Source organism: Clostridium sp. BSD9I1 (genome assembly GCF_900185645.1).
Classification (GTDB): domain Bacteria; phylum Bacillota; class Clostridia; order Clostridiales; family Clostridiaceae; genus Clostridium_AK.
The window spans coordinates 230,686-288,356 of the sequence record NZ_FYAM01000024.1 but is presented as its reverse complement, the minus strand read 5'-3'; the positions used below and the strand labels follow the sequence as shown (position 1 = coordinate 288,356).

Sequence of the window (57,671 nt, the reverse complement as noted above, 5' to 3'; positions counted from 1 at the left end):
AGAACTTGTTAAACCTGTATTATATGGAGAAGATGAAAAGGCTAAGGGTATAACTTATAATGTATTATTTGATGTATTAACTACAGGACTTAAGCTGTTACATCCAATCATGCCATTTATAACAGAAGAAATTTACACTCATGTTCAAAGTGAAGAAAATACTATAACTACTTCCAAGTGGCCTGAATATAGAGAAGAGTTAAATGATAAAAAGTCAGAAGAAAATATGAATTACATAATTGAAGCTATTAAAGCTTTAAGAAATGTAAGATTAGAAATGAATGTACCACCTTCAAGAAAAGCTAAGGTTGCAATATTTGCAGTAGAAGGAAAAGAGGCATTTAATGAAGGAACAGTATACTTTGAAAAACTTGCATCAGCTAGTGAAGTTACTTTCTTAAATTCTAAAGAAGAAGCACCAGAAAATGCAGTTGCGGCAGTAACTAAGGGTGCTGAAATGTATATGCCATTACTTGACCTCGTAGATCTGGAAAAGGAACTTGAAAGACTAAATAAAGAAAAAGAAAAGCTGCAAAAAGAAATAGAACGTGTAGAAAAGAAACTTTCAAATGAAAGCTTTGTAAAGAAAGCTCCAGAATCAGTAGTAGCTGAAGAAAAAGCTAAAGGTGATAAATACAAAGAAATGCTTACATCTGTACTTGAAAGAATGCAAAGCTTAATTAATCAGTAATTAGTATACTTAGTAACCAGTAGCCGGTAAAATATAGGGTTGGTTTTTAAAATACCTATAACTGGGTACTGGTTACTAGCATACTTTCTATTAAAACTGAAGAGTAGGGATTAGTGATAAAAAACGGGGGGATTTTAGATGAATTATAATGAATCTATAGGTTATATTGAAAATACGGCTAAGTTTGGTAAAAATAAAGGACTTGAGAGAACTAACAAGATATTAGAGCTTTTAGGAAATCCTCATAAAGATTTAAAGTGTATTCATATAGCAGGAACTAATGGAAAGGGTTCTACTACAGCAATGCTTACTCAAATACTTATAGAATCTGGATATAAGGTTGGAATGTACACTTCACCATTTATAGAAGAATTTGAGGAAAGAATACAAATAAATAGTAATAATATTCCTAAAGAAAGATTATGTGAGGTAGTAGAAAAAGTAAAGATAGCAGTAGATAAAACTTGCGAACTAGGATATGATGAGCCTACAGAATTTGAAATAATAACAGCAGTAATGTTTGTATATTTTCAAGAGGAAAAAGTGGACTATGCAGTAATTGAAGTAGGCCTTGGAGGAAGAATAGACGCTACAAATGTAGTAAATCCTTTGATAAGCATAATAACTTCAATAAGCTATGATCATGTGAAAATTTTAGGGAATACATTAGAAGAAATTGCATATGAAAAGGCAGGTATAATAAAAGAAAAGACACCTGTAATATTATATCCTGTGGAAGAAGAGGCGAAACTTTCTATTGAAAAAGTAGCCAAAGAAAAACAAAGCCCTATAATATACGTGAAAAAAGAAGATTCAATGCTAAAAGAAAAGCTTTACAATGTACCTTATCAAGAGATTATAATTAACACTAGTAAGAATACTTATGAAATACAGTTATCACTTTTAGGAACTCATCAGTTATTAAATTGTTCTGTAGTTATAAAAGCAGCAGAAGAATTACAAAATATAGGGGTTAATATTAAAAAAGAACATATTATAGAAGGGTTAAAAAAGGTAAAGTGGGCTGGAAGACTTGAGATGTTAAAGGCAAAACCTATGGTGGTAATAGACGGAGCTCATAACATTGATGGGATTAAAAGTCTTAAAAATAGTATAAATACTTATTTTAAATACAATAAGTTCATACTGATTATGGGCATACTTTCAGACAAACAAGTAGATGATATGGTAAAGGTGATTACACCAGAAGCCTCAAATATTATAACTGTGACACCACCAAGCTATAGGGCAGAAAATTCCTCTGGACTTGTGGAAATAATAAAAAAATATAATTCTAACTGTGAAGCTATAGAAAATTATAAAGAGGCCTATGAAAAGGCTTTATCCTATGCAAATGAAAATGATTTAATACTTATATGCGGATCGCTTTATATGGTAGGAGAAATGAGAAAAACTATAAGAACAATTAATAGTTGATATTAAGTAGTAAAAAAGTTTAATGAAAATTTATTGAGATAAATTCGCAAAGTATAAAAACCTTCCACAAAAGTGGAAGGTTTTTTATATTAAATAATAATATTAAATATTAATTATTGACTGAATTTAACGCCTCTTCCAGTGCCTTTGAAAGCTGATCTGGGCAAGATGTAGGTTTTTCCTTACAATTAATTCCTTTTAATCTTTTTATTGCTTCATTAACATCCATTCCTTCAATTAAGCTTGCAAGTCCTTGTAAGTTACCATTGCATCCTCCAAGAAAACGAACATTTGTAACTTTGTTATCAACAATATCAAAATCAATTTTGCTAGCACAAACACCTTTTGTAGTATATGAATACATTAAATTTTCCTCCTTTAAAAGTATATAAGAATTATAACTTATTCAAATTTAATAGACAAGTACTAATATTTTAGACATATATCAATTTATTTGAGATGTTTCATTTAACTATGCCCAATTTTTATGTACTTACATATTATATCTGTGAGGGGGGAAAAACCATGAGTCATTTATTCATATGCAACACATCTTCTGACTGTATATCTAGAATAAATCTATCTACATTTAAAGAAGAAAACAAGATAACATTGAACAATGGGTATTATAAAATTGGGCCCCATGGAATATGCAGATATAAAGATAAACTGATAACTGCAAACAGCTATTCAAATAGTATTTCTATAGTAGATGTTACAAAGAATATTGAAATACAAAATTACTTTATAGGAATGCACTGTAACGATGTAGTTACAGTAGAGGATTATGCATATATCGTATGCGGAGAACTAAATACTATAGTGGTGTTTGATTTGGTACAAAATAAGATCGTAGAGGAAATACCATGTGGCAATTTACCTCATAGTATTCAATTCAATGAAAAAAATAACTTGTTCATAGTATCAAATATGGGAAATGATACTTTAACCTTAATTAGTGGAGAAAAAAAGGGATGCATAAAAAATATAAAGGTAGGACCTTACCCAACAAAAGCCTTATTTACGAAAGATGGCGAGTATATTGTAGTATGTGAAAGTAATTTAGGCTCAGATCAAAAAGGAAGTATAAGCATTTTATCGACAAAAAATCTTAGAGTATTATATAGAATATCTGTAGGAAATTCACCAGTGGATATGGTCATAGATGATAATAATTGCTATGTTTCGAATTTTGGGGATGGAACTTTGAGTTTCGTAGATATAAATTATTATGAGGAAACAAATAGAATAAGAATAGGAGGAATGCCTAGGGGGATAGTGAAAGAAGGAAATGAACTTTATGTAGGAGATAATTATAATAATGTTCTTATAAAAATTGATTTAGAAAGTGGTAATAAGAAAAATATACCAATAGGAGGAGAGCCTACTGGTATGATTTTAATTTAATCATCTAAAAGTATCTGCAATATTCTCTCATATTTTTTAGAAGAATCATTTTTCCATTTTGTGCATAATTCCCGAGCTAAATTATTGCTGTCTACAGTTATCTTTAAATCAATTAAATTTATATTACCCTCAATAGCTTTTAAACTTACAACAAATTTATTTTTATTTTCAATTGTATAGTCAGAAGATGCAGAAACCTCTCTTTTTATATTTTCATGTTGATTTTCTAAATATATGTCTATTGTTTCAAGTTTAACTTTAGAAATCCTGTTTATAAAAAGAGATAGTACTTTTTCACCCTTTTCCGTAATTAAAAGTCTATGTTTATTTTCATCTTCAAGTATTTGCAAAAAGTTATTTTGAACAAGTTCTGAAATATATTGTTGAAGAGTAAAATAATTCATAAAATTATTTTCAAGTATCATTTGGGTAATTTGATTATTGGAAATAGGGGCGTTTATTTTTAGAAATATATATAGCAGCAGGAGTTTGTTTTCTGCGAGTTCTAAAGTATCTTCAAACATTCATAATCCTCCTAATAACCTTATATTGATTGTTAAACTTATCAATTATTATATCACAATTTATTAAGTATTAACAATTAAGTATTAACTAAAAAAAGTCGGCTATTATAGCCGACTTTTATATAAAGTTATTATTTGCTACCATTTACAAGTTGTTCTTCAGCCATTGAGATTAGTCTTTTAACCATTTGACCACCAACTCTTCCGCAATTCTTTGAAGTTACTTCTCCCCAGTAATCTTCGGAGCCTTGATGAACACCAAGTTCCATTGATTCTGCTATTTCATATTTCATATCATCTAAAGCTTTATGAGAATCGGGTACAAGTTGAGTTCTTCCACTTCCTGATTGTCCTAATGCCATAATAAGTTACCTCCTTTTATAAATAATTATGTATTAGTCATTTATAGTATTTGTTCATATTAAATATAAATACTGTAATGTTTCAGGAAATAAAGGTTTAATAAGGCAGGCTAATTAAATTTCACTAGAATATTTCACTTGAATTTTACATATAAAAAATAAGAAGGAAATTATATGGAGGGTAGTGTAAATTGAAGAGTAAAATTTACAAAAAGGTCTTATTTGCAGTGTTGCTATTGGCGGTAAGTACCATATCAAGTATATTTTTAAATGTTAGCAAAGGAGTATTTGTTCAGGATAAAAATATTCCTATATATTCAGTGGATACACAAGAAAAGAAAGTAAGTATAACCTTTGATGTGAATTGGGGAAATGATAATACGACTGAAATATTAGATATCTTAGATAAGTATAATGTAAAAGCTACCTTTTTTATAATAGGAAATTGGGCAGAGGATTTTCCAGAGCTTACTAAAGAAATATACAAAAGAGGACATGAAATTGGAAATCATTCAGATACTCATCCGGATTTTACTCAAGTTTCAAAGGATAGAATAATAAAAGAAATAAGTGTGGCAGATGCAAAAATAATGAAGATTACAGGACAAGGAACTAAATTGTTTAGATGCCCATCAGGTTCTTATAATGATAATACACTAAATACAGTAAAGTCTGCAGGATATTATTGCATACAATGGGATGTAGATAGTATAGATTGGAAAGCAGAAGGAGCGGATAAGGAATATGAAAGGGTTATGAAAAAAGTTAATCCTGGTTCTATAATACTATTCCATAGTGATGCAAAATTTACTCCATATAATTTACCAAGAATAATAGAGGATTTAAAGGTGAAAGGATATAGTTTTGTTAAGGTTGGAGATTTAATATATAAGGAAAATTATAAAATAAATTTGGAAGGTAAGCAGATAATAATTGATGGTAAATAATTACTGTATTATAATGGGAGTATATAATGTATAAAATATCAACCTTTGCTAAAAATACATGTAGAAGAAAATTGAAGCAGGGGTTGATAATATGAGAAGAATAGCAATAATAGGAGAAAATACAAATTTAATTTACATTATAAAAAAGGAGTTGTTACAGTTAAATATTAAATATGAATTAGTGCAGTTACAAGACGCTGAAGTTTCAGTAGATTATGTAATTATAAATGAGGATACTGATTATAATTTGAAAAATATTAAGGGTTTGTATTATCTTGTGAATATGGACTCCAAATTTAAAAAGGATTTAAATATTAATGGAAATGTAATTACTTATGGATTTGGAAGTAAAAATACAGTTACACTTTCAAGCGCAGAAAAGGATGAGAGGTATTTAGTATACTGCCTTCAAAGATATATAGGAAATATGTCTAAAAATACAATAGAGCCTTGTGAACTTCCTATAAAAAGGAGTTTTAACAATAACAATGAACTTTATGGGTATATGATAGCAGCAACTATAGCACTATTAGAAGATGTAGATATAAGAAAATTAAATTTTATATTTAATAATGAAGAAATATTTAGTTGAATAGTAATATTATTGACGTTTTAGGAATATTTATAAGTAAGAAAATATTCTTATATACTAAGGGAGAGAGAGGGGTTATCATGGACAATTTATTACAAAACAACAAAATATATTTAGAAGGAAAGGTATGCTCAGAGCTGGAATTTAGTCACGAAATGTATGGAGAAGGATTTTATACATTTAACGTTGAAGTTCCAAGACTTAGCGATGCTAAGGATGTTTTATTTATAACAGTATCAGAAAGACTTATGGTAGGAATGGAAATAAAACTTGGAGCTGAGTTAATAATAGAAGGTCAGCTGAGATCATATAATAAATTTATAGATGGAAGCAATAGACTCGTATTAACTGTTTTCGCAAGAAATATAGTTCCTTGCATAGAAAAAAGTAAAAATCCTAATTTAATAGTTTTGAATGGATTTATATGTAAGCAGCCTGTTTATAGGACAACTCCTTTTGGAAGGGAAATAGCAGATTTGTTATTAGCTGTAAACAGAGCCTATAATAAGTCAGATTATATTCCAACTATAGCATGGGGAAGGAATTCTAGATACTGCAAAGATTTAGAAGTTGGCGATAATATAAGAGTGTGGGGAAGACTTCAAAGCAGAGAATATCAAAAGAAAGTATCAGAAGATGAATCAATAAAGAAGATAGCTTATGAAGTTTCTATATCTAAAATGGAAAAGGTAAATAAGGATGGAGAAACTGAAGAAATTCAAGGAGAAGATGAAGAAGGAACTGAAGAAATTTATGAAATAGAAGAATAGAATTTTGCATTTTAAGATAATGTTGAAACCCCAGTATGGGATTTGCATTTAATGAAACATCTCAGCAAACTGAGATGTGCTAATTTATAACGAAATCATAGATTTCTATAAATTATACAACCGTTCATTTCTCAAAAAAAGCTCTAATATTTATGATTTTAAAATACCTAAGTCTTCTAAACTCGCTGTCGCTCAGACAGTAGAAGACTCTATACGGTATTTTAAAATCATAAATAAAGAGCTTTTAATACTTATTCAATGCTTTCTACAATGCAAATCTCATACTATATATTCAACATTAAAAATATCATATAAACTGTTTAAGGAGGGGATTTTGCTGTATTTTCTACCTAAGGTCATCTAAAATTTCGGTTTTACCTTTAGTTTTTTCGTCTATGTTTTTAATTATTCTTGCAGGAGTTCCAGCTACAACTACTCCTTCAGGAACATCTTCAACAACTACGGAACCTGCAGCAACTACTGAGTTTTTGCCAATATGTACACCTTCAAGGATTACCGCATTAGCTCCAATAAGTACATTATCTTCTATAATACAAGGTTCTTTACTAGGGGGTTCAAGTACTCCGGCTACAACTGCACCAGCACCTAAATGAACTCTTTTTCCAAGTTTTCCACGAGCGCCTACCACAGCATTCATATCTACCATGGTTTCTTCGCCTATTTCAGCTCCTATATTTATTACAGCTCCCATCATTATAACTGCGTTTTTACCTATACTTACTCTATCTCTTATGATAGCACCTGGCTCAATTCTAGCTTCTACATTGGAGATATCAAGCATTGGAATAGCAGAATTTCTTACGTCATTTTCCAGTCTGTATTTTGTTATTTTATTTTTATTCAAATTTAAAAATTCTAGTATTTCCTCTTTTTCTCCAAATAATATGTAAAAATTATTTGCACCATAGATTTCAACATTTTCGTTATTTGTTTTAGATAAATCTCCATCTACATAAACTTTAAAAGGAGTAGATTTTTTTGCTTCTTTTATATATTTAGCTATTTCATATGGATTAGTAAAATCATAATTCATAATAAAGCCTCCTTTGACTAATTTTTAAATGATAGTAGTATCATTTTAATATAATACATAAATTTATTATATTATAGTATAATTTTAATAATTAATAAATAATCTATAGTAATTTAAACAAATCTTAATAATATAAGTTTTGTATATTAACTATTATTAATAATAATAATTAAATAATACTTGTATAAAAGGAGTTTTTATGGAGAAGTCTGATATCTCTAAGACAATTGAAAATTACTTTGATATTAAGTACAAAAGTATAGGAGAATTGAAATTAAGAGAAGATATAAAAGAGTTCTTTTTATTAAATGATGAAAGATATAAAAAACACTATGCATTTGAAATAGCAGCTTTAGAAATGCATATAAATCAGAGAGAATTACAAAAGTATGATCTTAGATTTTCTAAATATAATTATTATCTTGATTATATAAGCTTAAATATTAATGCTAATAAGGCCATAGCGGTATTAGATGAAAATCATGATATTTATTTTAAATCTTCATCTAATATAAAATCTCAAATGAGCAATTTAAGGCATAAAATTTATTTGGAAAAATTTAAGGATAAGTGGTATATAATAAAAGATATTTACAAGGATTATTACAAAAATATTATAATGCATTATAATAATAAGTATACTTCTTTAGAAGAAATAAAAGAAATTCTATTAAAACAAAATTATAATAATTATCTGCAATCCCAAAATACAAGAGATGTTAGCTTCAGAGATGAGGCGGCGTTAGCACAAAATAAAGTTAGTAAGGAAAAATTATATAATTATAATAGGATAAGTGCAGTAAACTATGCAAGAATGTGGGCACTCAAGATAAATCCTAAATGGGGAAACTATGAATCGAAAGGATATGGTGGGGATTGTACTAATTTTACTTCTCAATGCATATATGCAGGGGGGATACCCTTTGATTTCTATGGAACTTCTGATTTTGTTAAGTGGTATTGGTATTCAAATAGCAAGAGGGTAGCGCCTTGGACTGGGGCTAAGCAGTTTAATTATTATGTTCAGTACAATAAAGGGTATGGATTAAAGGCACACTTTGCTGATTTATCAGACATGATGCCTGGAGATATAGTACAATTAGGAGGGAATTATCCTAAAACCTATCATAGTATGATTATTTCAGATTATGTATACAATTCCAATGGATATGTAGAAGATTATTTAATTTGTCAACATTCAACTTCTGTTGGTGGAAGATTAAAGGATTATCCGCTATCATCAAAACCACCTGTTCAAAAAGTTTATATTTCTATTGACGGGTACTATAAGTAAATAAAGGGGGCTTAACTATGGAAAAATTTAATTTAGAGGAACAATATGTATCAAGTTATGTAAAAAATATTGAGATTTCAGGTATAAGAAAGTTTTTTAATAAGGTTAGTGAATATTCAGGAGTTATATCATTAACATTAGGTCAACCGGATTTTCCAGTACCTGAAAAGGTGAAAGCAGCTATGATAAAGGCTATAGAGGATAATAAAACCACCTATACTTCAAATATGGGGATATTGGAACTGCGTGAAGAAATATCAAATTATTTAAGTAAGCTTCATATAAATTATACTCCAGAAGAAATTTGCATTACAGCAGGGGGAAGTGAAGCTATATTTGATGCTTTTACAGCAGTATTAAATCCTGGTGATAAGATATTAGTTCCAACACCTGGATATCCTGCGTATGAAAGTTGTGCTAGGCTTTTGGGGGCTTCATCTATACCTTATAATTTAAATGAGGATTTTACATTAAATATAGATGAAATAAGAAAAGTTGTAGAAAAGGAAAAACCAAAGGTAATAGTAATATCCTTTCCATCAAATCCAACAGGAGGGATACTAACTAAGGAAGATGCAGAAAATTTATATTCTATAATTAAAGATAATGAAATTTTAGCCATAACAGATGAGATATATAGTTCTTTATGTTTTGATAAATACTATTCAATAGCTCAGTTTAAAGATATAAAGCATAAAGTGATATTTATAAATGGTTTTTCTAAAATGTTTTCAATGACTGGGCTTAGAATTGGATATGTATGTGCTGAAGAACAGTATATGAAACATATATTAAAAGTACATCAATATAATATGAGCTGTGCACCATCTATATCTCAATGGGCAGCGCTAGAGGGACTTAAAAATTGTCTTGAAGATGTGGAATACATGAAAAATGAATTTATAAAGAGAAGAGATTATGTATATGAAAGACTTAAAAGTATGGATTTTAAGGTAAACTTACCTAAAGGTGCTTTTTATATATTTCCATCTATTGAAAAGTTTAATGTGAAAAGTGAAGAGTTTTGTGAAAAACTCTTAGTTGAAGCAAAGGTTGCAGCAGTACCAGGTTCTGCTTTTGGAACAGGGGGAGAAGGCTATTTTAGAATATCCTATGCTTACAGCATGGAACAATTAGAGGAAGCACTTGATAGAATGGAAAAGTGGCTTAAAAATGTGACATTTTAAGATAATGTTAAAACTTTAGTATGAGATTTACATTTAGGAAAGCTGTTCACTTCGCAAAGAAGCTCTAATATTTTTGATTTTAAAATTCCTAAACTTTCTAAACTCGCTATCGCTCAGACAATAGAAAGTTCTTAACGGTATTTTAAAGTCAAAAATAAAGAGCTTCTAACGCTTGTTCAATGCTTTCTACAATGCAAATCTTATACTAGATATTTAACATCAAAAATATAACTTAAACTTTGCTGTGAGATGAAATTCAGATTACTGAATTTCTGTGATTATATAATTGAGGAGGGAATTTCACAAAGACGAAATTCCCTCCTCAATTATTAAATATTTACTATTGAAAAGTAACTAAGATACATCATTAATTACTTCATATAACAAAGACTCTAGATTATGAACTAGTGATTCTTATTTTAACACGTCATCCATATCATACATTCCTGGAGCTTTTTCATACATGTATTCGGAGGCTCTTAAGGCGCCTACAGCAAATACTTCTCTTGATATAGCGGAGTGTCTTATCTCAATTACTTCACCACTACCTGCAAAAACTACATCATGATCTCCAACGATGGAGCCACCTCTAACTGCATGAATTCCTATTTCCTTTTTGTCTCTTTTAGAAATTCCTTCTCTTCCATAAACAAATTCAGTTTCTTCTTGTATGCTGTCTTTTATGGAGTTTGCAAGTAATAATGCAGTTCCACTAGGGGAATCTAATTTTTGATTATGGTGTTTTTCTATTATTTCTATATCAAAGTCTTTAAAAAGCTTTGAGGAAATTTGCTTTAGTATATTGTTCACTATATTTATTCCAATAGACATATTTGCAGATTTAAATACAGGTATTTTTTCAGAAGCTTTTTTTATTTCTTCCAGTTGTTCTTGTGTATATCCTGTAGTACAAAGTACTAAAGGAAGATTTTTTGGTATACAAAAACTTAATAAGCTATCTAAAGATTTAGCTGAAGAAAAATCTAAAACTACGTCAAATTCTACATCACAATCTTCTAGTTTTGAAAAAACGGGATAAGATGAATTTACAGAGGCATTTATATCTACTCCTGCAACTATTTTTAAATTATTAAACGATAAGGAAGTATGGGATATCATTTGACCCATTCTTCCATTGCACCCATTTAACAGTACTTTAACCATTATATCCTCCTAAGGCTATTTTAATAATCCATAAGCCTTTAATTCATTTTTTAATACAGCAAGGTTATTTTCGCTCATAGAACAAAGAGGAAGTCTTAAATCACCTACAGACAAACCTAATACATTCATTGCTGTTTTTACAGGTATAGGATTGGTTTCAATAAATAAAGCATTTGTCAAAGCTAAAGTATCTAGCTGAATCTTTAAAGCTTCTTCAAGTTTTCCTTGCATATAATAATTACACATATCATGCATTTCTTTTGGAAGTATATTTGCTACTACAGAAATTACTCCAATACCTCCTAAAGACATTATAGGAATTATTTGATCATCATTTCCTGAATATATATCTATCTTGTCTCTTAAGAGAGCCTTTATTTCAGCTATTTGACTAATGTTACCACTAGCTTCTTTAATTGCAACCACATTCTTGCACTCAGCGCATATCTTTACTAAGGTAGAAGGTGCTATATTCATTCCAGTTCTAGCTGGTACATTATAAAGCACAATAGGAGTATTTATATTTTTATCTATTTCTTTAAAGTGTTCTAAAAGTCCCTTTTGAGTAGTTTTATTATAGTAAGGAGTAATTAAAAGAAGACCATCTACTCCAATACTTTCTGCCCACTTACTATATTCTATAGTGCCTTTAGTATTATTACTACCAGTACCTGCAATCACGGGAATTCTTCCATGAACTTTATCTACAGTAAACTTAATAGTTTCTTTTCTTTCAGTTTCACTCATGGTAGAAGCTTCACCAGTAGTACCACATATTATTATTGCATCAGTGCTGTTTGCAATATGCCATTCTATAAGTTCTTCAAGCTTATTGAAATCTACACCATTTTCATCGAAAGGAGTAATTATGGCTACTCCAGATCCTTTGAATATACTCATAATTCGCCTCCAAAAATTTAAATTAATAATTTAAATTATTCACTAATCATACACTCTGCAATTTGAATTGCATTTAATGCAGCGCCTTTCCTTATATTGTCAGCAACTACCCATAAATTTAATCCGGAATCTAAACTAAAATCTCTTCTTATTCTTCCAACATATACTTCGTCTTTTCCTGATGAATTTAAAGGCATAGGGTATACTAAGTTTGCTACATCATCTTCAAGTATTATTCCTTTAGAATTCTTAAATAGTTCGAATACTTCTTTAATATCAAAGTCTTTTGATAGCTCAACGTTTATGCTTTCGCTATGACTATTTAAAACAGGAACCCTAACAGTAGTAGCGGTTATTTTTAAATTATCATCATGAAGTATTTTTCTTGTTTCATTTACCATTTTAATTTCTTCCTTTGTATATCCATCTTCTAAAAATGAATCAATGTGAGGAAGAAGATTACCCGCTATAGCATAAGGAAACTTTTTAGGAGCTTCTCCCTTATAGCCTTCCATTAAATCATTATATCCATTCATACCTGCACCTGATACAGCTTGATAAGTAGAATAAACTATTCTCTTAATTCCATAGGCATCATACAGAGGTTTTAAAGCTACCACCGCTTGTATAGTAGAGCAATTAGGGTTAGCAATAATACCTTTATGCTTTTTGATATCCTCTGGATTTACTTCGGGTACTACAAGTGGTACATTAGGATCCATTCTCCAAGCACTGCTGTTATCTATAACCACAGCTCCATAATTTGCGAAAATAGGAGCAAAGCTTTTGCTTGTATCCCCACCAGCTGAAAATAATGCAAAATGGATTTTTTTATTTTTTATATTATCTTCCTTTAATTCTTCCACGGTATATTCTTTTCCTTCGAAGGAAAGTTTTTTCCCTGCAGATCTAGCAGAAGCAAATAAATACAACTCTGCTATAGGAAAATTTCTTTCTGCAAGTATTTCTAAAAATTTTCTTCCAACCATTCCAGTACAACCAACTACTGCAACATTATAATTCATAAAAGTCCCTCCCTAAAAATAATTACATCTCAATTATATTCAGATGTTTTATATTATTATATTATATAATGAATAAACATATAAATGAAACATTATGTATAAATTTTTATTAAAGATATTAGAAGTGATAAATAAGAAGATTAATAAATAAAAAAAGAATAACATCCTTCATTAGTTAGAAAATTTTAGTTAACTTATATTAATAAAGGTAAATTAATATAGGTGGATTTATGATTGCGATGGGGAGCCATCTGATTGACAGTGAAAAAAAACTGTGTTAATATAGTTAAAATAATGTAATAAAAACGTCACAAATAGAAGAAGAAATACAAACGAGTTTTCTTAAGATACATATTTATTTAGAGGTTATTCTTTGTATAAATATATAATTATTGCAAGACTCTTATTTTTATCTTGTATTTATATAAAAATATAAACTAAGTATATCAAACATGCAAATAAGTATATAAAAATACAAATTAATCACATAAAAATACAAATACATATATAAAGGTAAATTAAAAATTGTAATAAAAGTATGGAATAAGCTATCTTAATAAATTAAGATACATTAATTCATAATTATAATAGTTAATTTCCATAGCTAACTAAATGTTAACAATATAATTTTTAAATTATATAATTATAAGTAATTATAAAGGGGGAGTTTATAGTGAAAAGAAACAAGATACTAGCACTTATCTTAACAGCTGCGCTTACACTTACAACATTTATTGGATGCGGCAGTGGAGACAAAAAGTCAGCAGGTGGAGAAACTAAACCAAAAGCCATGAGTTTTGAACTTGCAGACATTAAAACTTTAGATTCAGGATTAGCATCAGATACAGCATCATTTACTGCAGTAGGTGCTGGTTTTGAAGGACTTGCAAGAGTTAACAATGGAAAAGTTGAAAAAGCTGGTGCTGAAAGCTGGGAAGTTTCAGCGGATAAAAAAACGTATACTTTTAAATTAAGAGATTATAATTGGTCAGATGGAAAACCGGTTACAGCTAAAGATTTCGTATATGGATGGACAAGAATACTAGATCCAAATACTAAATCAACATACTCATTCTTTATAGAGGGAGTTAAAAATGCTGGAAAGTTTATGAAGGGACAGGCTAAAGCAGAAGATCTTGGCTTAAAGGCTAAAGATGATAAAACTTTTGTAGTAGAGCTTGAAAGACCAATCCCATACTTTGAAGAAATGATATCATTCCCATTACTTGTACCAGTTAGAGAAGATATTGCAAAGGCTCAGGGAGATAAATATGGTACAGACCCAACAAAGATGGTTTATAATGGACCATATACAATTACTGCATGGCAGAAGGGTGCTAAGTTAACATTAAAGAAAAATGATAAGTACTACGATAAGGATGCGGTTAAGACAGATGAAGTTAACTTATCAGTTATAAAAGAAATGCAAACAAGATACCAGATGCTTATGAATAAAGAAATAGATGCAGTAGCTGTTACTGGTGAATATATTGATAAACTTAAAAAGGATGTAGAAGCAGGTAAAATTTCTGGTATAGGGCAAGCGGACCCAGTTTCTTTCTACATGATATTTAATCAAACTGGAAAAAATAAACTTCTTACAAATCCTAAAATTAGATTAGCTTTCTCAATTGCAATAGATAGAGAAACTTATGTTAATAAGATTTATAAAAGAGGATTTGTTGCTCACGGTGTTGTATCACCACTTATAAAAACTGGAGATGTAGAATATAGAAGTAAAATTGAAGAGCCATTAAAGGAAGTAATTGCTCAAAAGAAAGATCCTAAAGCTTTATTTATAGAAGGATTAAAGGAACTTGGATTAGATCCAGATCCATCAAAACATACTGTAAGATATCTTCCACAGGATAGCAGTGCATTTGATAAACAATCAGCTGAATTCTTCCAAAATCAATGGAAGTCAAAAATAGGTGTTAATGTGCAGCTTGATTCAGCAGCAAGCTTTGCAGATTATTTGAAGAAAACACAAGATGGTAACTTTGAAATAGCAATGTCTGGTTGGGGCGCAGATTTCAATGATCCAGATTCATTTATAGGATTATTCCAAAAGGATAACGGAAATAACTATGGTAAGTATAACAGCGCTAAATATGAAGAATTATTAAACAAAATCAAAAATGAAACTGATAATACTAAGAGATTAGAATTATTTGCACAAGCTGAAAAATTACTTATTAATGAAGATGCGGGTATAGCTCCTATATACTATAAAGATAGAAGAAACTTCTTTCAAAATAATGTAAAGGGACTTCAACACCCAGCATTTGGAGCAACATATGAATTAAAATGGGTTTATACTGAAGGAAAATAGGGGTAAATAAAAATTATGAATACTACAATGGGGTTTGTAGAGCCTTATTGTAGTATTTGTATGTTAAGGATAAAATGGTATATTATGGGGCTGAAAAGAACATATGGAATTATAGATTCTATTGATCACATAAATTTTAACTGGAAATCGAGGAAGGAGGATATAAATGATAAAATTTATATTAAAGAGATTAGGATATATGCTAATAACTTTATGGGTAATAACTACAATAACATTCTTTTTAATGAATTCTATCCCTGGAGATCCTGTATCGGTTCAAGCGCAAAAGCTTCCGCCAGAAACTAGGGAAATAATAAAAGAAAAATATGGGCTTAATAAGCCACTGTCAACAAGATACGTTATTTATTTAAAGAATATAACAAAGGGAGAGTTAGGTGATTCCTTTATAACTCCCGGATATAGTGTACAGCAAATAATTAAAGATAAGTTTCCTAATTCATTAAAGCTTGGTTTGCAGGCAATAGCTTTAGGATTAACTATAGGTATAATACTCGGTATAATAGCTGCATTTAGAAGAAATACAAAGGTGGACTACTCAGTAATATTCCTTGCAATACTTGGGGTTTCTATACCAAGCTTTGTTTTGGCAGCGTTACTTCAAAAGGCAGTAGGGGGTAAAATAGGACTGCCTAGTGCAGGCTGGTATGCACCTGGAGAATATTTAAGTGGATTTAAATATACAATACTTCCAACTATAGCGCTATCCTTTTCAAGTTTAGCAACTTATGCAAGATACATGAGAACTTCCGTTTTAGATGTTGTGGGACTAGACTATATATTAACAGCGGAGTCTAAGGGTGTATCTAAAGTAGCTATAGCATGGAAACATGTTATAAGAAATGCAATATTACCTGTTATTACTATACTTGGACCACAGGTAGCAGCAGTTATCACAGGATCTATAGTAATAGAGAGAATATTTAATATTCCTGGGCTTGGAAATTCCATGATAGATGCTATTTTGACAAATGATTATAATGTAATCATGGGACTTACAATTTTCTATTCTGCACTATATATAATTTCACTGTTAATAGTTGATATATTATATACAGTAATAGATCCAAGAATAAGACTTACTGGTGGAAAAAGATAGGAGGTCAAAGGTGTAATGGTAAATTTAAATAAAGAAAAATTTAAAGTTTTAGGATATGATGCAGAAAATGCTGATATTATAGTACGACCTAATTTGACCTACTGGCAGGATGCGTGGAGAAGATTAAAGCAAAATAAGGTTGCTATGTTTTCTATGATATTATTGGTGATTATAATACTCATGTGCATAATAGGACCTTGGATATCACCACATAAGTTTTCTGTTCAAAATACAGACAAAATGAATCTTTCACCAAACAGTGAATATTGGTTTGGAACAGATAATTTAGGAAGAGATTTATTTTCAAGACTTTGGATTGGTGGTAGAGTTTCTATCACTATAGGTATAATAGGAACGATAATTGAAGTAGTTATAGGTTGTATATATGGAGGCATTAGTGGATACTTTGGAGGAAAAGTAGATGACATAATGATGAGAATTGTAGAAATACTTATAAGTATACCATATATGCTAATAGTTATAATACTATCCATATTTATGGGAAAGGGTATGATGTCTCTTTTAATTGCACTATGTATTACTGGTTGGACAAGTATGGCCCGTATGGTTAGAGGACAGGTTATGCAGCTTAAGCAATCAGAGTATGTACTTGCAGCTCAGGCATTGGGAGCAGACCCTAAAAGAGTAATACTTAAACATTTAATACCAAATACTATTGGAGTAATAATTGTTTATATGACTTTTGATATTCCATCATTTATATTTGCTGAGGCATTTTTAAGTTTCATAGGACTGGGAATACAGCCTCCTGAAACTAGCTGGGGGGCAATGACTTCTTTCGGACAAGCAGTTATGGATTTTTATCCATATCAGTTAATTTTCCCAGCACTAGCTATTTCATTAACAATGTTAGCATTTAACTTACTTGGTGATGGATTAAGAGATGCTCTAGATCCTAAGCTTCGTCAGTAAAGGAGGAGATAATTATGTCACATTTGCTTGAAGTTAAAGATTTGAAAGTTACATTTCACACTTATGCAGGTGAAGTGCAATCCGTTAGAGGAGTATCTTTTCATGTAGATAAGGGGGAGACCTTAGCTATAGTTGGAGAGTCTGGTTGTGGTAAGTCAGTAACTTCTAAATCCATAATGAGATTAATACCTACTCCTCCAGGAGATATAAAAGAAGGTTCACAAATACTATTTGATGGAAAAGATGTTTTAAAGATGTCAGATAAGGAACTTAGGGATTTAAGAGGAGAAGATATAAGTATGATTTTCCAGGATGCTATGACATCCTTAAATCCTACAATGAAAATAGGAGATCAAATAGCTGAAAACTTAATTATTCATAGAGGAATGAATAAAAAGGAAGCATTAGATGAAGCTGTAAAAATGCTTAAATTAGTTAATATACCAAATGCAGATAAAAGAGTAAGTCAATATCCACATGAATTTTCAGGTGGTATGAGACAAAGAGCAATGATTGCCATGGCACTTGCTTGTAATCCAAAAGTTCTAATAGCTGATGAACCTACTACTGCGCTAGATGTTACAATTCAGGCTCAGATAATGGATCTTATAAGAGAACTTCAAGATAAGCTTGGTACAGCAGTTATACTTATAACTCATGACTTAGGGGTAGTTGCTGGTGTGGCAACTAAAATTCAGGTTATGTATGCAGGTATGATAATTGAAAGAGGTACTAGAGAAGAATTATTTTATAACTCAAAGCATCCGTATACTTGGGCGCTTTTACAATCAGTACCAAGGCTTGATACAAAACATAAAAATGAATTGTATTCCATACCAGGAACTCCTCCAGATTTATTAAAACCTCCAGTAGGATGTCCTTTTGCATCAAGATGTGCTTATTGTATGGAGATTTGTAATGAAGAAATGCCAGAAGTAACAAAGATTACAGAAACTCATGAAGTACAATGTTGGTTACAGCATCCTCTTGCACCAAAGGTTGAGACTCCAAAATTTGAAGGAGGTGCAATATAGGTGGAAAAAGAAGTTTTAATTCAGGTTAAAAATCTTAAAAAATATTTTAAAGTTGGGAAAAATGCTACTTTAAAGGCTGTAGATGATGTAAGTTTTAGTATAAAAAAGGGAGAAACCTTAGGACTAGTTGGAGAATCAGGTTGTGGTAAAACAACTTGTGGAAGAACAGTACTTGGACTATATGGAGCTACAGATGGAGAAGTTTTATTTGAAGGCACTGATATACACAAGCTAAAGGGTAAAGCGAAAAAAGAATATACTAAAAATGCACAAATAATCTTCCAGGATCCTTATGCATCGCTAGATCCAAGAATGACAGTAGGAGATATCATTGCAGAAGGAATAGATATACATGGCATTCATAAGGGAAAAGAAAGAACTAACAGAATATATGAGCTTTTACAACTAGTAGGTTTAAATAAGGAACATGCATCAAGATTTCCTCATGAGTTTTCAGGAGGACAAAGACAGAGAATAGGTATAGCAAGAGCATTGGCTGTTGAACCAAAGTTTATTGTGTGTGATGAGCCAATTTCAGCACTTGACGTTTCTATTCAAGCTCAGGTTGTAAATTTACTTATAAAATTACAAAATGAACTTGGACTTACTTACTTATTTATTGCTCATGATCTTTCAATGGTAAAGCATATATCTGACAGAGTTGGAGTTATGTACCTTGGAACTATGGTAGAACTTGCTTCAAGTGAACACTTATATGCAAAACCATTGCATCCATATACTCAAGCACTTTTATCTGCTATTCCAATTCCTGATCCAGAAGTTGAACAAAGCAGAAGCAGAATAATGCTTGAAGGAGATGTTCCAAGTCCTATAAATCCAAAACCAGGATGCAGATTTGCACCAAGATGTAAATATGCAAAGCCTGTGTGCAGTGAAGTTTCACCTGTATTTAAAGAGGTTGAAAAAGATCACTTTGTAGCATGCCATTTATTTGAAGATAAATAGTATTTAATAATGCCCTGAAATCAGTGTAATGGCTGGTTTTAGGGTTTTATTTTAGATTTTTAGCTTAATTATTTTCTTAAATAGAGATTGGATTTTGATTTGAAAAATTGAATAAATATATCCCCATCTGTAAAAACTATTAAATAACGTAATTAATTTTTTTACGGAGGGGATTATTATGGGAAAAACACCACTTAAAAAGGTTATTAAGGCTAAATTAAAATCAAATAGAGAACTTACTGAAGCAGAAAAGCTTAGAGAACAAATTAAATATGAAATTGCTGATGAATTGGGTTTAATAGATAAGGTAGAGAAATATGGATGGAGCAGCTTAACTTCGGAGGAAACAGGAAGAATAGGTGGAATAATGACTAGAAGAAAAAAACAAATGAATATTCCTAAAAATATTGACTTGCAAAAAAATAATTTATAATATAAATTTATTAATGAAACATCTCAATTTTGAGATGTACTGATTTATATTGGATAAAGGGGAACGGTTATGGAGTGTTACAAAGAATTTGCCCATATTTATGACAATCTTATCAAAGGTGATGTGGATTATTTAAAATGGGCAAATATTATATCGGATTTATGTAATGAGTTTAATGTGCCCAAAAGGGAGTATTTAGACTTGGCTTGTGGAACTGGAAATTTAACAGAGCATATAGCCAAAGGTTTCTTAAATACTTGGGCAGTGGATTTATCAAATGATATGCTTACTGAAGCTGAAAATAAGCTTAGAAATAAAGGTATAAAGGGAAGGTTTGTATGTCAAGATATAAGTGAATTGGAACTAAATAAGCAATTTGATCTTATAACATGCTGTTTAGATTCTACTAACTATTTAACGGAAAATGAAGATATATTAAATTATTTTAAGGGTGTACATAAGCATTTAAAAGATGAAGGTATTTTTATATTCGATATAAATTCATATTATAAACTTTCTAATATATTAGGAAATAATATATTTACTTATGATGAAGAAAACGTGTATTATACTTGGGAAAATGTCTTTGAAGATAATATAGTGGACATGTACTTGACTTTCTTTTTAAAAGAAGGAGAGCTTTATAGAAGATTTGATGAACATCATATAGAAAGAGCATACACTGAGAAGGAGCTAGAAGGACTTATCGTTAAAGCTGGGTTTAAAATAGCAAAGGTATTAGATAATTATGAGCATGAGGATGTATCTTCTACAAGTGAAAGAATAGTGTATGTACTCACAAAATAGGAAATCAGGAGGAAATAAAATGAGTGATAAATTAGTTAGAGCAATTGCAAGTAATGGTGACATAAGAATTATTGCAGCTATTACAACAGAACTTGTGAATGAAGGGGTAAGGATTCACGAATGTGCTCCTACAGCAGCTGCAGCACTAGGGAGAATGCTTACCGCAGGAACATTAATGGGTGCAATGTTAAAATCAGAGAAGGATTCTTTAACTATTCAAATATCTGGAGGCGGGGAGGCAAAGGGTGTTCTTGTTACTGCTTATTCTGATGCAAGCGTAAAGGGATATATAGGGAACCCTAAGGTTGATTTACCTGCAAATAGCAAAGGGAAACTTGATGTTGGAGGGGCTATAGGCATAAATGGTAAGGTTACCGTTATAAAGGATATGGGACTTAGAGAGCCTTATGTTGGTCAGATACCTATTTATTCAGGAGAAGTAGGGGATGATCTTGCGTATTATTTTACAGTTTCCGAGCAGACTCCTTCTGCTGTTGGACTTGGAGTTCTTGTAGATACTGATTTAAGTATTAAAGCGGCAGGTGGATTTATTATTCAAATGATGCCAGGAGCAAATGAACTAGCGGCTGATTTAGTCACTTATAGGCTTCAGGATATGAAATCTGTAACTGATTATATAGTACAAGGAATGAGTATTGAAGAAATACTTCAGTTTATATTTGAAGATATGGATTTAAAAATATTAGATAATATGACTCCAAAATATCAGTGTGATTGTACAAGAGACAAGGTAGAAAGAGTATTTATGAGCATAGGAGAAAAAGACCTTACTGAATTATATAATGAAAATAAAACTGAGGAATTAAAGTGTCACTTTTGCAATACAAGCTATAAATTTACTAATGAACAAATAGGAGAAATTTTAAAAAAATCAGGAAGCAAGAATTAAGCATGAATTAATAACCATTAAAATACATTGTAATTAACGAAGGGTTGTACTATAATTTTATTATGAAGTATCCTGATAACTTGAGATGAGCTGATTTATAATGAAATTATAAATTTCTATAAATCATGCATAGTTAGTAAAAATTTAATATGATTATTTTAGGTGCTGATATAGTTTAAAAGAGAAAGTGGTGAGAAGCCACTGCAGCCCCCGCTACTGTAAGAGTTGACAAATCCCATTTATCCACTAGATATTTCTAGGAAGGAGGGAGGAGGAAGAAACTTAAGCCAGGAGAACTGCCTGAAATACATTGCTACAATGCTTCGGAGGGAAGATATAAGCTTACTTTGTATATGTATTCCCTTGCTTTTGCAAGGGATTTTATTTTTTAATGATATAACATATTTAAGTTATTTAAACCATTATATTAATAAGTAGTACATATTTAAAATAAGAATCTCCCTGTTGATTTGGGATGATTCTTATTTGTTTTTATCTAGTATATACCACCTGAACCTATGAATCACTTGATATTAAAAATGCAGTAAGAGTTAAGACCTTGAAAATAAGTGCTATTAGTATTATAAAAAGTAAATTATTATTTTTAAATTTTAGGAGGAATGGGAAATGGAATTATTAAAAGAAACATTGCAAAGTATTGCACCAGCTAATGATGAGGCGATAAAAGATGCTTGGAAGAGAATGGATAGCCTTAGTAAACCTATAGGAAGTTTAGGAGAATTAGAAAAAATAGCTGTAAAGATATCTGGTATTACTGGGAAAGTAAAGAATAAAATAAATAAAAAAATAACTATAGTTATGAGTGCTGATAATGGAGTGTTAGTAGAAGGAGTTAGTGCATGCCCTCAGGAGCTTACAGCTATTATTACAGATAATTATACTAAAGGTGTTACAGGTATAGGTGTCTTATCTAATTATGCTAAAGCAGATGTATGCGTAGTAGATATAGGTGTGAATGCAAACTTTAATAACCCTAAGATAATAAATAAAAAAATAGCTTATGGAACTAAAAACATGGCAAAAGAAGCGGCTATGTCAAGAGAAGAAGCTATAAGAGCCATTGAAGTAGGAATAGAAATGGTAGATAAATATGTAAGTGAGGGATATGATTTATTTGGTACTGGAGAGGCAGGAATGGGTAATACTGCCACTAGTGCGGCAGTTATAAGCGTACTGTCTGGAATAGATTCTGATTTAATAGTAGGTAAAGGTGCTGGGCTTACAGAGGAACAATTTGTAAACAAAAAAAATGTAATAAAAAGGGCTATTGAATTAAATAATCCTGATAAAAGTGATGCTATAGATGTTTTATCAAAAGTAGGTGGTTTTGATATAGCAGGATTATGTGGATGCTTTCTAGGTGCAGCCAAAAATAGAGTACCCATTGTAATAGATGGGGTTATATCTTCAGCAGCTGCATTGTGTGCTTATAAGTTAAATCCCAATGTAAAAGATTTTATGTTTCCGTCTCATATCCCAGCAGAACCAGGTGCAACTTGTGTAATGAATGAAATAGGTCTTAAGGCAAATTTAGGTTTAGATATGAGGTTGGGAGAAGGTTCAGGATGTCCTATAGAGTTTTTAGTAATAGAATCTGCTTTATGTATAATGAATGATATGCATACGCTAGAAGAGGCAAGTATACACAACACTGAATTTTTTGTAGATATTAGAGAAGAGTAAATTACCACGTTTTTTAATACTGAACCTCACGTATGAGATTTACATTTAGGAAAACGGGTTGCTACACAAATAAAGAGCTGCATGATTTATAGAAATTCTTTGATTTCGTTATAAATCAGTACATCTCAGAAAAGAGAGATGTTTCTACTTTTCGCTTGCTCAATGTTTTCTACAATGTAAATCTCATACTTATATTCAATATTAAAAGTATCTTCATGCATACTGCTGAAGGAAGAAATTTCGCTTTGGCGAAAGTTTCTATAAAAATATAAAAAAGTTTAATTTTTTTGTTGACAAAAGTCATATCAGCTTATATAATAATAATTGTCTTAAACGACACGCAAGTATTTATGGGAGCATAGCTCAGCTGGGAGAGCATCTGCCTTACAAGCAGAGGGTCACAGGTTCGATCCCTGTTGTTCCCACCATGATACTGCGGCCCAGTGGCTCAGTTGGTTAGAGTGCCGGCCTGTCACGCCGGAGGTCGAGGGTTCGAGTCCCTTCTGGGTCGCCAAATGGCTGGATAGCTCAGTCGGTAGAGCAGAGGACTGAAAATCCTCGTGTCCCTGGTTCGATTCCTGGTCCAGCCACCACAATGCGGGAGTGGCTCAGTGGTAGAGCGTCACCTTGCCAAGGTGAACGTCGCGAGTTCGAATCTCGTCTTCCGCTCCAATTTTATATGGCGCTATAGCCAAGTGGTAAGGCAGAGGTCTGCAAAACCTCTATTCCCCAGTTCAAATCTGGGTGGCGCCTCCATAACAAAAAAGCTTCTAGAATCTCTAGAAGCTTTTTTTCGTGCCACCCACGTGGCAAGTGGCAAGTTATAAACAGATTGTTAATCTGTAACTTGCCACTTGCCATGTGAGTGGCACTCAACTACAAAGATGCTTCCTCTATCAATAAGTTTTCCATTTCTTAAATAAACAGGTCTCACATTATATTTTTCTAGAAATGATAGCACTTCTTTGCCATAAGCGTAATAAGACAAGTCCCCATAAAAGGCTAAGGTATTATCATCTATTTTGCCGCAACATCCTCCTATAAAGCCATAGTCAAGCCCAGGAAGTTCAATATCACCTGGAGGTAATAAAAGCACATCAATATCGGTGCTCTTAAGAGAGTTAGCTATGCTTTTATCACTAGTTATTAGTGCTCTTTCAGAAACTATAGCAGTGGAGCATTTAGTATAGCCTTGTTTTACATTTATTAAAATTTTATCTTTTACTTTATTAAGCAATGTTTCATCAGTGTATTTTAAGTAATGCATAAATAATTTTGATAAGTTAACCGCATTTAGTGTAATATCGTAAGGGTATTTATCAGAAATTGATGAGTTAGATTTTAACACATTGAAATTTAAAGATTTCAGCAATTCGACAAAATCAGTAGGCATATCTTTGTGTACTAATATGCTTTCCTTATCTATTATATGAATAAGCATATCAGGATGGCCGCATACAGCCGTATATAGTTTTTCGTAAGGAGGACAAGTTAATACTTTGCATCCTAGTTTTTCTAAATTGCTTTTTTCTACAAGATTTATTTTATAATCTACTAATGCATATTTCATATTTCTCACCCATATTACATATTAAGTTAGTTATGCTATTTTTGTCAAATTTCCTGGGAAATATGTTCAAGCATGCTATGTATACACTTTTAAATTTCACATATACTATCCTAGAAAGGAGTGAGAATAGTATGGAGCACTTTACATTGGTATATGAAAATGAAGTAGAAGATATTATAGATAGTGTTAATAGCTTAAAAGAATATTTTAAAAATAAAGAAATAGAAGTTGGAATATGGGAAAGCATACATGAAAGCACTCACTTTCTTAAAATATATTTTGCTAAGGAAAAGTTTAATGAAAAGTATTTTCAAATCTTTAATTTATATATAGCTAATATATTATATAGGGAAGTTGTAAAAGAATTTTTTAAAAAAAATCTTGTAGATTTTTTAGCAGAGAATTATTTTTTTCTTACTGATGAAGAAATAATAGAGATAAAAAATAAAAGTGTAGAAATATTTAATAACGAAACTTTTTTAATAGATGATAAGAATATATTTTATTTAAATAGAAAAAATGAAATGATAGATAAGATAATAGATTGTGTAAAAGAAAATAACGAAATAAATATAAATGGATTTGTAATGTTTAGGATGAAGGAATTGGAGATGTATTTAGAAGGCATACTTGAAAAAATAGTAGAAGACCATATGGTTGAAAAGGAATATGATGAATTTATAAAGTTACTTCAGTACTTCGTGAACATACAAGAAAGTAGAATAGATGAATTAAATATAATTATAGATATCGAGGGAAGATATATACTTAGAGATAAAGATGGCAATGATATAACAGAAAGTTTTATGGCTGATATACATAAAAGCAAAATAAGTACTGAAGTTTTAAATGGTGTGAATTTTGAAGATATGCTTATAAGTAATTTAATAACTTATTGTCCGGAAAAAATAGTCATACATTGTTCGGAAAATTCTTTTAATCAAGAAATAATAAGCACCATAAGTAAGGTGTTTCTTCAAAAGGTGGAATTTTGTAGTGAGTGTAAGATGTGCAATAAAATAAAAAGAAAAAGTCCGTTGTAAAAGTCATAGTTTTTATTGACAGAATTTAATGTTAATAATATAATTAAAAAAAGCAATGAAAAGGAAGAGTAAGCAATTAAATTATTACTAGAGAGGAAAATCCACGGGCTGAAAGATTTTCTTAATAATGTTGTTGAAAACCACCTTAGAGCTGTATACTGAAATTTAGTAAGTATTACCGTTGCCTGCGTTAAGGGTTCAAAGAAGATAATATATTATATATATTATTAATTTGGGTGGAACCACGGTTATAAATCGTCCCAGTGTATGGGGGGATTTTTTATTTTTTGCAATATATTTAAATTAAATAAGGAGGATATTATGATTAAGGTAACTTTAAAAGATGGAAAAGTTTTAGAGGTTGAAAAGGGAACTAAGGTAGCGGATATAGCTATGAAGATAAGCCCTGCCCTTTACAAAAAAGCATTAGGAGCAAAAATAAATGGTGAGGCTAGTGAGTTAATGACAGAAATACATAACGACTGCTCTCTTGAAATATTAACATTTGAAGATGAAGGTGGTAAATTAACATTAAGACACACTGCTTCACATATACTTGCTCAAGCAGTGAAGAGACTTTACCCAGAAGTAAAATTAGCAATAGGACCTGCTATAGATACAGGTTTTTACTATGATTTTGACGCCGATTTTACTTTTACTCCAGAAATGTTCGATAAGATAGAAAAAGAAATCCAAAATATAATAAAAGAAGATTATGCATTAGAAAAATTCGAACTTTCAAGAGAAGATGCTATAAAATTAATGAAGGAAAATAATGAATTATATAAGGTTGAATTAATTCAAGATCTTCCAGAGGATGCGGTTATATCTTTTTATAAGCAGGGAGATTTTACAGACCTATGTGCAGGCCCTCATGTGCCATCTACAGGAAAGGTTAAGGCAATGAAACTTCTTTCAGTAGCAGGAGCTTATTGGAGAGGCGACGAAAAAAATAAAATGCTTCAAAGAATATACGGAACAGCATTCACTAAAAAGAGTGAATTAGAAGAATACCTACATATGTTAGAAGAAGCTAAAAAGAGAGATCATAGAAAACTAGGTAAGGAATTAGACTTATTCAGCCTACATGAAGAAGGTCCAGGATTCCCATTTTTCCATCCTAAGGGAATGGTAGTTAGAAATCTTCTTGAAAATTACTGGAGAGAAACACATACTAAAGCAGGATATCAAGAAATAAGAACTCCTATTATATTAAATGAAAAATTATGGCATCAGTCAGGTCACTGGGATCACTATAAGGATAATATGTACTTTACACAAATAGATGGAGAAGATTTTGCTGTAAAACCAATGAATTGTCCAGGATCAATACTTGTTTATAAGAGCGCAATGCATTCTTATAAGGAATTTCCACTTAGACTTGGTGAACTAGGAATGGTTCACAGACATGAATTATCTGGAGCTTTACATGGTCTTATGAGAGTAAGATACTTTACTCAAGATGATGCTCATATCTTTTTGACTAGAGAGCAAATAAAGGACGAAATATTAAATGTAATTAAATTAATAGATGGATTTTATAAGAGCTTTGGTTTTGAGTATTTTGTTGAATTATCTACAAGACCAGAGGACTCAATGGGTAGTGAAGAAGATTGGGAAGCAGCTACAAATGGACTTGCAGAAGCTTTAAATGCCGCAGGATTAAGCTATAAGGTAAATGAAGGGGATGGAGCATTCTATGGCCCTAAAATAGATTTCCACTTGAAAGACTGTTTGGGAAGAACATGGCAGTGCGGTACTATACAGCTTGATTTCCAAATGCCAGAAAGATTTGATTTAACTTATGTAGGAGCAGATGGGGAAAAACATAGACCAGTTATGGTCCACAGAGTTGTATTTGGAAGTATAGAAAGATTTATAGGAATACTTATAGAAAACTATGCGGGAGCATTCCCAACTTGGCTTGCACCAGTACAGATTAGAGTATTAAATATAACAGATTCACAAAAGGATTATGCTAAAAACATAGTTGAAACTCTTAAAGAAAGAGGATTAAGAGTGGAATTAGATGACAGGAATGAAAAAATAGGATACAAGATAAGAGAAGCACAGCTTCAAAAAATTCCTTATATGATTGTAATAGGAGATAAGGAAATGCAAGCAGGAAAAATAGCCTTAAGAACAAGAAAAGGCGGAGATTTAGGAGCAATGGAATTGAATGATTTCATAGCTAAGATAGAAGAAGAAATCAAAAGTAAATCAACTGAAGGATGCACTTTATAAAAAACTTGTTGACAAGTAGATAATATTATAGTAAAATTTGTTGTGTTAAGAAGAAACCAGCCGTTTCTCACCTTACAGCATCGCTAGTAGGGTTATATGGATAGCAATTTTTATTTTGTTGCATATAAAAGGACGGCATTTGCCGTCCTTTTTTTAATACATAAAATAATCATTTATTTGATGTTTATTTCTCTTGGGAGGTGAATGTTATTAGTAAAGATTACCTTATGAATGAAGATATAAGGGAAAAAGAGCTAAGAGTAATTGGCGATAATGGCGACCAATTGGGAATATTGAGTTCCTCTGAGGCCCTGAAAATTGCAGAAGAGAAGGAACTAGATTTAGTAATGATAGCTCCTACTGCTAAACCTCCTGTTTGTAGGATAATGAATTATGGAAAATTCATTTATGAGCAGGCTAAAAAAGACAAAGAGGCTAAGAAAAATCAAAAAGTTGTTAACATTAAAGAAGTTAGATTAAGCCCAAGTATAGAGGAACATGATATTGAAATTAAGGCTAACAATGCAAGGAAATTTTTACTTGCAGAAGATAAAGTTAAAGTAACTGTTAGATTTAGAGGGCGAGAAGCTGAATATTCACATTTAGGTAAAAAAATATTAGATTTATTTTTGACAAAACTTGAAGGTGTGTGTATAGTTGAAAAGCCAGCTAAATTAGAAGGAAAAAATATGACAATGATTTTAGCTCCTAAAAGGGCTTGATATTGAGAGGAGGAAAAGATTATGCCAAAAATGAAATCAAAAAAAGCTGCTGCAAAGAGATTTAAGCTTACAGGAACAGGAAAACTAAAGAGAGCTAAGGCTTTCAAGAGCCATATCCTAACTAAAAAGAGTGCAAAGACAAAAAGAAATTTAAGACAGACAGCATATGTGTCTGAAACACAGGAAAAAGTAATGAAGAAATTATTACCATACCTATAATAGGTAGGCTAGAAGGAGGTTTATTAAATGGCAAGAGTTAAAAGAGCTATGAACGCTCGTAAATATCATAAAAAAGTGTTAAAACTTGCAAAAGGTTACTATGGAGCAAAAAGCAAGTTATTCAAAACAGCTAATGAATCAGTTATAAGAGCATTAAGAAATGCTTACGTAGGAAGAAAGTTAAGAAAAAGAGACTTTAGAAAACTATGGATAGCTAGAATTAATGCAGCAACAAGAATGAATGGTCTTTCTTATTCAAGATTCATGAATGGAATGAAGCTTTCAGGAATAGATATAAACAGAAAGATGCTTTCTGAAATAGCTATAAATGATCCAAAGGCATTTGCAGAATTAGTAGAAGTAGTAAAAAAACAGCTTAACGCTTAATAAAAAATGCAGCTTTAAAAGCTGCATTTTTTAAATTTTACGGAATTATTTATATAAATATTATCTACATAAGTTTGACAATTTGTATGCCAATGCTATAATAATTGTTAATGCCATGGAATTATAGTAATCATGAGGTGCTTAAAATGAAAATTAGTATAGGGAAGTACTTTAAACTTACCACGGTGCAAATCTTAGTAGTAGGTTTTGCAACGGTTATATTGATAGGGGCAATTTTATTAAATTTACCTATAGCCTCCCAGGATAGGAGCAGGACTCCATTCGTAGATTGTCTTTTTATTTCTACTTCAGCTACGTGTGTAACGGGACTTGTAACAGTAGATACAGGAACTCATTGGAGCTATTTTGGCAAAACCGTAATAATGTTTTTGATTGAAATAGGTGGATTAGGATTTATGTCCTTTGCTACATTAATAGCTCTTTTGTTAGGAAAACGAATTACCTTAAAAGAAAGATTAGTTATGCAAGAGGCTCTTAATTCGTTTTCACTTCAGGGATTAGTGAAAATGGTTAAGTATGTATTGATTTTTACATTTTCAATACAGCTAGCTGGAGCATTATTATTATCAACTCAATTTATACCTGAGTTTGGACTTGTAAAAGGAATATATTATAGTGTTTTTCATTCTATTTCAGCCTTTTGTAATGCAGGATTTGATCTTATGGGAGAGTTCAGAAGTCTTACTCCTTACGCAGATAACACTGTTATAATTATAACAATAGGCATTCTTATAATAATAGGTGGACTAGGATTCTATGTATGGCAAGAAATTTATAATTTTAAAGGATTAAGAAAGCTATCACTTCATTCAAAAGTAGCTCTTTCAGTTACTGCTTTTTTACTAGTTACTGGAACTGTACTTATGTTTATATTTGAAAGCAATAATCCGGGAACTATGAAGAATATGTCCTTTAAGGGAAAAATTTTATCTTCATTTTTTGCAGCTGTAACGCCAAGAACTGCTGGATTTAATTCTATTTCTACCAGTGATATGACTAATGCAGGAGTATTTTTAACTATTATTTTAATGTTTATAGGTGGAGCGCCAGGATCTACTGCTGGAGGTATTAAAATAACTACTGCAGGAGTTTTGGCTATGACTGTGATTAGTATTGTAAAAGGCAGAGAAGATACTGAAATATACAAGAAGAGATTAGCAAAGGATACTGTTTATAAGTCTTTATCAATTACTATCATTGCATTGGCATTGGTAATAACAGTTATTATGTTACTTTCTTTAACTGAACCAAGTGCATCGCTTGAGTATATATTATATGAAGCAACATCAGCCTTTGGTACAGTAGGTATGTCATTAGGACTTACAACTGAATTATCCTTTGCAGGAAAGATAGTTGTTGGATTTACAATGTATTGTGGAAGGTTAGGCCCACTTACTGTATTTCTTGCTCTAGCTAATAGAGTAAATTCAAATAAAATAAAATATCCTGAAGATAAGATACTAGTAGGATAAGGAGTGTTATTATGGCAAAGAAACAGTTTGTTGTTATAGGTTTAGGTAGATTTGGAACTTCAGTGGCTAAGACACTATATTCGCTAGGTAATGATGTTTTAGCAATAGATGTAGATGAGGAAACAGTACAAAATATATCGGATAGTGTTACTCATTCTGTGCAGGCAGATGCTACAGATGAAAATACTTTAAGATCTCTTGGAATAAGAAATTTTGATGTAGCTGTAGTAACCATAGGCTCGGATTTACAATCTAGTGTTATGGTGACCTTATTGCTAAAAGAATTAGGTGTAGATCTTATAATAGCAAAGGCAAATAGTGAGATTCATGCAAAGGTACTTTACAAAATAGGTGCAGATAGAGTTGTTCTTCCTGAAAGGGATATGGGAGTCAGAGTAGCTCATAACTTAGTATCTTCAAATATATTAGACTATATAGAATTATCACCAGATTACAGCATAGCTGAAATAGCAAATCCAAAGGCATGGCAAGGAAAAACTCTTCAAGAGTTAAATTTAAGAGCTAATTTTGGAATAAATATAGTTGCTGTAAAAAAGGATAATGATATTAATGTATCTCCTATGGCAGATGATAAGTTAGAAGCTGGAGACGTAATAGTTGCAATCGGCTGTGCAGATGAGCTGAATAAATTAGAAAACCAAATTGGAAATAGCAAATAAGAAAAAGGTGGAGTATTTTTGGAAAAGATAACTAGTAAAGATAATTCATCTATTAAGGAAGTAAGGAAGCTTAAAGAAAAAAAGCATAGAACTATCAATAAAAAATTTTTGGTAGAAGGTTTTAGATTTGTAGAAGAAGCACTAAAATCAAATTTTTATATTGAAGAATTATTTATAGCAGAAGAAGCTTTAGAAAAGTTTTATAAATATGATTTTCAATATAATATAAAGGAGTATACAAAGATATATTCTGTAGAAGATAAACTTTTTAAAACTATAAGTAATACTGAAAATCCTCAAGGTATACTGGCTATAGCAAGATATAAGAATACTGAAATAAAAGCCACAGATGGATTTTATATATTAGCAGACAAGGTTCAGGATCCAGGGAATATGGGAACTATAATAAGAAGTGCTCATGCAGCTGGAGCACTAGGAGTAATTTTAACCAAAGGAACTGTTGATGTATATAACGATAAGACTTTAAGGTCTACTATGGGTTCAATATTTCACATTCCAATAATAGAGGATACTGATCTCTCTATAACTAAAACTTTACAGAATAATGGCTTCAAAATCTTAGTAAGTTCTTTAGAAGAAAGCCATGATTTTTATGACATAAATTTAAATAAAAACATTATAATTTGTGTTGGTAATGAAGGCAGCGGTATAAGTGATGAAATACTAAAGTTAAGTGATGAAAAGTTTAAAATACCTATGCCTGGTAAAGCTGAATCATTAAATGTAGCAGTAGCAGCATCAATTATGATGTTTGAAAGAGTGAGACAAAACTTAAAAAAGGTTGACAATTCAATTTAAAATAAGTAAAATTTAGAATTAAGATGTTATAATAAAATACTGAAACTATGAAGAAGAGAGTAAATATAAGTCCACTTCAGGGAGAAGGGGTCATAGACTGAAAGCCCTTTTATTGATATTTATATTGAAGTTCACTTCTGAGTTCTAACTGTGAACTTATAGTAGCAGTTAGCGGCTAAGCCGTTATAATTTTAAGCTGGACATTAAGTCAATTAGGGTGGTACCGCGGATATAAAGTTCGTCCCTTCATGGGGAGGGGCTTTTTTTATATGTCTTAAAACTTATATAGAGAAAGGAGTATTAATAAAATGCAAGAAAAATTAAATTTAATAAGAGATAATGCTATAGAAGAACTGAAAAAAGTTCATGAAGCTCAAGAATTGGAAAGCATAAGAGTAAAATATCTTGGAAAAAAAGGGGAGCTTACTCAAATACTTAGAGGAATGGGTGCCTTAAGTGCTGAGGAAAGACCTATTGTAGGTAAAGTTGCAAATGAAGTAAGAAGTAGTATAGAAGAGCTTATAGAAGATACATATAAAGTTATAAAAGAAAAGGAAAAGACAAATCGTCTACAAAATGAAACTATTGATATATCAATGCCAGGAAAGAAACAGTTTTTAGGTAAAAGACATCCTCTTGATTTAACGCTGGAAAGCATGAAAGAAATATTTATTTCTATGGGATTTACTATAGAGGAGGGGCCAGAAGTAGAACTTGACTACTATAACTTCGAAGCTTTAAATATTCCTAAAAATCACCCAGCAAGAGGAGAACAAGACACATTTTATATAAATGACAGCTTGGTTCTAAGAACTCAAACATCACCTATACAAATAAGAACAATGGAAAAACAAGAACCTCCTATAAAGATGATTGCACCAGGAAAGGTTTATCGTTCTGATGCTGTAGACGCTACTCATTCACCTATATTTTATCAAATGGAAGGTCTTGTAATAGATAAAGGAATAACCTTTGCAGATTTAAAAGGAACACTAGACCTTTTTGCAAAAAAAATGTTTGGTGATAAGGTTGTAACTAAATTTAGACCTCACCATTTCCCATTTACTGAACCTTCTGCTGAAATGGATGCTACTTGCTTTGTATGTAATGGAGATGGTTGTAAGGTTTGTAAGGGAAGCGGATGGATAGAGATATTAGGTTGTGGAATGGTTCATCCACAAGTTTTAAGAAACTGTGGAATTGACCCTGAAGTGTATTCAGGATTTGCATTTGGATTTGGTGTAGATAGAATGGTAATGATGAAGTATGCAATAGATGATATAAGACTTTTATATGAAAGTGATATGAGATTTTTAAATCAATTTTAATAGAGATATTTTAGCAAATTTTAAAATCACTTAAGGAGGAATAAAAATGAAAGTACCAGTTAAATGGCTTAAAGATTATGTTAATATAGATATTTCACCAGATGAGCTTGGAGATGCATTAACGCTTTCAGGTTCCAAAGTAGAAGAAGTTATAACTTCGGGAGATGAAATACAAAATGTAGTAACAGGAAAAATACTTGAGATAAAACCTCATCCTGATGCAGAAAAGCTTGTGGTGTGTCAGTTAAATGTAGGATTAGAAGAACCTGTGCAAATAGTTACTGGAGCAAACAACATGAAGGAACAGGATATAGTTCCTGTTGCATTACATGGTTCACTGCTTCCTAATGGATTAAAGATAAAAAAAGGAAAGCTTAGAGGAATAGTTTCCAATGGAATGATGTGCTCAGAAGAAGAATTAGGTATAGCTTCAGAAGAACACGTACATGGGCTTATGATATTACCAGAGAATACTCCTATCGGAAAAGACATCAAAGAAGTTTTAGGATTAAATAATGCAGTAATTGATTTTGAAATAACTTCAAATAGACCAGATTGTTTAAGTGTTGTTGGAATTGCAAGGGAAACAGCTGCTACTATGAATACAACATACACTATGCCTGAAACAACATATAGTGTAAAATGTAATGACAATATAAAAGATTCATTAAAGGTAGAAGTAAAAGATAAATTATGTAGAAGATATATGGCTCGAGGAGTTAAAAATATTAAGATAGCAGAGTCTCCTTCTTGGATGCAGGAAAGACTTATAGATGCAGGGGTAAGACCTATAAATAATATAGTAGATATAACAAATTTTGTAATGCTTGAACTTGGTCAGCCAATGCATGCTTTTGACTGTAGGCAAATAACTTCAGGTAGAATAGTAGTTGAAAGAGCTGAAGATGGAGAAAAGTTTGTGACTCTTGACGAAACTGAAAGAACATTAAATCAAGATGTACTTTGTATAAAAGACGGAGAAAGAAACATAGGACTTGCAGGAATAATGGGCGGACTTAATTCAGAAGTTAAAGAAGATACTACTGCAATAATATTTGAATGTGCTAATTTTGATGGTACAAATATAAGGGTATCTTCTCAAAAACTAGGCCTTAGAACTGAAGCATCAGCAAAATTTGAAAAGGACTTAGATCCTAATTTAGTAGAAATTGCCATGAACAGAGCTTGTCATTTAGTGGAAAAATTAAATGCAGGGGAAGTTATGCAAGGAACCATAGATATATATGAAGAAAAGTTAGAATCACATACATTGGAGATAAGTTCAAAATGGATAAATGATTTTCTAGGAACAAATTTATCAAAAGAAGAAATGAAGATTTATCTTGATAGATTAGATTTATTTACTGAAGTAAACGAAGATACACTCCACATAAATGTTCCAACTTTTAGATCTGATGTAAATATAAAAGAAGATGTAGCAGAAGAAATAGCAAGAATTTATGGATATAATAATATTCCTACAACGCTTATAAGAAGTGTAAGTGAAAGAGGAGGAAAGAGCAAGAAGCAGCATTTAGAAGATGAGGTAATAGCAGCCTTAATGGGAAGCGGATTAAATCAATCTATAAGTTACTCATTTGTAAGTCCTAAGGTATTTGATAAGATAAAAATATCTGAAGACAATGAACTTAGAAATGCCATAAAGATAAGAAACCCATTAGGTGAAGATTATAGCATAATGAGAACTACTACAATTCCTTCTATGATGGAAGCGTTAGCTAGAAATTATTCAAGAAACAATGAAGAAGCAAGGCTTTTTGAAATAGGTAAGGTATATATGTCTAAAGAAAATGAAAATGAAGTTCCAGAAGAAAGAAATGTTCTAACTATAGGATTATATGGAGATGTTGATTATTTAAACTTAAAAGGTGTAGTAGAAAATATAGCAGAGCATTTAGGAGTAGAAAAACTTAGTTTTGCACGTGAAAGTGAAAACCCAACATTCCATCCTGGAAAGACAGCTTGTGTTAATATAAGAAAAGAGCTTTTAGGAACTTTAGGGGAAGTTCACCCTGATGTAGCTGAAAACTATGGTATAGAAGCAAGATGCTACATAGCAGAACTAAATATGGATGTATTATTTGCAAATGCAAATTTAAATAAGGTATATAAAGTACTTCCTAAATTCCCAGCAGTAACAAGAGATATGGCTCTTTTGGTAGACGATGCTATATTAGTGCAAGAAATAGAGGATATCATCTTAAAGCAAGGTGGAAAGATGGTAGAAAAGGTTAAATTATTTGATGTTTATAAAGGTAAACAAATACCTGATGGTAAAAAGAGTATAGCTTACTCTATTCTTTATAGATTAGAAAATAAAACTTTAACTGATGAAGAGGTAAATAAGGTTCATGATAAAATTGTAAGAACTCTTGAAAATAGGCTAGGAGCACAACTTAGATAAATCCTACAAATTGATATTTTAACCATAGTTAATTTGTGTTAAAATAGATATAATAATATATGATTTATCTGAGAGGTGTTTACATGAACATAGTAACTGTTAGGATAAATGGAGTAGAGTACAACTTAAAGGGTGATGAAAGAGAAGAATATTTACATAAAGTTGCTGGTTATGTGGATAGAAAGGTTAGGGAGCTTATAGAAAGTAATCCTAAATTGAGTACATCTTCTGCATCTATACTTACTGCTATAAATACAGTAGATGAGTATTTAAAAAAGCAGGAAGAAGTTCATGAAGCTTTCGAAATAGTTAAGAAAAAAGAAGAAGAAGAAAAAAACCATAAACAAGAAATTGATATACTCAAACAAAAGATTTCACAGCTAGAGGCTTATGTAGAAGAACTCACAGTTGTCTTAGAAGAACCTAAGTATAAAGAACAGTTAGAAGTTAAGGAAAAGGAATTAGAAGTAACAGTAAAAGAAATTGAAAATATTACAAAAGAAAGAGAAATACTTCAAGAAACCTGTAAAAAATTCATGGAGGAAAATAATATACTTAAAGCTGAATGTAAAGAATATAAGTTTCAAATGCAGTCTCATAAGTATAAAACAATTGACCTTCAGAACAGATTAATTGAAGCTCAAGTTGAACTTGCTAAGGCAAAGAGACAAAGTTACCCGTTTGTAAGTAAAGAAGTAACAATAAAAAAATAAGTACCTTTAAGGTACTTATTTTTTTATATCTAAATTTATCACATATTAGCTATTCAAAAATAATATATTTTATTAGAGTATATTATTTATGAAAGTTGAGGATGAGTATGAGCATTTATATAGATAATGCAGCGACCTCTTTTCCAAAACCAGAAGAGGTTTATAATGAAACATTAAACTGCATGAGAAACTATGCAGCAAATCCAGGACGAAGTACACATACTATGGCATTAGAGTCTTCAACCAAGGTATCTGAAACAAGAGAAACACTAAGCGATTTTTTTAATATAACGAGTTCCTTTAATATGATATTTACAAGTAATGCAACTGAAGGATTAAATATAGGAATAAAAGGAGTGTTAAAACCTGGAGATCATGTCATAAGTACTGTAATAGAGCATAATTCAGTTTTAAGACCACTAAATAGCTTAAGTAAAAAGGGTGTTAAAGTAACATTGCTCGCAGTAGACAATTATGGAAAGTTAAATATAAACAATTTGAAAAAAGAAATACAAAAAAATACAAAGCTTATAGTTGTAAATCATGCTTCAAATGTATTAGGAACTCTGCAATATATAAATACTATTGGAAAGATTGCAAGAGATGCAGGCATATTATTTATGGTAGATGCCTCTCAAAGTGCTGGAACTATTAATATTGATGTAGAAAAATATAATATAGACTTGCTGGCTTTTCCAGGTCATAAGGGGCTGATGGGCCCTCAAGGCACCGGTGGATTATTTATAAGAGATGGTATATCTATGACTAATTTTAAGGAAGGCGGAACAGGAAGTAACTCTATATCTATGACTCAGCCAGATTTTTTACCGGACAAATTTGAAAGTGGAACTCTTAATGTTCCTGGAATTGCAGGGTTATGTGAAGGGGTTAAGTTTATCCAGAAAATCGGAAGAAGAAATATTCAAAAACATGAAGAGGGGCTTATACAATATCTTTTAGAGGAATTTAAAAAGATGCCCTATGTAAAAATATACGGATCGGAATTCACAGAAAAAAGATCTGCAGTTATTTCTATAAATATAGATAACATGGACAGTTCAGAAGTTGGGTATTTATTAAATAAAAAGGGTATTGCAGTACGAACAGGATACCATTGCGCTGCACTTATACATCCTATAATAGGTACATCTAAAACTGGTACTGTGAGGCTCAGCCCAGGTTATTTTAATACCTATGAGGAAATGGAAGAAGTAGTGAAGGCGATACAAGAAGTATATAAAGGCAATGTGTAGAAATAGTACGATGTTTTTAATGTTAAATCTTCCGTATGGGTTCTGCATTTAAGAAAGCCATTCGCTCGTACAAATTCTTGTACCCTCCAGAGCTGCCGCTCTAAAAGATCTTTGTGTGCTAAGACCTAAAATGTTTTAGAAATTCAGTTAGCTGAATTTCTTCCTTCAGTAGTTCACATTAAAAACGTCGCAATTTCCTTTTATAGTACCTTTGTAAGATATCATCATATACTGCTATTAAGAAATAGTAATTAAAGATATATAGAGTATTCCTTAGTATCTATTTATTATTATTTACTTTAGTAGTAGGAGTGAGTTTTGTATGGAATCTGATGATAGAAAATTTATTGTGATTATTGCATCTAGCAATAGGGCTGCATTTTTATATAAGAAACTAATTGAACTTGGAGTTAAAGTAGAATTTATGTCTACTCCTTGTAGGCTTTCTAAGGGGTGCACTAAATCAATAAAATGTAGTGAAAATCAATTTGATATAATAAAGGAGCAGGCTAAACAGTACAATATTACTATAAGAGGAATATATGAGAGAGTTAAAGAAGATAAAAGGTATAAATATATTCAGGTAGAATAGAACTAGGAAAATGTAGCAATTTATTTTTTAAGATGTAGAAATTCGGCTTAAGCTGAATTTCTTTTTCATATTCATCATTTTATCTGCATAATAATACCTTAAGGAAATATAAAGTTTATAACCTTGAAAAGATAAATAAGTATATAAATTACGAGGGGGATATTTTTATGAAAGTTTTGTTCTGCATGAGAAGTGATTATTATAGAAACCTAGGGGAAGACTCTATGCAGGCTTTAAAGATAAAAAAATATTTAAAGAAGATAGGTATAGAGGTAGATATTAACTATGGTCAAATAGAAGATTATTCGAGTTATGATATAGTACATTTATTTAATCTTAAAATTATGGGAGAGACATATAAGCACTATAAAATTGCAAGATACTATAAGAAAAATATAGTTATTACACCGTTATACTGGGATCAAAATCAGTATTATAATTATATTAATGATTTAGAAGGAATTAAATTATGGGATAGAAGTAAAATATATAGGCAAAAGATATTAAAAGGATGCAAGATGGTTTTTCCAAGTAGTTTAATGGAAGAAGAATTTATAAAAGGGGAATTTGGAAAATCTATACCATGTAATATAATACATGGTGGAGTAGAGGTACCAGGGGACGAAATTCCTCTTTATAATTTTAAGGAAAGATACAATTTGGATAATTACGTATTATCTGCGGGAAGAATAAGTAAAAAAAATAATCAAATTGCTCTTGCAGAAGCATGTGATAAGTTAGAGATGAAGCTTGTTCTTACGGGAAGTGTAAGAGATAAGGAATATTTGAATAAAATTACGACATTTAAAAATGTACTGTATTTAGGAGACATGGATGAATACGATAGGTATAATGCTTATAAGTTTGCAAAATTATACGTAAATTCATCTTTTGTAGAAATCGTTCCAATATATTCTCTTGAAGCAGCTGTAACTGGTTGTAATATGCTTTGTACACATGAGGGGAGTTCTATAGAATATTTTAATGATATGATAGATTACTGTAGTCCTTATGATCTAGATAGTATAGTACAAGGATTACAAATTGGAATGAAAAAGAAAAAAGATAAGAAATTAAGAAACCACATAATAGAAAATTACAATTGGGAAAGGGTGGCTAAAGATTTATATGAAAGTTACTTAAGGATAAAATAAAAAGTAAAAAATTATTTATGTATTGTGATAAAATCTCCAGAAAAAGGTTTAAGAGAAACTTTGCATGTGCAAAGTTTCTCTATATCTGGTGTGTAACTAGTTTCTAATACCTGAAAGATACCTTATATTTTTAATAAGTTAAGATTATTATAATAAGCTTTAGCCTTCGCCATTATCTATTAGTTCACAAGGACATGGGCATCCAGGTTCTAGTATATAATGAGCAACAACTGCAGCTACAAATACTCTAGGGTCTTCTTCTGGATCACAAATGGTTGGAACTAAGAAAGCAAATGTTCTTGTTACATCTGTACATACTGCTTCAGGATCATCATCAGGTGCTAATACTGGTTCTGCGATAACTTGGGTAGCAATTACATTACGTTCTTCTTCTTCGCCTTCGCCTGTTATTTCACAAAGAATAGCTCCTACAGATAATGTTCTTCCTACACAGATATCTGTTACAGTTGCAGTAACAGTTATTAAAGTGGCTGAATTTACAGTTAAGGTTTGAACTATTGGTATATTAACACACAGATCACAATTTTCAACGGTTACTGGTGCACTACAAACTATTGCCATAAAAAATTCACTCCTAAATATTTTAAATTTTATAGTATTTAAACTATAAGTACAGCAATTTATAAATTAACTTGTTAAATGTTAATTGTATATGTCGACTAACGATTATAACATCTGTTCCTATAATTTGGTGGGCAGCAGCACTTATATAAAAGCAAAATAAATATTAAGATAACTATTGCCTTGTAATTAAATTTACAGGGCTTATGTGGTTTGCAAGGAGGCATCTTTATATGAAGTTCAACACTTTTACAACTTTCACAGGGGTTAACGATTATAGGTTCAGAGCATACAATGCAAGAAGAAGTATTTTTTAAGTTTATATTCAATACACACACCCCTAAGGATTAATTGAAACTATCTAATATAATAATATGAAACATTATCAGTTTTGACACTAAATGTATTAACAATATGTTCAATATTTTACTGTTAAAAGGTATCATAAAAGTGAATACATTAATATAATACATTAGAAGTAAATAATAAGTATAAGTAATAAATGGGAGTGATAATATGGCACTTAATTATAGTATAGCTTTAGCACCTGGTTCACCTGAATGTGAGTTTAATGCCGCTGAAAATAGATTTGAACAAACTTGGACTTATATAGTAACACAAACAGGGCCTACAATGCCTGAAATAAGCCACTGGGAATTAGAACTTTGTGAAAATCACAATGTATTAAGGGTTTCCAAAAATGGCACAGAAGTTCCAATAGAGCAAGCTGCAAATTTAGATATAGAAGTTTCAGCACCAGGACTAAATGATTGTCTTTTAAATTTAGCTGTAAGAAGAATAAAATGGGATGATTTAAGCAATGCAGAAGTAGCTCCAGATGCACTAGGAGAATTTAATTTTGTTCTAGAAGGATGTTATCAAACAGGTTTAGTAGATGCTGCAATAAAAGCTGGAACTGAACCTTGTGATATACGCCAAGTACCTGGACCAATATGTGTACTACAGCCACCAAACAGAGGAATTAAACTTTCACAGTTTGAAGAGTAATTAAAAAGTATAATTAATAAATTACAAATTAAGCTAAGTTCTAGGCTGGTGACAAATATATTTTGTCACCAGCCTTTATGGTTACTTAAAAAAGATTGTACGTAAATTATATATAATTTCATTGTTATATAATAAAAGTTTATAAATATTGTTATAAAGTTATCACAAGTTAGAACTAGATTCATATATTATAGTGAGAGTAACAATGAAAGTTACTCTTAAATTTAGAAAAGTGGAGATGTAAAGTTATGGCTTTTAATTATAATGAGGCCCCAGTAATAACCCAAATTAATGATGGTAGTGAAGTAGTTGCTACAGTTACAACAACATTTGATGTAACTTTTAAAGTAAATGTTTTAGTTGACGCACTTGTTACAAGAGATGGAGGAGCAAAAGAACATTATTTTGCTTCTAGACAGTATAACGCTGGCGCATGGACAGGTTCTGATGTTTTTAATATTGCTATAGATCCAACTGTAGGAGAAACAGATACTGTAGACGTAAAAGCATATGCATCCTATCTTTATGTAGAAACACCATAATATTAATATAAAACGGTTTTGGAGTACTATTGTACTCCAAGACCTCGAATAAAAACCTTAAATAAGGGAGGTGTTTAATTTGCCATCAATAGAAATACCTTCGTCTAAAAGCCTAACAGTATTAAGTAATTATGTGAAAAAAAATATAAGAAGTAACATTATAACTGTAGGTAAGAGTAAAAAATATGATTATATAAGTTATTTGCATTTCGAATTGCCGCTTATTCCAGCAAATATAGAAATTTATTCAGCTGAAATTGTATTATTTAAAACGGGTAATTCATTATATGAAGCTGATAATTATTACTGGGTATACCCTCTTTTGGAGGACTTTAGCACCTATACAAATTATTATAATAGACCTAATTATGAGTCTTCATTAGGAATAGTGTTTTCAACATCTAAAGATAAGATATACTCACAAATCAATATAACTCCCATTGTTTTACAATGGATAAATAATAATTTATCTAACAAAGGATTAACTATATTTGCAGATAGTGATAGTGAGCAAGTAATTACCTATGGCTCAGCTCTAAACAATGATAAATATCTTGTCCCATTTTTAAGAATACACTTTAGAAATAATTTAAATAATTATTGTATAAAAACAATTCCTATTTCTTGTAAGTATTATATATTGCCTCCTATTAATAAAGAAAATTCCTAATTAGCTATTAATATGATGATTAATAGCTAATTTATTTTATTGAAAAACTATATTAATTATTATATATAAGTTATTATTTACATGGGGAATAATAACTTATATAAAAATATCCTTAACTACTATAGTTAATTATTGTATAATAAACCTTAGGATTTCAAATGGGAGAGATGAAAATGAATAAAATAGAATTATTAGCTCCAGCAGGAGACATGGATAGTTTAGTAGCTGCAGTACAGGCGGGGGCTGATGCTATATATCTAGGAGGAAGTAAGTTTTCAGCTAGAGCTTATGCCTCAAATTTTGATGAAGAAAATATGAAGAAGGTAGTAAAGTACTGCCACTTATATGGAGTTAGAGTATTTGTTACAGTAAACACTTTGCTTAAGGAAGATGAGGTTTTAGAAGCACTTGAATATGTAAAGTTTTTATATAATATTGGGGTAGATGCGCTTATAATTCAAGATTTAGGTCTTATAAGCTTAATAAATAAATATGTCCCTGAAATGGAACTGCATGCATCCACTCAAATGACAGTACATAATTTAGAGGGAGCAGAATTTCTTAAAAAACATAATTTTAAGAGGATAGTGCTTTCCAGGGAGCTTTCTTTAAAAGAAATAACACATATTTCAAATGAATTAGGTGCTGATATTGAAATATTTGTTCATGGAGCATTGTGCATATGTTATTCTGGCCAATGTCTTATGAGTAGCCTTATAGGAGGCAGGAGCGGAAATAGAGGAAGGTGTGCCCAACCTTGCAGGCTTCCATATAAGTTAGAAGAAGAAGGAAATGAAAAAACCAAGCAAGGATATTTATTAAGTCCTAAGGATATATGTACTTTAAAGGATATAAAAGATATAGTAAATAGTGGTGTAACCTCACTTAAAATAGAAGGAAGAATGAAAAGGCCGGAATATGTAGCAGGGGTAGTAAGCATTTATAGAAGAGCAATAGATAGTATATATAATAATGAAGAATTTAAATTTGAAGAAGAATATAATAAACTTCTTCAGTTATTTAATAGAGAAGGATTTTCAAAGGCCTATCTTTATGGGAATGTAGGAAAGGATATGATGTCTTATTCCTTCCCTAAAAACACTGGAGTTTTTTTAGGAAAGGCAAGCAGTAATAAATCCATAAAACTTGAACAAAATATAGCCATAAAAGATGGTGTAAGGATAGGAGATAAAGGATTTATTATAAATAAGATTATAGTAAAGGGTAAAGAAGTAGAAAAGGCCTATAAAGGAGATATAGTAACGCTTTTACCTCAAAACTATAATTCAGGAGATGAAATATATAAAACCTTAGATAACGAGCTCATGGCAAGTTATGAAGAATATTATAAAAATCATTACAGAAGAAAAATATCTGTAGATATTAGTATAGATTTCAAGGTTGGCAATCCAATAACACTATATGCTAATATAAATAATAAGGAAGTTATAATAAAGGGTGAAGAGGTTCAACACGCGATAAAAAGACCGTTAGCTGATGAGAAAATTATAGAAAATTTAAGTAAAACAGGAGATACCCCTTTTGAATTTAATAATGTAAAATTTAATATGTTTGAAGAGGGATTTTTACCTGTATCCTCTATTAATGAGGTGAGAAGAAAACTTACAGAAGCAATAAATAATGAAATCATAAATTTCTATAATGAAAGTAAAAAACTTAATGAAAGAAGTTTTAAAGAGCCAAGTTATGAGTGTGTAAAAGCTGAAGTACCAGAGAAAATGTTTTATGTAACAACTGTAGAGCAGTTAAAGGCTTTAAAAGAACTTGGGGAAAGGGACATAATATTTAATCCTTTCATAAGAAACAGCAAACTTAATATTGAGAGGCTTTTAAAAGAAGAGGTAAATATTTATTTAAAGGCTCCAAACATAATTAAAGAAGAATTTAATTATGTAGAAAAATATATTAATGATAACCTGAAAAATATAAAGGGAATTGTAACTGCTAACCTTGGAATAATAAATAAATTTAATAGTATTGTTCCTATAATTGGAGATTATAAATTAAATATATTTAATAGTTACTCGCTAGAGTTCTTTAATAAGATTATAAATGGAAGTTTGATTAGTGTAGAACTAAATAAAAAGGAAATAGCTTCTTTAAGTAAAAGGATAAGCTCAGGGCTTCAAATGCTTGTATATGGAACAATAGAAGTTATGGTAAGTGAATATTGTCCTATAGGAAGTACTTATGGTGGAAAGTGTGATTCTAAGCAGTGCAACAATTACTGTGAAAGAGGCAATTTTAAATTAATAGATAGACTGGAAAATAAATTTCCAGTTTATACGGATAAATTTTGCAGAAGCTATATATTAAATTCTGTTCCATTAAATTTAATATCTAATATTAAAGAATTAGAGAAGTTAAATATAAATAGTATGAGAATAGATTTTACAGATGAAAGTTACGATGAAACTCTAAAAATAGTTAAGGCGCTTCAAGATAGGCAGTGGAATGAAGAATTTGAAAATTACACAAGAGGACACTTTAGAAGAGGCGTAGAGTAAATAATAAGGTGGTTTTAAGAAATGAACGAAAGAGCACTTAGAGTATTAGAATTTAATAAAATAAGAGAAATGATTAAGAATTATGCAGTAACTGGAGCAGGTAAAGATTTAATCGAAAAATTAGAGCCTTATAAAAGTTTATATGAAGTTCAAGAGCATCTTGAGGAAACTCATGAAGCATTGATGCTTTTAACGAAAAAGGGCACTCCTCCCTTTGAAGGAGTACATGATGTACGAGAAGGTATAAATAGGGCTGAAAAGGGTTCTGTACTTTTACCAGGACAGCTTTTAAGAATTGCAGCACTTCTTAGAAGTGCAAGAAGATTTAAAGATTATGTATCTCACAAGGAAGAAGAAGAAAGCTACAGAGTTATTGAAAGCATCTGCGAAGGAATTGTACCTCTTAAGAGTCTCGAGGATGAAATATTTAATGCGATCATAGGGGAAGAAGAGATATCAGATAAGGCAAGTTCAACTCTTTATAATATAAGAAGAACTTTAAAAGATAAAAATGCTTCTATAAGAGATAAAGTAAATTCACTTATGAGAGCACATTCAGACCATCTTCAAGAGAGCATATATACCATTAGAGGAGATAGATATGTGCTTCCTGTAAAAGCAGAGCACAAGGGAGCGGTACCAGGTCTTGTTCATGATCAAAGCTCATCTGGAGCAACGCTCTTTATAGAACCTATGAGCTTAGTTAACTTAAATAATGAAATAAAAGAACTGATGCTAAAGGAAAAGGCTGAAATAGAAAGAATACTTCAAGAGCTTTCAGGAAAAGTATATGATAATATTTTTGCTGTTAAAAATAATGCAGAGATAGTTTGGGAACTGGATTTTATATTTGCAAAAGCTAAGTTTGGAAGTAACATGAATGCAACTCGTCCTCATGTAAATGATGATGGAGTAATAGATATAATAGAATCAAGACATCCTTTAATAGATCCTAAAGTAGTGGTATATAATGATATATATTTAGGAAAAGATTTCACATCACTTATAGTTACAGGACCTAACACAGGAGGGAAAACTGTTACTTTAAAAACTGTAGGACTTCTTCATATAATGGCATTAAGCGGTCTTATGATACCTGCAAAGGAAAATTCTACAGTAAGCTTCTTTAAGGAAATATTTGCAGATATAGGTGATGAGCAGAGTATTGAACAAAGCTTATCTACGTTTTCATCTCATATGACAAATATAGTAAAGATTATGGATGAGGCAGATAAAAACTCCTTAGCATTATTTGATGAATTGGGGGCTGGTACAGACCCTACAGAGGGAGCAGCTCTTGCTGTAGCTATACTTGAAAATTTAAGAAAGAGAAAAACCAAAGTAGTAGCAACTACTCATTATAGCGAGATTAAGGGATATGCGCTTAAAACTTCAGGAGTAGAGAATGCTTCTGTGGAGTTTAATGTGGAAACTTTAAGACCAACCTATAGACTTTTAATAGGTGTTCCAGGAAAATCAAATGCATTCGAAATATCTAAAAGACTGGGACTTCCTAATTATATAATAGATGATGCTAAAGAAAGCATTTCTAGCGATAGTTTAAGATTTGAAGATTTGATTCAAAGTCTCCAAGAAAAAAGTATAAAAGCTGCGGAAGATGCGCGTAAGGCTGAAATATTAAAGATTCAAGCTGAAAATTTAAAAGAAAAGTACGAAGAAAAATTAAATACTGTAGATAGAACTAGAGAAAAGGCCTTAAGAGAAGCTCAAAGAGAAGGGAAAAATATATTAAGAGAAGCTAAAGAAGAAGCAGATACTATACTTAAAAATATAAGAGAATTAGAGAGAATGGGTTACTCTTCTGATGCAAGACAAAAGCTTGAAAGTGAAAGAGCAAAGCTTAAAAATAAAATGGACCAGTTAGATAGCATGGAAGAAGCTACTAAAAAGGATGAAGGGCAAGAATTAAAAACCGTAAATGTTGGAGAAGAAGTTTTCCTACCTTCATTAAATCAAAAAGTTATTATACTTACAAAGCCTGATAATAGGGGAGAAGTTCAAGTTCAAGCTGGTATAATGAAAATAAGCGTAAAGGTAAAGGACTTAAGGGCAGCTAATGGAGTAAGTAGAGAAGAAAAGAAAATTAAAAAGAGAGAAGCTAAATTGAACTTAAGAAGTGTAGAATCATCCATAGATTTGAGAGGATTAGATGCAGAAGAAGCGGTTTATAATACTGATAAATATTTGGATGAAGCATATATGGCAGGTCTTGGATCAGTAACAATTATACATGGAAAAGGTACTGGAATTCTCAGAAAAGCTATACATGATATGTTAAAGCGCCATCCTCATGTAAAAACTTATAGAATAGGAGCATATGGAGAAGGCGGAGAAGGAGCAACAATTGCAGAACTAAAATAGTGCCACCCACATGGCAAGTGGCAAGTTAAGAGGTAAGCATATCTGATATGCTTACCTTAATTTTATCTTCTTCAATTCCCTCTAAATGTAATACATTAAACACTTCTATAACCATACAATTACTGGCATCATCTATTAACATAAGAAATAATCTTTAGATTTAGGTTTTATTATACAGCTGAAGTGGGAAAGATATAAGCAATTAAAAAATCATTTATAAAGCAGAGGGGATAGAAATTAAAAAGATTAAATTAATAATTATTACATTTACAGTAATTTTTTTAATTACAATATTATCCATATACATATATAAATCTAAAAATATCGTTGAATCGGCAGCAAAAGGGTCCTCAGATGTAGACCTTGCTTTTGCTGTGTTAGGAGATATCCATGAAAACACTGGTAGTCTTAAAAAGGCTATCAAGGACTTATATAAGATAAACTCTAATATGGATGTATTAATATTAAATGGTGATATTGTAGATCAAGGTTCAGATAGGCAGTATAAATCAATAAAAAATGTATTAAATAAAAATAAGAAATTACTGCCTAAAGTAATTATCAAAAATATTGGTAATCATGAGTTTTTTGAGTATGATATTAGCATTAATTCACCAGAGCAAGTTCAAGGCTTTATAAATAGGTATCTTGAATTTGCTGGGGAGAGTAATGTATATCATGATACATGGGTAAGAGGTTATCATTTTATATCATTAGGTTCTGAGGATGGCAACTCTGAAACATTAAATTCTATGACAGCATTTATATCAGATAAACAGTTAAAATGGTTTGAGGAAAAGCTTGGTGCAAATTATCAAAAAGGAAGGCCAATATTTGTATTTCTTCACCAGCCATTAGATTATGGTAATGTAGGATGGATTGGTGTTAAGCAAAGTGAACAAATTAAAGAAATATTATCACAATATCCAGAAGTAATATTATTTTCATCTCATAGTCATAGTGATTTAAATGAAAACAGTGTAATTTTAAATATGCCATTTACAATAGTTAATACGGGGGCAGTTCATTATACTATTATTAATGATGCAAACAGTAAAAATGGCAGGAGAAGTGAACGCTATATTAAAGGTGTGTATGTTGAAGTGAAGGGTAATAATGTTACTATTAAGGGGAGAGACATTAAAGAGAAGAAGTGGATATTTACTAAGGTGCTGTCCTAAATGATTTAGAAAATCATTGTAGGACAGCACCTCTATTATTTACAGATTTACAACTTTTATATAATTAACTTCAGGATCTTCAGTACCCTGAACGTATAATCCGGTATCTTTAAGCCTTTGAACATATTCTATTATTTCTTTAGTTATAACTTCTCCAGGGCATAATATAGGAATTCCTGGTGGATAAGCCATTAGAAATTCTCCGCTAACTTCTCCTATACTTTGCTTTAATGGAAGAGAAACTTTGTCACTATTAAATGCTTCTCTTGGATTTAACTCCTGTCTTGGAATAGATGGAATATCTATGAAGTCAGATTTTACTTCTCCTTTTCCATAGTAGTCTTCACTTATTTCTTTTAAAGCATTTAAAAGTGCATTTATACTTTCTTTAGTATCTCCAAAGGAACCTACAGCAAGTACATTATATAAATCTGATAGTTCTACTTGAATGTGGTACTTATTTGAAAGTATCATATCTAAATCATATCCTGTTATGCCTAAATCTCTACAAGTAATAGTTATTTTTGTAGGATCTAATGCAAATGCACCAGGCTTATTTAAAATTTCACATCCGAAGCAGTAGAATCCTGGAATTTTATTTATTTCTTCACGGGCATAATTTGCAAGTTCAATGGTATTATCTAATAGCTCACGTCCATGTAGAGCAATTTGTCGTCTAGCACAATCAAGTGAAGCCATTAATATATAAGAAGGCGATGTAGTTTGAAGTAAGTTTAATTGTTGTTTAACTCTGTGAGTGTCTACTCTTTTGGAACGTACTTGTAGTAGTGAACATTGAGTTAATGCACCAATTATTTTATGTGTACTTTGAGCACATATATCGGCTCCAGCTTCAATTGCAGACATAGGTAACTTTTCATTAAATCCTAAGTGAGGTCCATGAGCTTCATCTACTATTAATGGAATGTCATAGCTATGAACTATATCAGCTATTTTTTTAATATCTGTAGCCACTCCATAATAAGTTGGATTTATAATAAGTACTGCTTTGGCATCTGGATGCGCTTTAAGGGTTTTTTCTACTGTTTCAGGAGTAACACCATGTGCTATTCCGACAGTTTTATCTAGTTCTGGTTGCATATAAACTGGAGTTGCTCCACTTAAAATTATACCTGCAGTTACAGATTTATGAACATTTCTAGGAATTAATATTTTGTCCCCAGATTTTACTACAGACATAATCATGGCTTGGATAGCACCAGAAGTTCCATGGATAGAAAAAAACGTTGCATCAGCGCCATAGGCATCTGCAGCTAATTCCTGTGCCTTTTTTATAGGGCCTGTGGAATGATGCAGGCTATCCACTAATTTAAAAACAGTTACATCTATTTTAAATGGATTTATCCCTATAAAATTTTTAAATTCCTCATCCATACCTATGCCCTTTTTGTGACCAGGAACGTGAAAAGGAATTGTCTCTCTATTAACATACTCCATTAATGCGTCGAATAAAGGAGTTTCATTTTGATCTAATTTATACACCTTGATAAGCACCTTCTTTCACAAAATTACACCCGTGAAACTATGTCAATTCAATGGTTTCCGTGGATTTTTTATAAAACAATATCATTATAAGGTAAATGATAGGTAAATGCAATATAAATTGAAAAATATTTTACTGTGTCAATTTGGAATTTATATGGTAAAATATATATACAATTACTTCAGGTATAAAGTAGATTTTTAAAATAAGAGAGTAGTATAATTATTTTTATAAATACTTTAAATTTACATAAGGAGAGGGTAATTATGGCATATGTAGACAAGTATAATCTATGGATTGATTCTGATTACATAGATGAAATCACAAAGAAAGAATTAAGAGATATTAGAGATGAAAAGGATTTAGAGGATAGATTTTATAGAGAATTAGAGTTTGGTACTGGTGGACTTAGGGGTATAATAGGCGCGGGGACAAATAGAATGAATATATATACTGTAGGTAAAGCTACACAAGGTCTTGCTAATTACTTGAATTCAAATTATACAGAAGATAAGTCTGTAGCAATTGCACACGATTCAAGAATAATGTCTAGAGAATTTGCGGAAACAGCAGCAGGAGTTTTAGCGGCTAATAGGATAAAGGTATATATATTTGATTCTTTAAGACCAACTCCAATGCTTTCCTATACTACAAGACATTTAAATTGTAGTGCTGGTATATGTGTAACAGCTTCTCATAATCCTAAAGCATATAACGGATATAAGGTATATGGGGAAGATGGAGGACAGATAACTGATGAAAAGGCAAAGTATATACTTAACTCTATAGAAAATGTAGATGATTTTTCACTAATAAAAAAGATGGATTTTAACGAAGGAGTTAAAAATCACATTATAAACATAATAGGAGAAGAAGTAGATAGAACCTATTATGAAAAGGTAAAGGCGTTAACTATAAGAAAAAATTTAGTTAAGGAAAAGGCTAAAGATTTAAAAATTATATATACGCCTCTTCATGGTTCTGGAAATATTCCAGTTAGAAGGGTATTAAGTGAATTAGGATATACCAATGTACATGTGGTAAAAGAGCAGGAAGCTCCAGATGGAACTTTCCCAACTGCACCTTATCCAAATCCGGAAAAAAAGGAAGTATTTGATATTGCATTAACTATGGCAGAAGAAATAAATGCAGATATTATTTTTGGAACTGACCCGGATTGTGATAGAATAGGAGCTGTAGTAAAAGATAATAAGGGAGAGTATAAAGTTCTTACTGGGAATCAAGTAGGACTACTTTTATCTCATTACATGCTTTCATCATTAAAGGAACTTAATGAATTGCCTTCAAATGGAACTGTAATAAAGACCATTGTCACAACAGATATGATTGAGGAAATTGCAAAGGATTTTGATATCACTGTAATGAATGTGCTAACCGGATTTAAGTATATAGGGGAAAAGATAAAGGAATTTGAAGAAAGCAAAAAGTTTAGCTATATATTTGGATTTGAAGAAAGTTACGGTTATCTTGCAGGAGATTTTGTAAGGGATAAAGATGCAGTAATCGCAGCAGCACTTATATGTGAGATGACTTTATATTACAAAGAGCAAGGTTTAAGCTTATATGAAGGATTAATTAAACTTTATGATAAATACGGATATTTCAAAGAGAGCTTAATATCTATGGATTTTGTTGGAAAAGAAGGCCAGGAAAACATAGAAAAAATACTTCAATATTTAAGACATTCAATGAATCCAGCTATAGCAGGAGTAAAAATAGTTAAAAAGGCCGATTATAAGCTTGGAATAGAAAAGGATATTGTGAATATTCAAGAAACTACCATTGACCTGCCTAAATCGAATGTTTTAAAATTTATATTAGAGGATGGCTCTTGGTTTGTGGTAAGACCTTCTGGAACTGAACCAAAGATGAAAGTGTATTTATCAATTAAAGAAAAAAGCATGGAAAAAGCTGAAACAAAAATAAAAGATTTTGAAAAGAATGTAATGGATATAGTAAATAGTGCTCAAACCTTATAACATATTAGGAGGTAACGCTTATGGGTATACAATCTCGTTTTTCCGACAAGCTAACAAATATACTGTTTTTAGAAGTAAACAATGAAAGATTAAGCAATATATTTAATATGAATATAGAAGACAATGTCTATATGCCTATAAAAGCTCAAGATATTATAGATAAGGTTAAGTCAGGCCAGAATGTAGATTCAATTCCTGTTATATATTTCTTAGAAGCTATGTGTTTTGTAATGGGGGCAGATAATAATTTCAAGTTTAATAATATATATAAAACCATATTATTAAATTTTGATGAGGGCATAAATTTTGTTAAGGGCAAGATATACAAGGCTGTAGAAAATAATAATTTTGAAGATGCATATATATTATTAAAAGGCTTAGTTCAAGTTGAAGAAAATGAGGAAAATTACAGTAAATTAATAATTCTAGCAGATAAATTAAGAAACTTAGATAAGGAATATATAGAAGAGGAAAAAGAAGTACTCGATAAAACTAAGGAGATCTTAGAAGAACTTTCAATTACTTATTTATATGAAGCACTTTTAAAAAGAGATGAAAAGGACTACGAAGGTGCATTATTTGCATTAAATAACTATATTTCTAGAGGCGGAGAAGAAAATGCTGATATTATAGACTTAAAGCTTTCACTTAAGAATATAGTTGAGTATGAGAATGGGAAAAAGCTTTCTTATGAAGATCCAGCTCAAGCATTAAAGCTATTAGTGCCTCTTATTTCGGAATTTAATGATGATGCTGTTTTATACTATCATATAGCTGTATGTTATAGAAATTTATCAATTCATGAAAAAGCAATTTATTATTTAAATGAAGCTTTGAGCATAGATAGTGCTATGCCTGAAGTGGTAAATGAGCTTGGAATAAATTACGCATCCATGGGAGATTTTGATAAAGCTATAATTTATTTAAGAAGAGCTTTTGAAGCTACTAAGTCTGTAGAAATTTGCACGAATCTTATAATGTGTTACTTAGATGCTGGTAAAATAGAAGATGCAAAGCTTCACTTGAATATAGCTAAAAAGTTAAATCCTAACGATGAAATTGTAATAGAAATAGATAATTTATTTAAGGATATGTAATTAAATTATCCTTCACAAGAGGGAAAGGAAGTACATGGAGTAATGAAAGTAAAAAAAGCTATTATACCTGCAGCAGGTCTTGGAACAAGATTTCTTCCTGCTACAAAAGCTCAACCTAAGGAGATGCTTCCTATAGTAGATAAACCTACTATACAATATATAATTGAGGAAGCTGTTGCATCAGGTATAGAAGAGATACTTATAATTACAGGCAGAAATAAAAGGGCCATAGAAGACCATTTCGACAAGTCTATAGAATTAGAAAACCAATTACAAAGTACAGGAAAAGAAGAATTACTTTGCATGGTAAATGACATATCAAATATGGCAGATATATATTATATAAGACAAAAGGAGCCAAAAGGACTTGGACATGCTATAGGATGCGCTAAAACCTTTGTCGGCAATGAACCTTTTGCAGTTATGCTTGGTGATGATGTGGTAGATAGCAGCGTTCCATGCTTAAAACAACTTATTGATTGTTATAATGAATATAAAACTACAATACTTGGTGTACAAGAAGTTCCAGAAAATGATGTTTATAAGTATGGTATCATAAAGGGAAATTATATAGAAGACAGAGTTTATAAGGTTAAGGATTTAGTAGAAAAACCTAAAGTAGAACATGCTCCTTCAAACATCGCAATACTAGGAAGATATATAATAACTCCTCAAATATTTGAAATACTTGAAAATACAAAGCCAGGCAAAGGGGGAGAAATCCAGCTTACGGATGCTTTAAGAACATTATCTTCTCAGGAAGCTATGTATGCATATTGCTTTAATGGAAAAAGATATGATGTTGGAGACAAATTAGGATTTTTACAGGCCACAGTTGAATATGCACTTAAAAGGGATGACTTAAAAGAAGAATTTATGAATTATTTATTGAACTTGAAAGACAGTGAAAAGTTTAAGGAATTATATGAAAAGTGTTAATCTAATATAAACTAATGGTAAAAAAATTACTTTGTTATATTTGATAATTACTAAAAATCAATATGGATACAAGCTATGTAAAACCCCTTAATATGCTTATTTGCATATTAAGGGGTTTTGTATCATATTATGCAAAAATTTATATATATTTCTTTATTTATATGGTAAACTCTTAATATATGGGCATATTAAGAGTTGAATAATTTTTTGAATGATGTAAAATAATTAAGGAAACATCTCATAGGATGAGATGTGCTAACTTACATGAGACATCTCAATAATTTTGACATAGGATGTGATTAAAGTGCAAAAGGACAAAAAATTAATTTTTTATGATATTGCGTTGCTTATTTTATCGTTATATATAGCTCTTCTCCTAAGGTTGGATTTTAAAATTCCTAGTGAATATGTGGAGTTTTTTTACTTATCATTTCTGCCTGTAATAATTATTACATTGTTCTTTAATAAGATTTTTCATTTGTATGATAGTATATGGAAGTATGCTTCTATAGAAGAACTTATTTCTATAATATACTCAGTTTCATTATCAAATGTAATATTTATTTTATATAGTTATTTCATAAATTATAAAATACTAGAGACCAGATATTTTAGATTTCCATTTACAGTTCATATAATATTTTGGCTTTTATCAGTAGTTTCATTGGGCGGAACCAGATTTATATTTAGATTAGTAGATGAAATGAATACTAATAAGAACTGTGAGGAAAAGAAAAAGAGGCTTCTTATTATAGGAGCTGGGGATGCGTCAGCACTCCTTATAAAAGAAATAAAGAAGAGTGACTATCTAAATTATGACATAGTAGGACTTATTGATGATGATTCATCTAAACAAGGAAAGCACATAAGTGGAGTTAAAGTAATTGGTGAGAGAAATGATATAGTTAGGATATGCGCTGAAAATAAGGTGGAAGAGATTATTTTTGCCATGCCTTCAACGGAAATAGAAACAAAGAGAAAAATAATAAATATATGCAAAAATACTTCAGCTAAATTAAAAACCTTACCAGGTATTTATGAAATAATAGACGGAAAAGTAAATGTAAATAAGATAAGAGATGTAAATATCGAAGATTTACTTGGAAGAGAAGAAGTAAGATTAAATAATAAGGATATAGATAAATATATAAAAGACAAGGTTATATTGGTAACAGGTGGAGGGGGCTCCATTGGTTCAGAATTATGCAGACAAATAGCTAAATTTAATCCAAATAAACTTCTTATAATGGACATATATGAAAATAATGCATATGATTTACAAATGGAGTTAAATTATAATTATCCTGGTTTGGATAAGGAAGTTCTAATAGCTTCTATAAGAGATGAGAATAAGATTAAAAGTATATTTGAGGAATATAAACCAGATGTTGTTTTTCACGCGGCGGCTCATAAGCATGTTCCTCTAATGGAGAGCAATCCTGGTGAAGCAATAAAAAATAACGTTATAGGAACTTATAATATTGCAAAATTTAGCCATATTTATGGAGTTAAAAAATTTGTACAAATAAGTACAGATAAAGCAGTGAATCCTACAAATATAATGGGAGCAACTAAAAGATTTTGTGAGATAATAATTCAGGCTTTTGATACTGTAAGTAATACAGAATATGTAGCTGTAAGATTTGGGAATGTACTTGGTAGCAATGGATCGGTTATTCCGCTGTTTAAAAAACAAATAGCACATGGAGGGCCTGTTACGGTAACACACCCAGAGATAAATAGATACTTTATGACTATACCTGAAGCTGCCCAATTAGTTATACAAGCAGGAAGTATGGCTAAGGGTGGAGAAATATTTGTACTAGACATGGGGGAACCTGTTAAAATAGTAGATTTAGCTAAGGATTTAATAAAACTTTCCGGATATCAACCAGGACTCGATATAAAAATAGAGTATACTGGATTAAGACCAGGAGAAAAGCTGTATGAAGAACTACTTATAGATGAAGTAGCTTTAACATCTACTGAACATGATAAAATATTTGTAGAAAAACCTACAGGTAATAGTATCGAGTTCATAGAAAAATCAATTGAAGAATTTAAACAAGTAATTCATAAGAGCAAGGAAGAAATATTTAAGCTTATGGAAGAAAAGGTTCCTACTTATAAAAGAAAGAAAAATAACTAAAAATAGTGCAAAAGGGGAGAACAATATGAAGGTTGATCTATTGGATCTAAAGGTTCAGTATAATAATATTCAAGATCAAATTGATAAAGCCATAAAAGAGGTGCTAGAAAGCACTCACTTTATCATGGGGCCTAATGTAAAGGGATTTGAAAAAGAAGCAGCAGAATTTACAGGTGTAAAACATGCATTAGGAGTTGCTAATGGAACAGATGCTATAATGCTCATACTAAAGGCATTAGGAGTGGGACCTGGAGATGAAGTTATAACAACTCCATATACTTTCTTTGCATCAGCAGAAACCACATCAGTTTTAGGAGCTACACCTGTTTTTGCGGATATAGATAAAAATACTTTATGCATAGACCCTGAAAGTATAGAAAAGAAAATAACTGATAAGACAAAAGCAATTATACCAGTTCACATATTTGGACAGATGTGTGATATGGATAAAATAATGGAAATAAGCAAAAAGTATGATATACCTGTAATAGAAGATGCTTGCCAGGCAATTGGAGCAGAATATAAAGGTAAAAAGGCAGGTTCTATTGGTATAGCAGGAACATATTCATTCTTTCCTACAAAAAATTTAGGATGTTACGGTGATGGAGGAATGGTTGTAACTAATAGTGATGAATTAGCAGAAAAGGTAAGAATGCTAAGAGTTCATGGTGCTAAAGAAAAATATCGTCATGAAGCTATAGGATACAACAGTAGATTAGATGAAATACAAGCAGCGGTTTTAAGAATCAAATTAAATTATTTAAACGAATGGAGCTCAAATAGATATGAAAGAGCACAAGTGTATCATGAATTATTAAAGGATACTGATATAGTAGTTCCATTTGAAGATAAAAATT

The 57,671-nt window shown here is 30.9% G+C and carries 52 protein-coding genes, 5 tRNA genes, 1 riboswitch and 3 other annotated features (2 of these 61 only partly in view); of the genes, 47 read left to right on the top strand and 10 right to left on the bottom strand.

The annotated features are described in order from the left end of the window. Together BSD9I1_RS14930 and BSD9I1_RS14925 are read left to right on the top strand one after the other, a co-directional pair. Positions 1–691: the 3' portion of a valine--tRNA ligase gene (locus BSD9I1_RS14930; RefSeq protein WP_186430993.1), read on the top strand. Its footprint begins 1,958 nt before the window's first position; only the last 691 of its 2,649 coding nucleotides appear in the window; its start codon lies beyond the left edge, outside the window; it ends in the stop codon at positions 689–691. A 138-nt stretch (positions 692–829) separates the two neighbouring features. After that, positions 830–2,128, top strand: coding sequence for a folylpolyglutamate synthase/dihydrofolate synthase family protein (locus BSD9I1_RS14925; protein WP_186430992.1), 1,299 nt, complete (start codon positions 830–832; stop codon positions 2,126–2,128). A gap of 109 nt (positions 2,129–2,237) precedes the next feature. On the opposite strand, the gene BSD9I1_RS14920 is transcribed toward BSD9I1_RS14925, so the two are convergent. Then, positions 2,238–2,492: a TIGR03905 family TSCPD domain-containing protein gene (locus BSD9I1_RS14920; protein WP_035307145.1), complete on the bottom strand. Its 255-nt coding sequence runs from the start codon at positions 2,490–2,492 to the stop codon at positions 2,238–2,240. Positions 2,493–2,653: 161 nt separating this feature from the next. Here BSD9I1_RS14920 and BSD9I1_RS14915 point away from each other — a divergent pair, with 161 nt between their 5' ends. After that, positions 2,654–3,535 carry a YncE family protein gene (locus BSD9I1_RS14915; RefSeq protein WP_186430991.1) on the top strand — a complete coding sequence of 294 codons (882 nt, stop codon included), beginning with the start codon at positions 2,654–2,656 and terminating at the stop codon, positions 3,533–3,535. On the opposite strand, the gene BSD9I1_RS14910 is transcribed toward BSD9I1_RS14915, so the two are convergent. Together BSD9I1_RS14910 and BSD9I1_RS14905 are read right to left on the bottom strand one after the other, a co-directional pair. Further along, entirely contained in the window at positions 3,532–4,059 is a 528-nt protein-coding gene (locus BSD9I1_RS14910) for a DUF4364 family protein (RefSeq protein ID WP_035307148.1), read from the bottom strand. The genes BSD9I1_RS14915 and BSD9I1_RS14910 overlap by 4 nt on opposite strands. A 131-nt stretch (positions 4,060–4,190) precedes the next feature. Next, positions 4,191–4,421, bottom strand: coding sequence for an alpha/beta-type small acid-soluble spore protein (locus tag BSD9I1_RS14905; protein ID WP_186430990.1), 231 nt, complete (start codon positions 4,419–4,421; stop codon positions 4,191–4,193). A 191-nt stretch (positions 4,422–4,612) separates the two neighbouring features. On the opposite strand from BSD9I1_RS14905, the gene pdaB reads away from it, so the two are divergent. The 3 genes from pdaB to BSD9I1_RS14890 all read left to right on the top strand — a co-directional run bounded on the left by pdaB (position 4,613) and on the right by BSD9I1_RS14890 (position 6,730). Beyond that, entirely contained in the window at positions 4,613–5,368 is a 756-nt protein-coding gene (gene pdaB / locus BSD9I1_RS14900; RefSeq protein ID WP_186430989.1) for a polysaccharide deacetylase family sporulation protein PdaB, read from the top strand. Positions 5,369–5,459: 91 nt separating this feature from the next. Beyond that, positions 5,460–5,960: a hypothetical protein gene (locus BSD9I1_RS14895; protein ID WP_186430988.1), complete on the top strand. Its 501-nt coding sequence runs from the start codon at positions 5,460–5,462 to the stop codon at positions 5,958–5,960. 80 nt (positions 5,961–6,040) lie between these two features. Next, on the top strand, positions 6,041–6,730 hold the full coding sequence (locus BSD9I1_RS14890) for a single-stranded DNA-binding protein (protein WP_035307156.1): 690 nt from the start codon (positions 6,041–6,043) through the stop codon (positions 6,728–6,730). Positions 6,731–7,076: 346 nt separating this feature from the next. On the opposite strand, the gene dapD is transcribed toward BSD9I1_RS14890, so the two are convergent. Then, positions 7,077–7,784, bottom strand: a complete 708-nt coding sequence (gene dapD / locus BSD9I1_RS14885; RefSeq protein WP_186430987.1) for a 2,3,4,5-tetrahydropyridine-2,6-dicarboxylate N-acetyltransferase — start codon at positions 7,782–7,784, stop codon at positions 7,077–7,079. A gap of 199 nt (positions 7,785–7,983) precedes the next feature. Between dapD and BSD9I1_RS14880 the strand changes: the two genes are divergently transcribed. Next, positions 7,984–9,078, top strand: coding sequence for an amidase domain-containing protein (locus tag BSD9I1_RS14880; RefSeq protein ID WP_242966509.1), 1,095 nt, complete (start codon positions 7,984–7,986; stop codon positions 9,076–9,078). Positions 9,079–9,095: 17 nt separating this feature from the next. Further along, complete coding sequence (locus tag BSD9I1_RS14875; protein ID WP_186430986.1) at positions 9,096–10,265, top strand: pyridoxal phosphate-dependent aminotransferase; 1,170 nt, start codon at positions 9,096–9,098, stop codon at positions 10,263–10,265. Positions 10,266–10,679: 414 nt separating this feature from the next. Here the strand turns inward: BSD9I1_RS14875 and dapB are convergent, their stop codons facing one another. From dapB to BSD9I1_RS14860, 3 genes are read right to left on the bottom strand one after another with little or no spacing between them, the layout of a single operon-like run. After that, the gene (gene dapB, locus BSD9I1_RS14870) at positions 10,680–11,429 is read right to left on the bottom strand and encodes a 4-hydroxy-tetrahydrodipicolinate reductase (protein WP_186430985.1); all 750 of its coding nucleotides are present in this window, start codon (positions 11,427–11,429) and stop codon (positions 10,680–10,682) included. Between the two features lie 15 nt (positions 11,430–11,444). Continuing rightward, on the bottom strand, positions 11,445–12,329 hold the full coding sequence (gene dapA / locus BSD9I1_RS14865; protein ID WP_186430984.1) for a 4-hydroxy-tetrahydrodipicolinate synthase: 885 nt from the start codon (positions 12,327–12,329) through the stop codon (positions 11,445–11,447). Positions 12,330–12,364: 35 nt separating this feature from the next. Next, a complete protein-coding gene (locus tag BSD9I1_RS14860) occupies positions 12,365–13,354 on the bottom strand; it encodes an aspartate-semialdehyde dehydrogenase (protein WP_186430983.1) in 990 nt (329 codons plus the stop codon). A gap of 673 nt (positions 13,355–14,027) precedes the next feature. Between BSD9I1_RS14860 and BSD9I1_RS14855 the strand changes: the two genes are divergently transcribed. The 14 genes from BSD9I1_RS14855 to BSD9I1_RS14790 all read left to right on the top strand — a co-directional run bounded on the left by BSD9I1_RS14855 (position 14,028) and on the right by BSD9I1_RS14790 (position 24,346). Then, the gene (locus BSD9I1_RS14855) at positions 14,028–15,686 is read left to right on the top strand and encodes a peptide ABC transporter substrate-binding protein (RefSeq protein WP_242966508.1); all 1,659 of its coding nucleotides are present in this window, start codon (positions 14,028–14,030) and stop codon (positions 15,684–15,686) included. 166 nt (positions 15,687–15,852) lie between these two features. Next, entirely contained in the window at positions 15,853–16,803 is a 951-nt protein-coding gene (locus tag BSD9I1_RS14850) for an ABC transporter permease (RefSeq protein WP_186430982.1), read from the top strand. 15 nt (positions 16,804–16,818) lie between these two features. Continuing rightward, complete coding sequence (locus tag BSD9I1_RS14845) at positions 16,819–17,736, top strand: ABC transporter permease (RefSeq protein WP_186430981.1); 918 nt, start codon at positions 16,819–16,821, stop codon at positions 17,734–17,736. Positions 17,737–17,750: 14 nt separating this feature from the next. Then, on the top strand, positions 17,751–18,770 hold the full coding sequence (locus BSD9I1_RS14840; RefSeq protein WP_186430980.1) for an ABC transporter ATP-binding protein: 1,020 nt from the start codon (positions 17,751–17,753) through the stop codon (positions 18,768–18,770). Continuing rightward, the gene (locus BSD9I1_RS14835; protein WP_186430979.1) at positions 18,771–19,736 is read left to right on the top strand and encodes an ABC transporter ATP-binding protein; all 966 of its coding nucleotides are present in this window, start codon (positions 18,771–18,773) and stop codon (positions 19,734–19,736) included. A 178-nt stretch (positions 19,737–19,914) separates the two neighbouring features. After that, on the top strand, positions 19,915–20,169 hold the full coding sequence (locus BSD9I1_RS14830) for a small, acid-soluble spore protein, alpha/beta type (protein WP_035307183.1): 255 nt from the start codon (positions 19,915–19,917) through the stop codon (positions 20,167–20,169). Positions 20,170–20,238: 69 nt separating this feature from the next. Further along, a complete protein-coding gene (locus BSD9I1_RS14825; protein WP_186430978.1) occupies positions 20,239–20,976 on the top strand; it encodes a class I SAM-dependent methyltransferase in 738 nt (245 codons plus the stop codon). A gap of 19 nt (positions 20,977–20,995) precedes the next feature. Beyond that, on the top strand, positions 20,996–21,886 hold the full coding sequence (hslO, locus tag BSD9I1_RS14820) for an Hsp33 family molecular chaperone HslO (RefSeq protein ID WP_186430977.1): 891 nt from the start codon (positions 20,996–20,998) through the stop codon (positions 21,884–21,886). A 143-nt stretch (positions 21,887–22,029) separates the two neighbouring features. Continuing rightward, a riboswitch (cobalamin riboswitch) is annotated at positions 22,030–22,205 on the top strand. A gap of 308 nt (positions 22,206–22,513) precedes the next feature. Beyond that, positions 22,514–23,590, top strand: a complete 1,077-nt coding sequence (gene cobT / locus BSD9I1_RS14815) for a nicotinate-nucleotide--dimethylbenzimidazole phosphoribosyltransferase (protein WP_186430976.1) — start codon at positions 22,514–22,516, stop codon at positions 23,588–23,590. Positions 23,591–23,942: 352 nt separating this feature from the next. Beyond that, positions 23,943–24,018: transfer RNA gene (locus BSD9I1_RS14810), tRNA-Val, on the top strand. A 9-nt stretch (positions 24,019–24,027) separates the two neighbouring features. Beyond that, positions 24,028–24,104, top strand: a tRNA-Asp gene (locus tag BSD9I1_RS14805). 3 nt (positions 24,105–24,107) lie between these two features. Then, positions 24,108–24,183, top strand: a tRNA-Phe gene (locus BSD9I1_RS14800). A 4-nt stretch (positions 24,184–24,187) separates the two neighbouring features. Further along, positions 24,188–24,262 (top strand) — tRNA-Gly (locus tag BSD9I1_RS14795). 9 nt (positions 24,263–24,271) lie between these two features. Further along, positions 24,272–24,346, top strand: a tRNA-Cys gene (locus tag BSD9I1_RS14790). Between the two features lie 79 nt (positions 24,347–24,425). Here BSD9I1_RS14790 and BSD9I1_RS14785 read toward each other — a convergent pair. After that, a complete protein-coding gene (locus BSD9I1_RS14785; RefSeq protein WP_186430975.1) occupies positions 24,426–25,160 on the bottom strand; it encodes a DUF6873 family GME fold protein in 735 nt (244 codons plus the stop codon). Positions 25,161–25,291: 131 nt separating this feature from the next. Here BSD9I1_RS14785 and ytxC point away from each other — a divergent pair, with 131 nt between their 5' ends. The 14 genes from ytxC to BSD9I1_RS14715 all read left to right on the top strand — a co-directional run bounded on the left by ytxC (position 25,292) and on the right by BSD9I1_RS14715 (position 40,232). Continuing rightward, positions 25,292–26,203 carry a putative sporulation protein YtxC gene (gene ytxC, locus BSD9I1_RS14780; protein ID WP_186430974.1) on the top strand — a complete coding sequence of 304 codons (912 nt, stop codon included), beginning with the start codon at positions 25,292–25,294 and terminating at the stop codon, positions 26,201–26,203. A 46-nt stretch (positions 26,204–26,249) separates the two neighbouring features. After that, positions 26,250–26,469, top strand: a binding site (T-box leader). A gap of 55 nt (positions 26,470–26,524) precedes the next feature. Beyond that, the gene (gene thrS / locus BSD9I1_RS14775; protein WP_035308172.1) at positions 26,525–28,447 is read left to right on the top strand and encodes a threonine--tRNA ligase; all 1,923 of its coding nucleotides are present in this window, start codon (positions 26,525–26,527) and stop codon (positions 28,445–28,447) included. A 41-nt stretch (positions 28,448–28,488) separates the two neighbouring features. Continuing rightward, positions 28,489–28,607: a sequence feature (ribosomal protein L20 leader region), on the top strand. Positions 28,608–28,674: 67 nt separating this feature from the next. Continuing rightward, entirely contained in the window at positions 28,675–29,169 is a 495-nt protein-coding gene (gene infC / locus BSD9I1_RS14770) for a translation initiation factor IF-3 (RefSeq protein WP_242966506.1), read from the top strand. Positions 29,170–29,190: 21 nt separating this feature from the next. After that, positions 29,191–29,388: a 50S ribosomal protein L35 gene (gene rpmI / locus BSD9I1_RS14765; protein WP_035308177.1), complete on the top strand. Its 198-nt coding sequence runs from the start codon at positions 29,191–29,193 to the stop codon at positions 29,386–29,388. 27 nt (positions 29,389–29,415) lie between these two features. Further along, complete coding sequence (gene rplT, locus BSD9I1_RS14760; RefSeq protein WP_035308179.1) at positions 29,416–29,775, top strand: 50S ribosomal protein L20; 360 nt, start codon at positions 29,416–29,418, stop codon at positions 29,773–29,775. Between the two features lie 146 nt (positions 29,776–29,921). Next, positions 29,922–31,268: a TrkH family potassium uptake protein gene (locus BSD9I1_RS14755; protein WP_186430973.1), complete on the top strand. Its 1,347-nt coding sequence runs from the start codon at positions 29,922–29,924 to the stop codon at positions 31,266–31,268. Between the two features lie 11 nt (positions 31,269–31,279). After that, a complete protein-coding gene (locus BSD9I1_RS14750) occupies positions 31,280–31,948 on the top strand; it encodes a TrkA family potassium uptake protein (RefSeq protein WP_035308183.1) in 669 nt (222 codons plus the stop codon). An 18-nt stretch (positions 31,949–31,966) separates the two neighbouring features. Continuing rightward, positions 31,967–32,767 (top strand): RNA methyltransferase, encoded by an 801-nt coding sequence (locus BSD9I1_RS14745; protein ID WP_186430972.1) that lies wholly within the window; start codon positions 31,967–31,969, stop codon positions 32,765–32,767. A gap of 38 nt (positions 32,768–32,805) precedes the next feature. Continuing rightward, positions 32,806–33,016, top strand: a binding site (T-box leader). 59 nt (positions 33,017–33,075) lie between these two features. After that, positions 33,076–34,095 carry a phenylalanine--tRNA ligase subunit alpha gene (gene pheS / locus BSD9I1_RS14740; RefSeq protein ID WP_035308187.1) on the top strand — a complete coding sequence of 340 codons (1,020 nt, stop codon included), beginning with the start codon at positions 33,076–33,078 and terminating at the stop codon, positions 34,093–34,095. A 46-nt stretch (positions 34,096–34,141) separates the two neighbouring features. Next, complete coding sequence (pheT, locus tag BSD9I1_RS14735; RefSeq protein WP_186430971.1) at positions 34,142–36,520, top strand: phenylalanine--tRNA ligase subunit beta; 2,379 nt, start codon at positions 34,142–34,144, stop codon at positions 36,518–36,520. 83 nt (positions 36,521–36,603) lie between these two features. Continuing rightward, the gene (locus tag BSD9I1_RS14730) at positions 36,604–37,233 is read left to right on the top strand and encodes a cell division protein ZapA (protein WP_035308191.1); all 630 of its coding nucleotides are present in this window, start codon (positions 36,604–36,606) and stop codon (positions 37,231–37,233) included. A gap of 107 nt (positions 37,234–37,340) precedes the next feature. Further along, positions 37,341–38,486, top strand: coding sequence for an aminotransferase class V-fold PLP-dependent enzyme (locus tag BSD9I1_RS14725; protein WP_186430970.1), 1,146 nt, complete (start codon positions 37,341–37,343; stop codon positions 38,484–38,486). A 322-nt stretch (positions 38,487–38,808) separates the two neighbouring features. Beyond that, positions 38,809–39,078, top strand: coding sequence for a putative Se/S carrier-like protein (locus BSD9I1_RS14720; RefSeq protein WP_186430969.1), 270 nt, complete (start codon positions 38,809–38,811; stop codon positions 39,076–39,078). A 167-nt stretch (positions 39,079–39,245) separates the two neighbouring features. Then, positions 39,246–40,232, top strand: a complete 987-nt coding sequence (locus BSD9I1_RS14715; protein WP_186430968.1) for a glycosyltransferase — start codon at positions 39,246–39,248, stop codon at positions 40,230–40,232. Between the two features lie 159 nt (positions 40,233–40,391). On the opposite strand, the gene BSD9I1_RS14710 is transcribed toward BSD9I1_RS14715, so the two are convergent. Beyond that, a complete protein-coding gene (locus BSD9I1_RS14710; RefSeq protein WP_186430967.1) occupies positions 40,392–40,814 on the bottom strand; it encodes a hypothetical protein in 423 nt (140 codons plus the stop codon). A 516-nt stretch (positions 40,815–41,330) separates the two neighbouring features. Here BSD9I1_RS14710 and BSD9I1_RS14705 point away from each other — a divergent pair. From BSD9I1_RS14705 to BSD9I1_RS14680, 6 genes are all read left to right on the top strand, one after another. Continuing rightward, a complete protein-coding gene (locus BSD9I1_RS14705; protein ID WP_186430966.1) occupies positions 41,331–41,822 on the top strand; it encodes a hypothetical protein in 492 nt (163 codons plus the stop codon). A gap of 248 nt (positions 41,823–42,070) precedes the next feature. Beyond that, on the top strand, positions 42,071–42,364 hold the full coding sequence (locus BSD9I1_RS14700) for a hypothetical protein (RefSeq protein WP_186430965.1): 294 nt from the start codon (positions 42,071–42,073) through the stop codon (positions 42,362–42,364). A gap of 79 nt (positions 42,365–42,443) precedes the next feature. Beyond that, positions 42,444–43,034: a DNRLRE domain-containing protein gene (locus tag BSD9I1_RS14695; protein WP_186430964.1), complete on the top strand. Its 591-nt coding sequence runs from the start codon at positions 42,444–42,446 to the stop codon at positions 43,032–43,034. Between the two features lie 173 nt (positions 43,035–43,207). Beyond that, positions 43,208–45,562, top strand: coding sequence for a DUF3656 domain-containing protein (locus tag BSD9I1_RS14690; protein WP_186430963.1), 2,355 nt, complete (start codon positions 43,208–43,210; stop codon positions 45,560–45,562). A gap of 21 nt (positions 45,563–45,583) precedes the next feature. Continuing rightward, positions 45,584–47,944 (top strand): endonuclease MutS2, encoded by a 2,361-nt coding sequence (locus tag BSD9I1_RS14685; RefSeq protein WP_186430962.1) that lies wholly within the window; start codon positions 45,584–45,586, stop codon positions 47,942–47,944. A 374-nt stretch (positions 47,945–48,318) separates the two neighbouring features. After that, entirely contained in the window at positions 48,319–49,125 is an 807-nt protein-coding gene (locus BSD9I1_RS14680; RefSeq protein ID WP_242966504.1) for a metallophosphoesterase, read from the top strand. 39 nt (positions 49,126–49,164) lie between these two features. Here the strand turns inward: BSD9I1_RS14680 and BSD9I1_RS14675 are convergent, their stop codons facing one another. Next, positions 49,165–50,628 carry an aminotransferase class I/II-fold pyridoxal phosphate-dependent enzyme gene (locus tag BSD9I1_RS14675; protein ID WP_035308214.1) on the bottom strand — a complete coding sequence of 488 codons (1,464 nt, stop codon included), beginning with the start codon at positions 50,626–50,628 and terminating at the stop codon, positions 49,165–49,167. Positions 50,629–50,895: 267 nt separating this feature from the next. On the opposite strand from BSD9I1_RS14675, the gene BSD9I1_RS14670 reads away from it, so the two are divergent. From BSD9I1_RS14670 to BSD9I1_RS14650, 5 genes are all read left to right on the top strand, one after another. Further along, positions 50,896–52,629 (top strand): phospho-sugar mutase, encoded by a 1,734-nt coding sequence (locus BSD9I1_RS14670; protein ID WP_186430961.1) that lies wholly within the window; start codon positions 50,896–50,898, stop codon positions 52,627–52,629. Between the two features lie 20 nt (positions 52,630–52,649). After that, positions 52,650–53,726, top strand: a complete 1,077-nt coding sequence (locus BSD9I1_RS14665) for a capsular biosynthesis protein (protein WP_186430960.1) — start codon at positions 52,650–52,652, stop codon at positions 53,724–53,726. Positions 53,727–53,768: 42 nt separating this feature from the next. After that, complete coding sequence (gene galU, locus BSD9I1_RS14660; protein ID WP_186430959.1) at positions 53,769–54,665, top strand: UTP--glucose-1-phosphate uridylyltransferase GalU; 897 nt, start codon at positions 53,769–53,771, stop codon at positions 54,663–54,665. Between the two features lie 304 nt (positions 54,666–54,969). Continuing rightward, on the top strand, positions 54,970–56,814 hold the full coding sequence (locus tag BSD9I1_RS14655; RefSeq protein ID WP_035308220.1) for a nucleoside-diphosphate sugar epimerase/dehydratase: 1,845 nt from the start codon (positions 54,970–54,972) through the stop codon (positions 56,812–56,814). 25 nt (positions 56,815–56,839) lie between these two features. After that, positions 56,840–57,671, top strand: partial view of a DegT/DnrJ/EryC1/StrS aminotransferase family protein gene (locus tag BSD9I1_RS14650; protein ID WP_186430958.1) — the 5' portion only. 275 nt of this gene lie beyond the right edge of the window; only the first 832 of its 1,107 coding nucleotides appear in the window; it begins with the start codon at positions 56,840–56,842; its stop codon lies off the right edge, out of view.

Excerpts from the sequence above, each read along its gene's own strand:
- BSD9I1_RS14925 (WP_186430992.1), top strand. The coding sequence starts at position 830 with ATGAATTATAATGAATCTATAGGTTATATTGAAAATACGGCTAAGTTT.
- BSD9I1_RS14920 (WP_035307145.1), bottom strand. The coding sequence starts at position 2,492 with ATGTATTCATATACTACAAAAGGTGTTTGTGCTAGCAAAATTGATTTT.
- BSD9I1_RS14915 (WP_186430991.1), top strand. The coding sequence starts at position 2,654 with ATGAGTCATTTATTCATATGCAACACATCTTCTGACTGTATATCTAGA.
- BSD9I1_RS14910 (WP_035307148.1), bottom strand. The coding sequence starts at position 4,059 with ATGTTTGAAGATACTTTAGAACTCGCAGAAAACAAACTCCTGCTGCTA.
- BSD9I1_RS14905 (WP_186430990.1), bottom strand. The coding sequence starts at position 4,421 with ATGGCATTAGGACAATCAGGAAGTGGAAGAACTCAACTTGTACCCGAT.
- BSD9I1_RS14895 (WP_186430988.1), top strand. The coding sequence starts at position 5,460 with ATGAGAAGAATAGCAATAATAGGAGAAAATACAAATTTAATTTACATT.
- BSD9I1_RS14890 (WP_035307156.1), top strand. The coding sequence starts at position 6,041 with ATGGACAATTTATTACAAAACAACAAAATATATTTAGAAGGAAAGGTA.
- dapD (WP_186430987.1), bottom strand. The coding sequence starts at position 7,784 with ATGAATTATGATTTTACTAATCCATATGAAATAGCTAAATATATAAAA.
- BSD9I1_RS14880 (WP_242966509.1), top strand. The coding sequence starts at position 7,984 with ATGGAGAAGTCTGATATCTCTAAGACAATTGAAAATTACTTTGATATT.
- BSD9I1_RS14875 (WP_186430986.1), top strand. The coding sequence starts at position 9,096 with ATGGAAAAATTTAATTTAGAGGAACAATATGTATCAAGTTATGTAAAA.
- dapB (WP_186430985.1), bottom strand. The coding sequence starts at position 11,429 with ATGGTTAAAGTACTGTTAAATGGGTGCAATGGAAGAATGGGTCAAATG.
- dapA (WP_186430984.1), bottom strand. The coding sequence starts at position 12,329 with ATGAGTATATTCAAAGGATCTGGAGTAGCCATAATTACTCCTTTCGAT.
- BSD9I1_RS14860 (WP_186430983.1), bottom strand. The coding sequence starts at position 13,354 with ATGAATTATAATGTTGCAGTAGTTGGTTGTACTGGAATGGTTGGAAGA.
- BSD9I1_RS14850 (WP_186430982.1), top strand. The coding sequence starts at position 15,853 with ATGATAAAATTTATATTAAAGAGATTAGGATATATGCTAATAACTTTA.
- BSD9I1_RS14845 (WP_186430981.1), top strand. The coding sequence starts at position 16,819 with ATGGTAAATTTAAATAAAGAAAAATTTAAAGTTTTAGGATATGATGCA.
- BSD9I1_RS14840 (WP_186430980.1), top strand. The coding sequence starts at position 17,751 with ATGTCACATTTGCTTGAAGTTAAAGATTTGAAAGTTACATTTCACACT.
- BSD9I1_RS14830 (WP_035307183.1), top strand. The coding sequence starts at position 19,915 with ATGGGAAAAACACCACTTAAAAAGGTTATTAAGGCTAAATTAAAATCA.
- BSD9I1_RS14825 (WP_186430978.1), top strand. The coding sequence starts at position 20,239 with ATGGAGTGTTACAAAGAATTTGCCCATATTTATGACAATCTTATCAAA.
- hslO (WP_186430977.1), top strand. The coding sequence starts at position 20,996 with ATGAGTGATAAATTAGTTAGAGCAATTGCAAGTAATGGTGACATAAGA.
- cobT (WP_186430976.1), top strand. The coding sequence starts at position 22,514 with ATGGAATTATTAAAAGAAACATTGCAAAGTATTGCACCAGCTAATGAT.
- BSD9I1_RS14785 (WP_186430975.1), bottom strand. The coding sequence starts at position 25,160 with ATGAAATATGCATTAGTAGATTATAAAATAAATCTTGTAGAAAAAAGC.
- ytxC (WP_186430974.1), top strand. The coding sequence starts at position 25,292 with ATGGAGCACTTTACATTGGTATATGAAAATGAAGTAGAAGATATTATA.
- thrS (WP_035308172.1), top strand. The coding sequence starts at position 26,525 with ATGATTAAGGTAACTTTAAAAGATGGAAAAGTTTTAGAGGTTGAAAAG.
- infC (WP_242966506.1), top strand. The coding sequence starts at position 28,675 with ATGAATGAAGATATAAGGGAAAAAGAGCTAAGAGTAATTGGCGATAAT.
- rpmI (WP_035308177.1), top strand. The coding sequence starts at position 29,191 with ATGCCAAAAATGAAATCAAAAAAAGCTGCTGCAAAGAGATTTAAGCTT.
- rplT (WP_035308179.1), top strand. The coding sequence starts at position 29,416 with ATGGCAAGAGTTAAAAGAGCTATGAACGCTCGTAAATATCATAAAAAA.
- BSD9I1_RS14755 (WP_186430973.1), top strand. The coding sequence starts at position 29,922 with ATGAAAATTAGTATAGGGAAGTACTTTAAACTTACCACGGTGCAAATC.
- BSD9I1_RS14750 (WP_035308183.1), top strand. The coding sequence starts at position 31,280 with ATGGCAAAGAAACAGTTTGTTGTTATAGGTTTAGGTAGATTTGGAACT.
- pheS (WP_035308187.1), top strand. The coding sequence starts at position 33,076 with ATGCAAGAAAAATTAAATTTAATAAGAGATAATGCTATAGAAGAACTG.
- pheT (WP_186430971.1), top strand. The coding sequence starts at position 34,142 with ATGAAAGTACCAGTTAAATGGCTTAAAGATTATGTTAATATAGATATT.
- BSD9I1_RS14730 (WP_035308191.1), top strand. The coding sequence starts at position 36,604 with ATGAACATAGTAACTGTTAGGATAAATGGAGTAGAGTACAACTTAAAG.
- BSD9I1_RS14725 (WP_186430970.1), top strand. The coding sequence starts at position 37,341 with ATGAGCATTTATATAGATAATGCAGCGACCTCTTTTCCAAAACCAGAA.
- BSD9I1_RS14720 (WP_186430969.1), top strand. The coding sequence starts at position 38,809 with ATGGAATCTGATGATAGAAAATTTATTGTGATTATTGCATCTAGCAAT.
- BSD9I1_RS14715 (WP_186430968.1), top strand. The coding sequence starts at position 39,246 with ATGAAAGTTTTGTTCTGCATGAGAAGTGATTATTATAGAAACCTAGGG.
- BSD9I1_RS14710 (WP_186430967.1), bottom strand. The coding sequence starts at position 40,814 with ATGGCAATAGTTTGTAGTGCACCAGTAACCGTTGAAAATTGTGATCTG.
- BSD9I1_RS14705 (WP_186430966.1), top strand. The coding sequence starts at position 41,331 with ATGGCACTTAATTATAGTATAGCTTTAGCACCTGGTTCACCTGAATGT.
- BSD9I1_RS14700 (WP_186430965.1), top strand. The coding sequence starts at position 42,071 with ATGGCTTTTAATTATAATGAGGCCCCAGTAATAACCCAAATTAATGAT.
- BSD9I1_RS14690 (WP_186430963.1), top strand. The coding sequence starts at position 43,208 with ATGAATAAAATAGAATTATTAGCTCCAGCAGGAGACATGGATAGTTTA.
- BSD9I1_RS14685 (WP_186430962.1), top strand. The coding sequence starts at position 45,584 with ATGAACGAAAGAGCACTTAGAGTATTAGAATTTAATAAAATAAGAGAA.
- BSD9I1_RS14670 (WP_186430961.1), top strand. The coding sequence starts at position 50,896 with ATGGCATATGTAGACAAGTATAATCTATGGATTGATTCTGATTACATA.
- BSD9I1_RS14665 (WP_186430960.1), top strand. The coding sequence starts at position 52,650 with ATGGGTATACAATCTCGTTTTTCCGACAAGCTAACAAATATACTGTTT.
- galU (WP_186430959.1), top strand. The coding sequence starts at position 53,769 with ATGAAAGTAAAAAAAGCTATTATACCTGCAGCAGGTCTTGGAACAAGA.